Annotated in this window: 50 protein-coding genes and 1 riboswitch (2 of these 51 running past the window's edge); of the genes, 32 read left to right on the top strand and 18 right to left on the bottom strand. The window is 71.8% G+C overall.

Features of this window, described 5'->3' with window-relative positions; genetic code table 11:
* Together DEJ48_RS09710 and DEJ48_RS09705 are read left to right on the top strand one after the other, a co-directional pair.
* A protein-coding gene (locus tag DEJ48_RS09710; protein WP_150215770.1) for a DUF485 domain-containing protein crosses the window boundary here: on the top strand, positions 1–429 show its 3' portion. Its footprint begins 156 nt before the window's first position; only the last 429 of its 585 coding nucleotides appear in the window; its start codon lies beyond the left edge, outside the window; the stop codon is at positions 427–429.
* Positions 426–2018, top strand: a complete 1593-nt coding sequence (locus DEJ48_RS09705) for a cation acetate symporter (protein ID WP_150215769.1) — start codon at positions 426–428, stop codon at positions 2016–2018. The genes DEJ48_RS09710 and DEJ48_RS09705 overlap by 4 nt, the downstream gene beginning before the upstream one ends.
* Positions 2019–2075: 57 nt before the next feature.
* Here the strand turns inward: DEJ48_RS09705 and DEJ48_RS09700 are convergent, their stop codons facing one another.
* From DEJ48_RS09700 to DEJ48_RS09685, 4 genes are read right to left on the bottom strand one after another with little or no spacing between them, the layout of a single operon-like run.
* Positions 2076–2753, bottom strand: coding sequence for a response regulator (locus DEJ48_RS09700; protein ID WP_150215768.1), 678 nt, complete (start codon positions 2751–2753; stop codon positions 2076–2078).
* On the bottom strand, positions 2750–4441 hold the full coding sequence (locus DEJ48_RS09695; protein ID WP_150215767.1) for a sensor histidine kinase: 1692 nt from the start codon (positions 4439–4441) through the stop codon (positions 2750–2752). Before DEJ48_RS09695 ends, DEJ48_RS09700 begins: the two co-directional genes overlap by 4 nt.
* 28 nt (positions 4442–4469) lie before the next feature.
* A complete protein-coding gene (locus tag DEJ48_RS09690; protein ID WP_150215766.1) occupies positions 4470–5498 on the bottom strand; it encodes a sucrase ferredoxin in 1029 nt (342 codons plus the stop codon).
* 34 nt (positions 5499–5532) lie between these two features.
* On the bottom strand, positions 5533–6801 hold the full coding sequence (locus DEJ48_RS09685; RefSeq protein WP_150215765.1) for a citrate synthase family protein: 1269 nt from the start codon (positions 6799–6801) through the stop codon (positions 5533–5535).
* A gap of 120 nt (positions 6802–6921) precedes the next feature.
* Between DEJ48_RS09685 and DEJ48_RS09680 the strand changes: the two genes are divergently transcribed.
* Positions 6922–8115 carry a citrate synthase/methylcitrate synthase gene (locus DEJ48_RS09680; RefSeq protein ID WP_150215764.1) on the top strand — a complete coding sequence of 398 codons (1194 nt, stop codon included), beginning with the start codon at positions 6922–6924 and terminating at the stop codon, positions 8113–8115.
* 92 nt (positions 8116–8207) lie between these two features.
* On the opposite strand, the gene DEJ48_RS09675 is transcribed toward DEJ48_RS09680, so the two are convergent.
* Positions 8208–8447, bottom strand: coding sequence for a hypothetical protein (locus DEJ48_RS09675; protein WP_150215763.1), 240 nt, complete (start codon positions 8445–8447; stop codon positions 8208–8210).
* Between the two features lie 255 nt (positions 8448–8702).
* Positions 8703–9248 carry a DUF6082 family protein gene (locus DEJ48_RS09670; protein WP_223831983.1) on the bottom strand — a complete coding sequence of 182 codons (546 nt, stop codon included), beginning with the start codon at positions 9246–9248 and terminating at the stop codon, positions 8703–8705.
* A gap of 328 nt (positions 9249–9576) precedes the next feature.
* Here DEJ48_RS09670 and DEJ48_RS09665 point away from each other — a divergent pair, with 328 nt between their 5' ends.
* Complete coding sequence (locus DEJ48_RS09665; protein ID WP_150215761.1) at positions 9577–10683, top strand: CobW family GTP-binding protein; 1107 nt, start codon at positions 9577–9579, stop codon at positions 10681–10683.
* Between the two features lie 4 nt (positions 10684–10687).
* On the opposite strand, the gene DEJ48_RS09660 is transcribed toward DEJ48_RS09665, so the two are convergent.
* The gene (locus tag DEJ48_RS09660) at positions 10688–13144 is read right to left on the bottom strand and encodes a DNA topoisomerase (ATP-hydrolyzing) subunit A (RefSeq protein WP_150215760.1); all 2457 of its coding nucleotides are present in this window, start codon (positions 13142–13144) and stop codon (positions 10688–10690) included.
* A gap of 224 nt (positions 13145–13368) precedes the next feature.
* Between DEJ48_RS09660 and DEJ48_RS09655 the strand changes: the two genes are divergently transcribed.
* The 4 genes from DEJ48_RS09655 to DEJ48_RS09640 all read left to right on the top strand — a co-directional run bounded on the left by DEJ48_RS09655 (position 13369) and on the right by DEJ48_RS09640 (position 18173).
* Positions 13369–14715 (top strand): M16 family metallopeptidase, encoded by a 1347-nt coding sequence (locus tag DEJ48_RS09655; protein ID WP_150215759.1) that lies wholly within the window; start codon positions 13369–13371, stop codon positions 14713–14715.
* Entirely contained in the window at positions 14712–16097 is a 1386-nt protein-coding gene (locus DEJ48_RS09650) for a M16 family metallopeptidase (RefSeq protein WP_150215758.1), read from the top strand. The genes DEJ48_RS09655 and DEJ48_RS09650 overlap by 4 nt, the downstream gene beginning before the upstream one ends.
* A gap of 194 nt (positions 16098–16291) precedes the next feature.
* Positions 16292–16454: riboswitch (cyclic di-AMP (ydaO/yuaA leader) on the top strand.
* Between the two features lie 12 nt (positions 16455–16466).
* Positions 16467–17270 (top strand): M23 family metallopeptidase, encoded by an 804-nt coding sequence (locus tag DEJ48_RS09645; RefSeq protein ID WP_150215757.1) that lies wholly within the window; start codon positions 16467–16469, stop codon positions 17268–17270.
* Positions 17271–17471: 201 nt separating this feature from the next.
* Entirely contained in the window at positions 17472–18173 is a 702-nt protein-coding gene (locus tag DEJ48_RS09640; protein WP_150215756.1) for a GntR family transcriptional regulator, read from the top strand.
* 127 nt (positions 18174–18300) lie between these two features.
* Here DEJ48_RS09640 and DEJ48_RS09635 read toward each other — a convergent pair whose 3' ends face one another.
* On the bottom strand, positions 18301–18582 hold the full coding sequence (locus tag DEJ48_RS09635) for an HPr family phosphocarrier protein (protein ID WP_030021209.1): 282 nt from the start codon (positions 18580–18582) through the stop codon (positions 18301–18303).
* A 155-nt stretch (positions 18583–18737) separates the two neighbouring features.
* Between DEJ48_RS09635 and DEJ48_RS09625 the strand changes: the two genes are divergently transcribed.
* The 4 genes from DEJ48_RS09625 to DEJ48_RS09610 are packed head-to-tail and all read left to right on the top strand — an operon-like array spanning position 18738 to position 24215.
* Positions 18738–21668 (top strand): bifunctional GNAT family N-acetyltransferase/acetate--CoA ligase family protein, encoded by a 2931-nt coding sequence (locus tag DEJ48_RS09625; RefSeq protein ID WP_150215755.1) that lies wholly within the window; start codon positions 18738–18740, stop codon positions 21666–21668.
* Between the two features lie 50 nt (positions 21669–21718).
* Positions 21719–22306, top strand: a complete 588-nt coding sequence (locus tag DEJ48_RS09620) for a DUF5998 family protein (protein WP_055569569.1) — start codon at positions 21719–21721, stop codon at positions 22304–22306.
* The gene (locus DEJ48_RS09615; RefSeq protein WP_150215754.1) at positions 22306–23493 is read left to right on the top strand and encodes an alkaline phosphatase family protein; all 1188 of its coding nucleotides are present in this window, start codon (positions 22306–22308) and stop codon (positions 23491–23493) included. Before DEJ48_RS09620 ends, DEJ48_RS09615 begins: the two co-directional genes overlap by 1 nt.
* A 59-nt stretch (positions 23494–23552) precedes the next feature.
* Positions 23553–24215 (top strand): thymidine kinase, encoded by a 663-nt coding sequence (locus tag DEJ48_RS09610; RefSeq protein ID WP_150173108.1) that lies wholly within the window; start codon positions 23553–23555, stop codon positions 24213–24215.
* 1 nt (position 24216) lies between these two features.
* On the opposite strand, the gene DEJ48_RS09605 is transcribed toward DEJ48_RS09610, so the two are convergent.
* Positions 24217–24942, bottom strand: coding sequence for a VOC family protein (locus DEJ48_RS09605; RefSeq protein ID WP_150221087.1), 726 nt, complete (start codon positions 24940–24942; stop codon positions 24217–24219).
* 461 nt (positions 24943–25403) lie between these two features.
* Between DEJ48_RS09605 and DEJ48_RS09600 the strand changes: the two genes are divergently transcribed.
* Positions 25404–26231, top strand: coding sequence for a sulfurtransferase (locus DEJ48_RS09600; protein ID WP_150215753.1), 828 nt, complete (start codon positions 25404–25406; stop codon positions 26229–26231).
* Positions 26232–26323: 92 nt separating this feature from the next.
* Here DEJ48_RS09600 and sepH read toward each other — a convergent pair whose 3' ends face one another.
* Positions 26324–27436, bottom strand: coding sequence for a septation protein SepH (sepH, locus tag DEJ48_RS09595; protein ID WP_150215752.1), 1113 nt, complete (start codon positions 27434–27436; stop codon positions 26324–26326).
* Between the two features lie 463 nt (positions 27437–27899).
* On the opposite strand from sepH, the gene DEJ48_RS09590 reads away from it, so the two are divergent.
* Positions 27900–29198, top strand: a complete 1299-nt coding sequence (locus DEJ48_RS09590) for a hypothetical protein (RefSeq protein ID WP_150215751.1) — start codon at positions 27900–27902, stop codon at positions 29196–29198.
* Positions 29199–29222: 24 nt separating this feature from the next.
* Here the strand turns inward: DEJ48_RS09590 and DEJ48_RS09585 are convergent, their stop codons facing one another.
* Together DEJ48_RS09585 and DEJ48_RS09580 are read right to left on the bottom strand one after the other, a co-directional pair.
* Positions 29223–30548, bottom strand: a complete 1326-nt coding sequence (locus DEJ48_RS09585) for a D-arabinono-1,4-lactone oxidase (protein WP_150215750.1) — start codon at positions 30546–30548, stop codon at positions 29223–29225.
* Positions 30502–31746: an MFS transporter gene (locus DEJ48_RS09580; protein WP_150215749.1), complete on the bottom strand. Its 1245-nt coding sequence runs from the start codon at positions 31744–31746 to the stop codon at positions 30502–30504. The genes DEJ48_RS09585 and DEJ48_RS09580 overlap by 47 nt, the downstream gene beginning before the upstream one ends.
* A gap of 167 nt (positions 31747–31913) precedes the next feature.
* Here DEJ48_RS09580 and DEJ48_RS09575 point away from each other — a divergent pair, with 167 nt between their 5' ends.
* Together DEJ48_RS09575 and DEJ48_RS09570 are read left to right on the top strand one after the other, a co-directional pair.
* The gene (locus tag DEJ48_RS09575) at positions 31914–33041 is read left to right on the top strand and encodes a ferrochelatase (protein WP_150215748.1); all 1128 of its coding nucleotides are present in this window, start codon (positions 31914–31916) and stop codon (positions 33039–33041) included.
* A 10-nt stretch (positions 33042–33051) separates the two neighbouring features.
* Complete coding sequence (locus DEJ48_RS09570; protein WP_223831982.1) at positions 33052–33885, top strand: inositol monophosphatase family protein; 834 nt, start codon at positions 33052–33054, stop codon at positions 33883–33885.
* Positions 33886–33996: 111 nt separating this feature from the next.
* Here the strand turns inward: DEJ48_RS09570 and DEJ48_RS39660 are convergent, their stop codons facing one another.
* Entirely contained in the window at positions 33997–34170 is a 174-nt protein-coding gene (locus DEJ48_RS39660) for a hypothetical protein (RefSeq protein WP_190537298.1), read from the bottom strand.
* A gap of 312 nt (positions 34171–34482) precedes the next feature.
* Between DEJ48_RS39660 and DEJ48_RS09565 the strand changes: the two genes are divergently transcribed.
* From DEJ48_RS09565 to DEJ48_RS09550, 4 genes are all read left to right on the top strand, one after another.
* The gene (locus tag DEJ48_RS09565; RefSeq protein ID WP_055563081.1) at positions 34483–35136 is read left to right on the top strand and encodes a response regulator transcription factor; all 654 of its coding nucleotides are present in this window, start codon (positions 34483–34485) and stop codon (positions 35134–35136) included.
* Between the two features lie 6 nt (positions 35137–35142).
* Positions 35143–36390, top strand: a complete 1248-nt coding sequence (locus tag DEJ48_RS09560; protein WP_150215747.1) for a sensor histidine kinase — start codon at positions 35143–35145, stop codon at positions 36388–36390.
* 394 nt (positions 36391–36784) lie between these two features.
* Entirely contained in the window at positions 36785–37081 is a 297-nt protein-coding gene (locus DEJ48_RS09555; RefSeq protein ID WP_055563079.1) for a DUF4193 domain-containing protein, read from the top strand.
* A 13-nt stretch (positions 37082–37094) separates the two neighbouring features.
* A complete protein-coding gene (locus DEJ48_RS09550; RefSeq protein WP_150215746.1) occupies positions 37095–38036 on the top strand; it encodes a hypothetical protein in 942 nt (313 codons plus the stop codon).
* A gap of 22 nt (positions 38037–38058) precedes the next feature.
* Here DEJ48_RS09550 and DEJ48_RS09545 read toward each other — a convergent pair whose 3' ends face one another.
* A complete protein-coding gene (locus tag DEJ48_RS09545) occupies positions 38059–38511 on the bottom strand; it encodes a DUF3093 domain-containing protein (RefSeq protein WP_150186646.1) in 453 nt (150 codons plus the stop codon).
* 58 nt (positions 38512–38569) lie between these two features.
* Here DEJ48_RS09545 and DEJ48_RS09540 point away from each other — a divergent pair, with 58 nt between their 5' ends.
* The 12 genes from DEJ48_RS09540 to DEJ48_RS09485 all read left to right on the top strand — a co-directional run bounded on the left by DEJ48_RS09540 (position 38570) and on the right by DEJ48_RS09485 (position 54604).
* Positions 38570–39154, top strand: coding sequence for a PaaI family thioesterase (locus DEJ48_RS09540; RefSeq protein WP_150215745.1), 585 nt, complete (start codon positions 38570–38572; stop codon positions 39152–39154).
* Entirely contained in the window at positions 39154–39693 is a 540-nt protein-coding gene (gene dut / locus DEJ48_RS09535) for a dUTP diphosphatase (protein ID WP_150215744.1), read from the top strand. Before DEJ48_RS09540 ends, dut begins: the two co-directional genes overlap by 1 nt.
* 1 nt (position 39694) lies before the next feature.
* Positions 39695–40468, top strand: a complete 774-nt coding sequence (locus DEJ48_RS09530) for a DUF3710 domain-containing protein (protein WP_150215743.1) — start codon at positions 39695–39697, stop codon at positions 40466–40468.
* A gap of 138 nt (positions 40469–40606) precedes the next feature.
* A complete protein-coding gene (locus DEJ48_RS09525) occupies positions 40607–44155 on the top strand; it encodes an FtsX-like permease family protein (protein ID WP_223831981.1) in 3549 nt (1182 codons plus the stop codon).
* Between the two features lie 6 nt (positions 44156–44161).
* Positions 44162–46921, top strand: coding sequence for a hypothetical protein (locus DEJ48_RS09520; protein ID WP_150215742.1), 2760 nt, complete (start codon positions 44162–44164; stop codon positions 46919–46921).
* The gene (locus DEJ48_RS09515; RefSeq protein ID WP_150215741.1) at positions 46911–47855 is read left to right on the top strand and encodes an ABC transporter ATP-binding protein; all 945 of its coding nucleotides are present in this window, start codon (positions 46911–46913) and stop codon (positions 47853–47855) included. The genes DEJ48_RS09520 and DEJ48_RS09515 overlap by 11 nt, the downstream gene beginning before the upstream one ends.
* Before the next feature lie 104 nt (positions 47856–47959).
* Positions 47960–49165, top strand: coding sequence for an alginate lyase family protein (locus DEJ48_RS09510; protein ID WP_150215740.1), 1206 nt, complete (start codon positions 47960–47962; stop codon positions 49163–49165).
* 80 nt (positions 49166–49245) lie between these two features.
* Positions 49246–49914 (top strand): ABC transporter ATP-binding protein, encoded by a 669-nt coding sequence (locus DEJ48_RS09505; protein ID WP_150215739.1) that lies wholly within the window; start codon positions 49246–49248, stop codon positions 49912–49914.
* Positions 49915–50055: 141 nt separating this feature from the next.
* Complete coding sequence (locus DEJ48_RS09500) at positions 50056–52602, top strand: sensor histidine kinase (RefSeq protein WP_150215738.1); 2547 nt, start codon at positions 50056–50058, stop codon at positions 52600–52602.
* Between the two features lie 53 nt (positions 52603–52655).
* Positions 52656–53339 (top strand): response regulator, encoded by a 684-nt coding sequence (locus DEJ48_RS09495; RefSeq protein ID WP_150221084.1) that lies wholly within the window; start codon positions 52656–52658, stop codon positions 53337–53339.
* Between the two features lie 122 nt (positions 53340–53461).
* Positions 53462–53860: an OB-fold nucleic acid binding domain-containing protein gene (locus tag DEJ48_RS09490; protein ID WP_150215737.1), complete on the top strand. Its 399-nt coding sequence runs from the start codon at positions 53462–53464 to the stop codon at positions 53858–53860.
* 3 nt (positions 53861–53863) lie between these two features.
* A complete protein-coding gene (locus DEJ48_RS09485; RefSeq protein WP_150215736.1) occupies positions 53864–54604 on the top strand; it encodes a DUF3159 domain-containing protein in 741 nt (246 codons plus the stop codon).
* A gap of 260 nt (positions 54605–54864) precedes the next feature.
* On the opposite strand, the gene DEJ48_RS09480 is transcribed toward DEJ48_RS09485, so the two are convergent.
* From DEJ48_RS09480 to DEJ48_RS09465, 4 genes are all read right to left on the bottom strand, one after another.
* On the bottom strand, positions 54865–55542 hold the full coding sequence (locus DEJ48_RS09480; RefSeq protein WP_150215735.1) for a potassium channel family protein: 678 nt from the start codon (positions 55540–55542) through the stop codon (positions 54865–54867).
* Positions 55542–56210 (bottom strand): potassium channel family protein, encoded by a 669-nt coding sequence (locus tag DEJ48_RS09475; RefSeq protein WP_150173158.1) that lies wholly within the window; start codon positions 56208–56210, stop codon positions 55542–55544. Before DEJ48_RS09475 ends, DEJ48_RS09480 begins: the two co-directional genes overlap by 1 nt.
* Positions 56211–56397: 187 nt before the next feature.
* Positions 56398–56637, bottom strand: coding sequence for a hypothetical protein (locus DEJ48_RS09470; protein WP_150215734.1), 240 nt, complete (start codon positions 56635–56637; stop codon positions 56398–56400).
* Positions 56637–56932 carry the 3' portion of an ArsR/SmtB family transcription factor gene (locus tag DEJ48_RS09465; RefSeq protein ID WP_150215733.1) on the bottom strand. 52 nt of this gene lie beyond the right edge of the window, so only the last 296 of its 348 coding nucleotides appear in the window; its start codon lies off the right edge, out of view; its stop codon occupies positions 56637–56639. Before DEJ48_RS09465 ends, DEJ48_RS09470 begins: the two co-directional genes overlap by 1 nt.

The following is a 56932-nucleotide window of genomic DNA, read 5'->3' as shown; positions in this document are numbered from 1 at the left end:
GCCGCGGTGCCGCAGGGGAGCGCGAGCCCGGCCGACATCTACGTGGAAGTGCAGCGCAGCGCCGCGTTCCAGGAAGTGCGGGGTCGGTACCGGAGGTTCGTCGTCCCGGGGGTGGCGCTCTTCTTCACCTGGTACTTCGCGTACGTCGTGGCGGCGACGACGGCACCCGGACTGATGGCGCGGCCCGTCAGCGGCGCGGTGAACGTGGCGATGGTGGCCGGGCTCGGGCAGTTCCTGACGACGTTCCTGCTGACGTGGGCGTATGCGCGCCACGCACGGCTGCGGCGGGACAGGGCGGCGCTCGACCTGCGCTGGGCCGTCTTCGAGCAGAAACGGGAGCAGGAGCAGCGAGCGGAGCAGGGCGCAGGGGTTCGGCAGGAAGCGGTGCCCGCGCGGGAAGCGGTGTCTGCCCGGGAGGTGGAGCGATGAAGGGGGATCATCAGACCCTGGCGCTGCTGCTGTTCGGGGTGTTCGTCGCCGTCACGCTCGCGATCACCACCTGGGCGAGTCGTAAGCGGCACGGTTCGGCGGAGGAGTTCTACGCGGGCGGGCGGCTCTTCTCCCCGATGGAGAACGGTTTCGCCATCGCCGGTGACTACATGTCGGCCGCCTCCTTCCTCGGCATCTCCGGCCTGATCGCCCTCTTCGGCTACGACGGGCTGCTCTACTCGGTGGGCTTCCTCGTCGCCTGGCTGGTCGTCCTGTTCCTCGTGGCCGAACTCGTGCGCAACTGCGGGCGGTACACGCTCGGTGATGTCGTCGCCGCACGGATGAGGGAACGCCCGGTGCGGATCGCGGCGGGAACTTCCTCGGTCACCGTGTCCGTTCTCTATCTGGTGGCGCAGATGGTGGGGGCCGGCTCACTGGTGGCGCTGCTGCTCGGAGGGACGAGCGGGGCGGCGCAGACCTGGACGGTGATCGGCGTCGGTGCGCTCATGGTCGTCTATGTGTCGCTGGGAGGGATGCGGGCCACCACCTGGATCCAGATCGTCAAGGCGGTCCTGCTGATGGGCGGGGCGATCGCGCTGACCGTCCTCGTCCTGGTGCGTTTCCACGGGGACTTCGACCAACTGCTGCGCTCAGCCGCGGACCGCAGCGGTCACGGCGACCGGTTCCTCGCGCCCGGTCTGAAGTACGGCGGGGACTGGACCGCGCGCCTCGACTTCATCAGCCTCGGCCTCGCCCTGGTGCTCGGCACCGCCGGTCTGCCGCACATCCTCTCCCGCTTCTACACGGTGCCGACCGCGCGGGCCGCCCGCCGTTCGGTCGTCTGGTCGATCGGTCTCATCGGCAGCTTCTATCTGATGACGATCGTGCTCGGGTTCGGCGCCGCAGCTCTCGTCGGTCCCGACGCGGTACGCGGCTCGAACGCCGCGGGCAACACGGCGGTTCCGCTTCTCGCGCTCGATCTGGGAGGCGGCGCGCACTCCACGGGCGGGACGGTTCTGTTCGCGATCGTCGCCGCCATCGCCTTCGCCACGATCCTCGCGGTGGTCGCAGGCATCACGCTCGCCTCGTCGGCGTCCGTGGCCCACGACCTGTACGCCTCCCTGAGGCGGCGGGACGCGAAGCCGCGCAGCGAGGTGGCGGTCGCCCGGCTCGCCGCCGCGGGGATCGGTGTGATCGCGATCGGCCTCGGTCTGCTGGCCCGCGATCTCAACGTCGCCTTCCTGGTGGGCCTCGCCTTCGCCGTGGCCGCGTCCGCCAATCTTCCCGTACTGCTCTACTCCCTGTTCTGGCGGAACTTCACGACACGGGGCGCGGTGTGGTCGGTGTACGGGGGACTGCTGCCCGCGCTCGTGCTGGTGGTCCTGTCGCCGGTGGTCTCCGGAGGGGCGCACTCCCTCTTCCCGGGGGTCGACTTCCAGTACTTCCCTCTGGAGAACCCGGGCCTCGTCTCCATTCCGCTGGGCTTCCTCGCGGGATGGCTCGGCACGATCACCTCGCGCGAGGCGGCGGACGAGGTCAAGCACGCGGAGACGGAGGTGCGGTCGCTAACCGGTGCCGGCGCGGCGTAACGATTCCCCGTCGCGAGAGGGCGTCCGCTCGGCACGACGGGCTCCAGCGGCGCTGCGTCAGATGCTGGCCGCCCACTCGTAGCGGTGCTCGGGGCGGCCCGTGTCGCCGTACTTGAGGCTCAGCCTGACCCGGCCCGTGCGCTCCAGAAGCTTCAGGTAGCGCTGTGCCGTCTGCCGGCTCAGTCGTGTGCGGTCCGCCAGCTCCTGGGCCGAGATCGGCCCCTCAGCGGCCATCAGGGCCCGGCGCACCAGCTCCGCCGTCGTGGGGGAGTGCCCCTTGGGCAGCTCGGGCGCCGGAGTCGACGACAGGGCGCTGAACATGCGGTCGACCTCGGCCTGCTCGGCCTCGCCTCCGCCGTCCAGGGTGCGGCGCAACGTGGCGTACGCGTCGAGCTTGGCGCGCAGGCCCGCGTAGGAGAACGGCTTCACCAGGTACTGGAGTGCGCCGTGCCGCATCGCCGCCTGCACCGTCGCGACGTCGCGCGCCGCGGTCACCATGATCACGTCGGTCTGGTGTCCGCGCTCCCGCAGGCTGCGTACGACGGAGAGGCCCGTCTCGTCCGGCAGGTAGTGGTCCAGCAGCACCAGATCGACGGGGACGTCCTCGACGACGCGCAGGGCCCCGGCGGCGTTGTGCGCCTTCGCGGCCACGCGGAAGCCGGGGATCTTCGCCACGTAGGCGGCATTGACGTCCGCGACGCGCGTGTCGTCGTCCACGACGAGAACCTCGATCATCGTGGCTCCTCGCCGGCCCGGGTCAATGTGGTTCCTTCGTGCTGTGTGCCGTCGTGCTCATCCGCCGCGGCGATCCCGGGCTCCGTCAGCCCCTCGGGCAGAACGACGGTGAACTCCGCGCCGCCGTCCGGCGCTTCGCCGACGTGTGCGCTGCCGCCCTGCCGTTCGGCGAGCCTGCGGACGAGGGCGAGCCCGATGCCGCGTTTGCCGTGAGCGGGAGGCTCCTTGGTGGTCCACCCCTCCGTGAAGATCGTCTCTCGCTGTTCCGCGGGGACTCCCGGACCGGAATCGCGCACCTGAAGGACCACGGTGCGTCCTTCGGTGCGCAGATCGACCTCCACGCGTGCGTGGCGGGTTCCGGCGGCGGCGTCGAGGGCGTTGTCGACGAGGTTTCCGACGATGGTGACCAGGCCGCCCGGATCGACGAGGCGGTCCGGCAGGGCGGTTTCGCGCGGTACAGAGAGGGCCACGCCGCGCTCCGCGGCGACGGTCGCCTTGCCGACCAGCAGGGCGGCGAGCAGGGGGTCGTGGATCTTCTCCGTGATCTGCTCGGCGGTCACCCGGTGGGCACCGGCGACCTCGCCGACGAACTCCGCAGCCTCCTCGTACATCTCCAGTTCCAGCAGTCCGAGGAGCGTGTGCATGCGGTTGGCGTGCTCGTGGTCCTGCGCGCGCAGGGCGTCGATCAGGCCCCGGGTGGAGTCGAGCTCCCGGCCGAGCTGTTCGAGCTCGGTGCGGTCGCGCAGGGTGGCGACGGCGCCGCCGTCGTCGGTGGGCATGCGGTTGGCGACCAGGACGCGCTGTCCGCGCACGGTCAGCAGATCGGTTCCGGTGACCCGTCCGGCGAGGACATCGGTCGTGCGTCCGGCTCCGAGTGCCTCGTCGAGCGGCTGTCCGAGCACCTCCGTGCCGAGCCCGAGGAGGCGCTGTGCCTCGTCGTTGAGCAGTCGGACGCGGTCGGTCCTGTCCAGCGCGACCACTCCCTCACGGATGCCGTGCAGCATCGCCTCGCGCTCCGCGAGCAGCGCGGAGATGTCGGAGAAGGCCAGGTCGCGGGTCTGTCGCTGCACTCTCCGCGAGATCAGGTACGCGGCGAGCGCGCCGACCCCGAGGGCCCCGCCCGCATAGGCGAGCAATCCGGGGATCGCATGGACGAGACGGGCCCGCACGCTGTCGTACTCGATGCCTACGGAGACCGCGCCCACGATCTCCCCGTCCGCGTCCCGCAACGCCACCTTGCCGCGTGCGGAGCGTCCCAGCGTGCCGTTGTCGATCTCCATGACGTCATGGCCCGCGAGGGCGTCGCTGGGGTCCGTCGAGACGACCTTGCCGATCTGGCCGCGGTCGGTGTGGGACCAGCGCACGCCCTCCTTGTTCAAGATCACCACGTACTCGGCGCCGCTGGCGTGCCTGATCCGCTCGGCCGCCTTCTGGATGGGGCCGTCGGGCGTGGGCGCGGACGACGACAGGTCCTCGGCGATGCGCGGCTGGGCGGCCGTCGTCTGGGCGATGGCAAGCGCGCGGCGCATCGCCTGGTCGTCGAGCTGGTCGCTCAGCGGCGCGAGGAAGAGGCCGGTGGCGAGCACCGCGACCCCGGCGGCGATGGCCAGCTGCATGAGCAGCACCTGCGAGAACACACGCCGCGGCAGGCCGAGGCGGAGGCGTCGCGCAGGGGAGGTCGGGCTCATGTGTACGAACGGTACGGCCGCGACCCGGCTACTTCGAAGCGTCTGTGGCGGGGATCTCGTACGCGGGCCCCTCCGCGCCCTCGGGGACGGTCTGCACGTCCAGGACGTCCATCCGCGCGGGCGAGCCGAGCGCCGCGCCGCAGCTCTCCGGGCGGGGCGGCAGCGACGCTTCCTGCGCGACGGTGACGCGCCACCGTCGGCCGTCGGCGTGCGCGACGGTCACCTCCCAGAGCGGAACCTGCCGGTCCGTGCCGTCTTCTCCAGCCGCCGCGCCTGCCCCGCCCGCCACGCCTTCCCTGCCCGCCCCGTCCGCTCTCTCCGTCGCGACGACCCGCAGGGCGTCCGCCGCGTCCTCACCCGTCGATTCGCGCACGGCGAGCTCGGCGGCCTGCCCGGGCCGTTCCCAGGCCGAGTTGCCCCGGCAGCCCTCGGTGAGGACGCGGCCCGCGCGGGCCGCGTCGAGGATTTCCTTGACGGCGGCGGTCTCCATGCGGCCGTACGCGTATCCGTAGGGCAGCACGAGCAGGGTGGGCGAGAAGCGGTGACCACCCAGATGAGTGATCTCCCAGGCGCCCTCGGCCCCCGAGGAGGCGAGCGCGGCGGCGAGCGGCCGACCGAGAAGCGCGCAGCAGCGGTCGCGCTTGCCGTTCGTGCAGACGAGCGCGAGCGGATCGCCGGTGTGCGGGGCGCCGAAGCCGCCGTGGTCACCCGCGCCGAGGGCGGCGAAGTCGAGGTCCAGCAGCTGACCGGGGTCGTCGAGCTCCGCGCCGCGCAGCCAGGTGCGGCCGGGGACGGTGTGCCCCACGTAGACCTGGTGCCGGGCCGTCGCATGGCAGTCCGCGTGCCGTCCCGGGCGGCGGATCAGGGCGATGCGCACGCCGGTGTCCTTGGCGGCCTTCTCCAGGGCGCGGCCGAGCTCGGGGTCGAGATGGCTGGACGTCAGGGCCTTGGCGCCCCAGGGACCCGGCTGTTCCAGCAGGAGCCATGTCCGCGCGGTGGCCGCGGTGCCCGCGAGAGGCTCGGTCAGGTCCCGCGATGCGGTCGCACACGTACTCACGCAGGCGAGCCTAACCTGCGTCTCTTCTTCGGCATCACGTCGCAGGAGCCGTCTCCGGGGACGGCATCGGCTGGGGCGGGCGCAGGCCGACGTACTGGCCACTGGGACGCATGCGCAGCGGCCGTTCCTCGTACTCCTCCAAGGCGTGCGCGATCCAGCCCGCCGTGCGCGCCACCGCGAAGATCGTCTCGCCCGCCTCGGCCGGCATGCCCGAGGACGCCGTGAGGACGGCCAGGGCGAGGTCGACGTTGGCCCGCAGGTCGGTGTGGCGGGCGGTGGTGGCGACCACATCGCGGGCCGCCGCGAGGGCGGGGCCTGCTTTCGGCATCACCTCCAGGAGGGTGAACAGGGCCTGCGCGCGCGGGTCCTCGCCGGGGTAGAGGCGGTGGCCGAGCCCCGGGACCCGGCGGCCGGCGCGGAGTTCGTCGGAGACGGCGGGGGCCGCGCTGCCCCTGTCGAGCACGTCGAGCAGCATGCGATGCGCGAGCCCGCTCGCCGCGCCGTGCAGGGGGCCCTCCAGGACGCCCAGTCCGGCGGAGACCGCGGCGTAGGGGTGGGCGCGCGCCGAGGCCGCGACGCGGACGGCGAGCGTCGACGCGGCGAGGTCGTGGTCGACGAGCAGCGCGAGGGCCGTGTCCAGGGCGTGCAGGGCGGCTTCGTCGGGCTTGATGCCGGTCAGCCGGGCCCACAGGCGGCGGGCCAGCGGGCCTGCGTCGCGGTGGGTGGGCAGGACGGGCGGAAGGGCGGTGACGAGGGTGGGGATGAGGGTGCGCGCGGTGCCGATGACGGCGTCTTCGGAGAGGTCGAAGCGGAGCGGGTCGGCGGCCGCCGCGGAGATGGCGGCGACCCGCAACCGGTCGGTGGGTCCGCTGTGTTCGGGCAGCGCGTCGACGGCGCGGCGGGCCGCGGCAGCGGTCTCCTCGGGTGCGGTGAAGTCGACGCCGGGCCGCAGGACACCGGTCCACAGCCACTCGGCGACCTCTTCGTAGGAGTGGTTCAGCGCGAGCTCCGTGGCGTCGACGCCACGGTAGTAGTAGCGGTCCTTGTCGATGAGCGTGATCCGGGTGCGTACGGAGAGCTCGTTCGCCGTGGTGGGTCCGGCGGGTTCCCGCCGGTTCCTGCGGGCCAGGGCCTGGACCTCCTTGGCGTCGAACGTGCTGCCCCGGGAGCCCGGTCCGCGGCGGCTGCTGAGCTGGCCACGGCTCACGTACGCGTACACGGTCTCGGGCTTCACGCCGAGCAGTTCTGCGGCTTCCTTGGTGCTGAGCCGCCGGCTTTCGTGCGCGGTTCCTTGATCCGTCATGGGCGTCACCGTATCCGCATCCCGATACCTGTACGTGTGCATTGATCGAATCAATATTGACATCGACTCAATCAAGCATGGACAGTCGAATCAAGTCCAGGGAGGAAGTCGAGGAGAAACATGCCGATCAATGGCTCCACCGCCACCCCCACCGAGCCCGTAGAGGTCCCACGAGGGCTCGCGGGTGTCGTCGTCACCGAGACGGAACTCGGGGACGTCAGGGGGTACGAGGGCTTCTACCACTACCGCCAGTACTCGGCCGTCGAACTCGCGCAGCACCGCGGCTTCGAGGACGTATGGCACCTGATGTTCCACGGCGAGCTGCCCGACGCCGAGCAGAGCGCCGCGTTCGCCGCGCACACCGCGGCGCTGCGCCACCTCCCCGCGGAGGTGCGCGAGGCGCTGCCCGCCGTGGCCCGCGCCGGCGTGCTGTCGGGCCCGCTCTCCGGGCTGCGCAGCGCCCTGTCGCTCTTCGGCGCGTCGAAGGGCTTCCGCCCGGTGTACGACATCGACGACGACCGGCGCCGCGCGGACGCCCTGGCCGCGTCCGCCGTCGTTCCGACGCTGCTCACCGCGCTGTACCGGCTCGGCCAGGGCCTCGACCCCGTCGAACCGCGCGACGACCTGTCGTACGCCGCCAACTACCTCTACATGCTGACCGGTTCGGAACCGGACGCCGCCCGCACCCGGGCGATCGAGCAATACTTGATCTCGACCATTGATCACGGCTTCAACGCGTCAACATTCACCGCCCGCGTCATCACCTCGACGGGCGCGGACGTGGCGGCCTGTCTGGTGGGTGCGGTCGGCGCGTTGTCGGGCCCGCTGCACGGTGGCGCGCCGAGTCGGGCCCTGGACACCCTCGACGCGATCGGCACCCGCGACCGCATCGACGGCTGGATCCGTGAGCGGGTCCTCGCCGGGGACCGCATCATGGGCTTCGGTCACCCCGTCTACCGCACCGAGGACCCCCGCTCCCGCATGCTGCGAGGCATCGCCCAGCAGTTCGGCGGCGACATGGTGGAGTTCGCGGTGGAGGTGGAGCGCCAGGTCGAGGCGATCCTCGCGGAGCTCAAGCCCGGCCGCGAGCTTCACACGAACGTGGAGTTCTACGCGGGCGTGGTCATGGAGCTGTGCGGCCTGCCCCGCGAGATGTTCACTCCGACGTTCGCCTCGGCACGAGTGATCGGCTGGAGCGCCAACATCCTGGAACAGGCCCGCGACTCAAAGATCATTCGGCCGGCGGCGCGGTATGTGGGGCCGGTTCCTCCGGTGCCGGTGCCGGTGCCGGTGCCGGTGCCGACGCTCGACTGACCCGTAGCGGGCCAAGGGGGGAACACTGAGGGGCGCCGACGCAATGTCGGCGCCCCTCAGTATTGATGCGGCTGAACGGTGTTGCGTGGCTGTCAGGCGTCGGGGATGTCCGCCTTGGCCCGGATCAAGGTCTCGCGGGAGATCGTGACGATGCGTTCGTAGTCGGCGCGCGAGGCGTCCGCGGGAAGGTCGGCGTCCAGTGTGGCTGTGACGTCGGTACCGATGACAGCGAAACTTCCGTCGGTCAGCTCGAAGATGTCGGGACAGTTCTGGCCCGTCGCGCAACCACGAGCGCGGGGAGACGCCCCGATACGACGGATGATTCGGCTCACTGTCGTTATCCCTTTGATCTCGCGGCCGACGTACCTGGAGCCGCCGCGTTCGAGACCTGAAGGAAAGTGGCTCGCAGACAGCAGCGCTGAACACCGGCGCTCTTGTAGTGGTGAAAGGCTGGCGTTCACCGATGGGCACTGCAAAACGCCACGTTGAACATTTGGTTACGGGCCCTCTCGCGAGACGAGGACCATGTCCCCCGAGTGGATCAAGTGCCCCCGCCGCGCGGGCCCGCACAAGCCTCCGACCTGGCCCTATGCGGGCGGAGGCTCGCCTACGACCCACCACTCGTCGATGTCCGCCTCCTCCAGTTGCTGCAGGAGGTCGTCGACCATCAGGCCCAGTTGAGCCTCCTCCGTCGTGCTGTCCAGCGTCGCGCGATGAGGCCGGGTCGCGTGCCAGTACTCCCGGACGATGGGGTTCTGGAGCATGCCGCGGGCGTACCCGAAGAACTGGTCCCGGGTGAAATTGCCGATGCGGTAGTTGAGCACCATGTTGGTGTACATCGCGTTGGCGTAGAGGTACTGCCGTTGCCGTTTGGCGGAGACGCCCTCTCCGTAGGCGTCGAGGACCTCGGCGAGGTCGGCGTCGTCCATGGCCTTGCTCAGCAACTCCCAGTGCAGCCGCTGCTGGTAGGTCAGATTCGCGTGGCGCTGGGCCCGTGCCGTGCGCTCCAGGTGCGCGAGCCGTGCGTCGAGCGCATCGAAGGAACGTCGCTGCGCGGCCGTGGTGGCGACGGCTCCCGCGGCGATGCCAAGCCCTGCTGTGACGGCGCAGCGCAGCACTTCTGCCGCGTGCATCTTTGTGAACATGTCAACCCCCGATTCGGGCGACCGTCCGCCGGTCGTCGGGTGCGGGTCGACAGGGAGCGGACCGGCGAGCGATGGGCGGTGCGCTTGCCGTCTCCCAGGGTGCCGAGCGGCTCTGATCGGCGGGGAGGCGGAGAGGAGGCGCACGGAAGGAAGCGGTGGTCTGACAACCCGGCGCCGTGCCTAACGTGTGCCCCGCGAGCGCCGCTAACAATCGTTCACTCCGCGGCCCGACCACGCGTGCCTATCCTTGCCCCGTCTTCATCCGTCGTACGGCATCCGTCGCGGTCCGTACCAGCGTCGATACGAGAGGTCCGCGTTGAACAGGCAGCAGATCCCGGTCGTCGTCCTCGCCGGCTTCCTGGGCTCGGGCAAGACGACCCTGCTCAACCATCTGCTGCACCGCAGCGGCGGCAGCCGGATCGGGGCGATCGTCAACGACTTCGGCTTGATCGAGATCGACGCCATGTCCGTCGCCGGTCAGCTCGGCGACTCGACGGTCTCCCTCGGCAACGGCTGTCTGTGCTGCGCCGTGGACGCCAGTGAGCTCGACGAGTACCTGGAGCGGCTCGCCCGGCCCGCCGCGGGCATCGACGTCATCGTCATCGAGGCGAGCGGGCTCGCCGAGCCGCAGGAGCTCGTGAAGATGCTGCTGGCCAGCGAGAACCCGCACATCGTCTACGGGGGACTCGTCGAGGTCGTGGACGCCGCCGAGTTCGACGCCACCCGGGAGCGGCACCCCGAGGTGGACCGGCACCTGGGCATCGCCGACCTCGTCGTGGTGAACAAGGCCGACAGGGTGCCCGGTGCGGAGCGCGAGCGCGTTCTCGAGGCCGTCCGTGGGCTCGCGGGCCGCGCGGCCGTCGTCCCCGCCTCGTACGGCCGCGTCGACGTGGAGCTGTTCTTCGACCGCGCACCCGTGGGGGAGCGCGTGGGGCAGCTCTCTTTCGACGACCTCCGCGAGGACGACCACGGCGACCACCACGACCACGGCGACCACCACGACCACGATGACCGCTGCGAGCACGGCGACCACCTGCACTCCGCCTACGAGAGTCTCGCCTTCACCTCAGAAGTGCCCATGGGGCCGCGTCCCTTGATGGCCCTTCTCGACAGTCGGCCCGAAGGGCTTTACCGCATCAAGGGGTACGTCGATTTCGGTGCCGCCGATCCGCGGAACCGGTACGAGGTCCACGCCGTGGGACGGTTCCTGCGCTTCTACCCGCAGCCCTGGAGCCCCGGCGAGCCGCGGCTGACCCAGCTGGTGCTCATCGGGTCGGGCGTCGACGTACCGGCCCTGGAGAAGGAACTGGAGGCCTGTCGCGAGTACGCCCCACAGGCCGCCGACGAGCGGAGCATGTGGGGCGTACTGCGGTACGTGCAGGAGCCGGACGAGGAAGCCGAAGGCGACCCGGCCGACTTCTAGCCGGCTATACCGGCCCGGCGACCGCCGCCACCGGCTTCTTGAGCGAGACCCCCGAGCCGTCTCGGCGCGGGTCGATCTCCGGCAGCTCCGCCGGGGTGCCGTTGCGCTGTGCCGCGTACGGCGGCGTCGGACCCGCCCAGGCGAAGCTCAGGCAGTCCTCGCCCTTCAGGAACCGCTGGACGCGCACGCCACCCGTGGCGCGCCCCTTGCGCGGGTACTGGTCGAACGGCGTCAGCTTCGCCGTCGTCTGCACCGAGTCGTCCAGCGTGCCGCGCGAGCCCGCCACCGTGAAGACGACCGCGTCCGTCGCCGGATCCACCGCCGCGAAGGAGATGACCTTCGCGCCGTCGGCGAGCTTGACGCCCGTCATGCCACCCGCCGGACGCCCCTGGGGGCGGACCACCGACGCCTGGTAGCGCAGGAGCTGGGCGTCGTCCGTGATGAAGACGAGGTCCTCCTCACCCGTGCGCAGCTCGGCCGCGCCGACGATGCGGTCGCCGTCCTTCAGCGTGATGACCTCCAACTCCTCCTTGTTGGAGGGATAGTCGGGGACCACACGCTTGACGACGCCCTGCTCGGTGCCGAGCGCGAGGCCCGGCGAGGACTCGTCCAGCGTCATCAGGCAGATCAGCTTCTCGTCCTTCTCCAGGGTCAGCAGCTCCGAGACGGGCGCCCCTCCGGAGAGGTTGGGTGCGCTCGCCGTCTCCGGCAGCTGGGGAAGGTCCACTACGGAGAGGCGCAACAGCCGCCCGTCGGACGTGACCGCGCCCACCTCGCCGCGCGCCGTCGCCGGCACCGCGGAGACGATCACGTCGTGCTTCACGCGCTTGGCGCCGCCCTCGTCGAACGGCTCGCCGTGGGCCGTGCGGGCCAGCAGGCCCGTCGAGGAGAGGAGGACCCGGCACGGGTCGTCCGCGACCTGAAGCGAGACCGGTCCCGCGGCGGGGGTGCCGGACGACTCAAGGAGCACCGTGCGCCGGTCGGTGCCGAACTTCTTGGCGACGGCGGCCAGTTCCGTGGAGACCAGCTTGCGCAGCTCGGCGTCCGACTCCAGGATGCCGGTCAGCTCGTCGATCTCGCCGTTGAGCCTGTCGCGCTCGGACTCCAGCTCGATGCGGTCGAACTTGGTCAGGCGGCGCAGCGGCGTGTCGAGGATGTACTGCGTCTGGATGTCGCTGAGCGAGAAGCGCTCGATCAGGCGCTCCTTGGCCTGCGCGGAGTTCTCGCTGGAGCGGATGAGGCGGATGACCTCGTCGATGTCCAGAAGGGCGACCAGGAGGCCCTCCACCAGGTGCAGACGGTCGCGCTTCTTGCCGCGGCGGAACTCGCTGCGGCGGCGCACCACGTTGAACCGGTGGTCGAGATAGACCTCCAGGAGCTCCTTGAGGCCGAGGGTGAGCGGCTGGCCGTCGACCAGCGCCACGTTGTTGATGCCGAAGGACTCCTCCATCGGCGTCAGCTTGTAGAGCTGCTCCAGGACGGCCTCGGGGACGAAGCCGTTCTTGATCTCGATGACCAGGCGCAGGCCGTGCGCGCGGTCGGTGAGGTCCTTGACGTCGGCGATGCCCTGGAGCTTCTTCGAGCCGACCAGGTCCTTGATCTTGGAGATGACCTTCTCGGGGCCGACCGTGAAGGGCAGTTCGGTGACGACGAGGCCCTTGCGGCGCGCCGTCACGTTCTCCACCGACACCGTCGCGCGGGTCTTGAAGGTGCCGCGGCCCGATTCGTACGCGTCCTTGATGCCGCCGAGGCCGACGATGCGGCCGCCCGTGGGCAGGTCCGGGCCCGGCACGTACTTCATCAGGGTCTCGAGGTCCGCCCCCGGGTGCTTGATGAGGTGGCGGGCGGCGGCGATGACCTCGCCGAGGTTGTGCGGCGGCATGTTCGTCGCCATGCCGACCGCGATGCCCGACGCGCCGTTGACCAGGAGGTTCGGGTACGCCGCGGGGAGGGCGGACGGCTCCATCTCCTGGCCGTCGTAGTTCGGCTCGAAGTCGACGGTGTTCTCGTCGATCGACTCCGTCATCAGGGAGGTGGCGTCGGCCATCTTGCACTCGGTGTACCGCATGGCGGCCGGCGGGTCGTCGTTGCCGAGCGAGCCGAAGTTGCCGTGCCCGTCCACCAGGGGGAGGCGCATCGAGAAGGGCTGCGCCATGCGCACCAGCGCGTCGTAGATCGACGCGTCGCCGTGCGGGTGCAACTTACCCATGACCTCGCCGACGACGCGGGCACACTTCACGTAGCCGCGGTCGGGGCGCAGGCCCATCTCGTTCATCTGGTACACGATCCTGCGGTGCACGGGCTTCATGCCGTCGCGGGCGTCCGGCAGGGCACGGGAGTAGATGACCGAATACGCGTACTCGAGGAAGGAGCCCTGCATCTCGTCGACGACGTCGATGTCGAGGATCTTCTCCTCGTACGACTCGTCGGGCTGCGGGGTCTTCGTGCTGCGGCGGGCCATCGCTGCTGCGGCTCCTTCACCAAGCAAGTGCGGGTTCTGACGCCGACCATTGTGGACTGTCCCACTGACAACGCCGACCACGACCCGTGCACCGGCGCTGTCACCCGCGACTACGCCGAGGGCGGAGCGGGAACTTCGTCAGGTGCTGACACGCTTGCATACAGTGGCAGGACTGGCAGCAATTGTTCTGATCCAGCGATGATCCAGCGATCGAAGGGACGTACATGCCCATGGGTCACACGGCCACAGCCGAGGCCGGCTCCGGCGGCCTGAAAGCGACCGAGCACCGGCTGGCCAACGGCCTGCGCGTGGTGCTTTCGGAGGACCACCTGACCCCGGTCGCCGCGGTCTGCCTCTGGTACGACGTCGGCTCCCGCCACGAGGTCAAGGGGCGTACCGGCCTTGCTCACCTCTTCGAGCACCTGATGTTCCAGGGTTCGAAGCAGGTGCACGGCAACGGCCACTTCGAGCTGGTCCAGGGAGCGGGCGGTTCGCTCAACGGCACGACGAGCTTCGAGCGCACCAACTATTTCGAGACCATGCCCGCCCACCAGTTGGAGCTGGCCCTCTGGCTCGAGGCCGACCGGATGGGCTCCCTGCTCACCGCGCTCGACGAAGAGTCGATGGAAAACCAGCGCGACGTCGTCAAGAACGAGCGCCGCCAGCGCTACGACAACGTTCCCTACGGAACCGCGTTCGAGAGGCTCACCGCGCTCTCGTACCCGGAGGGCCACCCCTACCACCACACGCCGATCGGCTCCATGGCCGACCTGGACGCGGCCACCCTGGAGGACGCCCGCGCGTTCTTCCGTACGTACTACGCGCCCAACAACGCGGTCCTCTCCGTCGTCGGCGACATCGATCCGGAGCAGACGCTCGCCTGGGTCGAGAAGTACTTCGGGTCGATTCCCGGCCACGACGGCAAGCAGCCCCCGCGCGACGGCTCGCTGCCCGAGCGCATCGGCAAGGAACTGCGCGAGGTCATCGAGGAGGAGGTCCCGGCCCGCGCCCTGATGGCCGCCTACCGCCTCCCGGAGGACGGCACGCGCGCGTGCGACGCGGCCGACCTCGCCCTCACCGTGCTCGGCAGCGGCGAGTCCTCCCGGCTCTACAACCGGCTCGTCCGCAGGGACCGCACCGCGGTCGCCGCCGGGTTCGGTCTGCTGCGACTCGCCGGGGCGCCCTCGCTCGGCTGGCTCGACGTGAAGACGTCGGGGGACGTCGAGGTGCCCGTCATCGAGGCCGCCGTCGACGAGGAGCTCGCCCGCTTCGCCGCGGAGGGCCCCACCCCGGAGGAGATGGAGCGAGCCCAGGCGCAGCTGGAGCGCGAGTGGCTCGACCGGCTCGGCACGGTCGCGGGCCGCGCCGACGAACTCTGCCGGTACGCGGTCCTGTTCGGCGACCCGCAGCTCGCCCTGACGGCCGTCCAGCGCGTCCTCGACATCACCGCGGAGGAGGTCCAGGAGGCCGCCGCGGCCCGCCTGCGCCCCGACAACCGCGCGGTGCTCGTGTACGAGCCCGTGGAAGGCGCCGACGAGGGTGTCGAGGAAGAAGAGGAGGCGGCGAAGTGACCGAGGCCGCGACGATGCAGTTCCACCCCCAGCCCCAGGCCGGTACGGCCAAGCCCTGGGCCTTCCCGGCCCCCGAGCGCGGCACGCTGCCCAACGGACTCACCGTCCTGCGCTGCAACCGCCCCGGCCAGCAGGTCGTCGCCGTCGAGGTCCACCTCGAAGCGCCCCTGGACGCCGAGCCGGAGGGCCTGGACGGCGTCGCCACCATCATGGCGCGGGCCTTCAACGAGGGCACCGACAAGCACTCCGCCGAGGAGTTCGCCGCCGAGCTCGACCGCTGCGGCGCGACCCTCGACGCACACGCCGACCACCCGGGCGTGCGGGTCTCCCTGGAGGTCCCGGTCTCCCGGCTCCCGAAGGCGCTCGGCCTGCTCGCGGACGCCCTGCAGGCGCCCGCCTTCGCCGACAGCGAGATCGAGCGGCTCGTACGCAACCGCCTGGACGAGATCCCGCACGAGGCCGCCAACCCGGCGCGCCGCGCCGCCAAGGAGCTCTCCCGGCAGCTGTTCCCGCCGACCTCGCGCATGTCGCGTCCGCGCCAGGGCACCGAGGAGACGGTCACGGCCATCGACTCGGCGGCGGTGCGTGCCTTCTACGAGAAGTTCGTCCGCCCCGCAACGGCCACCCTGGTCGTCGTCGGCGACCTCGAGGGCACCGACCTGGACGCCGTCCTCGCGGACACCGTCGGCGCCTGGACCGGCTCCCCGGGCGAGCCGCGCCCGGTGCCGCCGGTGACCGCCGACGACCGCGGGCGCATCGTCATCGTGGACCGCCCCGGAGCGGTTCAGACGCAGCTCCTGATCGGCCGGGTCGGCGCCGACCGGCACGACCGCGTCTGGCCGGCCCAGGTCCTCGGCACGTACTGCCTGGGCGGCACCCTCACCTCGCGCCTGGACCGTGTCCTGCGCGAGGAGAAGGGATACACCTACGGTGTACGGGCGTTCAGCCAGGTCCTGCGTTCGGCCCCGGACGGGACGGGCGCCGCGATGCTCGCCATCAGCGGCTCCGTGGACACCCCGAACACGGGCCCGGCGCTGGACGACCTCTGGAAGGTGCTGCGCACCCTCGCCGCCGAGGGGCTCACCGACGCCGAGCGCGACGTGGCCGTGCAGAACCTGGTGGGCGTGGCCCCCCTCAAGTACGAGATGGCGGCCTCCGTGGCGGCGACGCTCGCCGACCAGGTCGAGCAGAACCTGCCGGACGACTTCCAGGCCCAGCTGTATCGGCAGCTGGCCGCCACGGGCACCGTGGAGGCCACCGCGGCCGTCGTGAACGCCTTCCCGGACGACCGCCTGGTGACGGTCCTGGTGGGGGACGCCGCACAGATCGAGGAGCCCGTCAGGGCCCTCGGGATCGGTGAAGTGAGCGTGGTCACCGGCTGAGTGACGGACAGCCGAGAGGACCCCGGTGACCCGTTTCGGTCACCGGGGTCCTCATATGTCCGGATTCGCATGGCGGTTGCCTGTCTGCCGTGTGGCGTGCGCTACAAAAGTCGCGTTCTGTTTGTCGATTGAATGACGATCCGTTTAGCTTCGATCCGGCTGTCCGTCGCGCAGTACGCCGCACCCGCGGCACCGGGCAGTCATCGCCGAGTCCCCACATGGCGCGAGCCAGGGGAGCCGGGGACCCACACGTCCCTTGGGGTGAATCGGGAACCTTGCCGTGAGGCGAGGGACTCGTAGGAGACCTTCCTGCTCCGAACCCGTCAGCTAACCCGGTAGGCGAGAGGGAAGGAAAGGAACACCCGCCACATGGCGTTCACCCGTGCCACCGGGAAGCACCGTCGTCCGAGCCGTATGACGCGGACCACCGCGAACGTCGCGGGTGTCGCGGCGCTCACCACCACCGGTGTCATCGGAGGCCTCGCCGGCCCCGCGCTCGCCGCCGCCGATGAAGCGGCCGTGGAGCACACCGGTCTCACCCAGGCGATATCCGTCGGCGACTCGCTCGCCGAGAGCATCGACGCGCAGGCCGCCGCGCAGCGCCAGGCCGCCGACGACGCCGCGGCAGCCAAGAAGGCCGAAGAGGCCGCCAAGAAGAAGGCCGCCGAGGAGAAGCGCAAGGCCGAGGCCGAGGCCAAGGCGAAGGCCAAGAAGGAGCGCGAGGCCAAGGAGCGTGCCGCCCGCGAGGCCGAGCGCAAGCGCCTGAACACCTACGTCTCCCCGATCTCCGGCTCGTACGTCTCCACGGGCTACCAGACCGGCGGCGCCATGTGGTCCTCCGGCAGTCACACCGGTGTCGACTTCCACGCCGCGTCCGGCACCTCGGTCCACGCGGTCGGCTCCGGCACCGTCGTCGAGGCCGGCTGGGGCGGTGCCTACGGCAACAACGTGGTCATCAAGATGAACGACGGCACGTACACCCAGTACGGCCACATGTCGTCCCTCGGCGTCACCGTCGGCCAGACGGTCACCCCGGGCCAGCAGATCGGCCTCTCCGGTTCCACCGGCAACTCCAGCGGCCCGCACCTCCACTTCGAGGCCCGCACCGGCGCGGAGTACGGCTCGGACATCGACCCCGTCTCGTACCTGCGCTCGCACGGCGTCAACGTCTGACCGACGCGGCCCCGCAGCACCGCACCGAAAGCCCCGGCTCCTCGTGAGCCGGGGCTTTCGCCGTTCCCGACCGCCGTGTTCTTGGCCAAAAGGCAGTCATGAATTCCGGCGCGCTGTCGGAAATTCCGGTGCCCTGCAATAGAGTCACGGAAAGAGCGTCGGTCGACCGCGTTGCGCGGGGATCAAAGCGGAGGTCCGGTCATGCGCGTTCCCGCGCACTCGGTGTGCACGGCCATTCGGGACGACATAGTCGCCGGTGTGTACGAAAGAGGCGGCAAGCTCACCGAGGACCTCCTCGCGCGGCGCTACGGCGTCTCCCGCGTCCCCGTGCGCGAGGCTCTGCGCACGCTGGAGGCGGAGGGCTTCGTCGTCACCCGCAGGCACGCCGGCGCGTGCGTCGCCGAGCCGACGGAGCAGGAGGCGGCGGACCTCCTGGAGGTCCGGACGCTGCTGGAACCGCTCGCCGCGGCCCGCGCCGCGCAGCGCCGCACGGACGCGCACCTGAAGGTCCTGCGCGGGCTCGTCAGGCTGGGGCAGGAGCGTGCGAGGAGCGGCCTGGGGGAGGATCTGCGCTCCCTGGGCGGCTGGTTCCACGAGACGCTCGCCCAGGCGTCCGGCAGTCCCGGCCTCACGGCGCTGCTCACCCCGCTCCGGCACAAGATCGCCTGGATGTACGTCGTCGATCCCTCGGCGGCGCCGGGCGAGTCCTGGTCCGAGCGCGCGGCGATCGTGGACGCGGTGGCCCGCCGGGACGCGCAACGGGCGAGGGCGCTGACCGCCGCGCACGTCGAGCGGGCGCGTGCATCCCACCGATTGCGTCCCGCGAGTCGGAGCGGCCGTGTCCGGAGCGATCGTGTGAGGGATTCGCAACATGCCGTAAACACGGTGAGTCTCCGCAATTAACGGAGGTGCCGTATATGAAATTCCGACGTTGTGCGCGAATTGTTCGACCTATTCGGGGCCGTACATGCGTCGATGGGGTCACCCGGAATTCCGGGTGACCCCATCGACGTAATGCGAGGAACGTGTCCTAGACCGTCTCCGGAAGCTCCTCGAGCCCCTCGGCGACCAGCTTCGCCAGACGGTCGAGGGCGGCGTCGGCACCCTCGGCGTCGGAGGCGAGCACGATCTCTTCGCCGCCCTGGGCACCCAGGCCGAGCACCGCGAGCATCGAAGCGGCGTTGACCGGGTTGCCGTCGGCCTTGGCGATCGTCACGGGGACGCCGGCGGCCGTGGCCGCGCGGACGAAGATGGAGGCGGGTCGGGCGTGAAGGCCCTCGGCCCAGCCGACGTTGACGCGGCGCTCAGCCATGTGTTGCTGCCCTTCCAGGTGTCTCACACTTGTCTAGACCAGTCTCTCATGCCGTCGCGGGTGCTCTGCCGGACAGAGGTCCCGGGCCCGGCCGCCCTTCGACCTGTCCTAGCCTGCCCCGGCCCGGGCGGCCGCGCGACCCGTACCCTGGCCCCATGCAGACCCCGTCGGATCAGCAGGATCGGCACGACTACCCGTCGCACTGGGAAGCCGATGTGGTGCTGCGCGACGGAGGCACCGCCCGCATCAGGCCCATCACGGCCGAGGACGCGGACCGCCTGGTCAGCTTCTACGAACAGGTCTCGGACGAGTCGAAGTACTACCGCTTCTTCGCGCCCTACCCGCGGCTGTCCGCCAAGGACGTGCACCGCTTCACCCATCACGACCAGGTGGACCGGGTGGGGCTCGCGGCCACCGTCGGCGGCGAGTTCATCGCCACCGTGCGCTACGACCGCATCGACGAACGCGGCATGGCCGCCAGCGCGCCCGCCGACGAGGCCGAGGTCGCCTTCCTCGTGCAGGACGCCCACCAGGGCAGGGGTGTCGCCTCCACGCTCCTCGAACACATCGCGGCCGTCGCCAGGGAGCGCGGCATCCGCCGCTTCGCCGCCGAGGTGCTGCCCGCCAACACCAAGATGATCAAGGTCTTCACGGACGCGGGCTACCAGCAGAAGCGCAGCTTCGAGGACGGCGTCGTCCGCCTGGAGTTCGACCTGGAGCCGACCGACCGCTCGCTCGCCGTGCAGCGCGCCCGTGAACAGCGCGCCGAGGGACGGTCCGTGCAGCGGCTCCTCACACCGGGGTCGGTCGCGGTGATCGGGGTGGGCCGGGCGCCCGGCGGAGTGGGCCGCAGCGTCCTGAACAACCTCCAGGAGTCCGGTTACACCGGGCGCCTGTACGCGGTGAACAGCGCCTTCGGGGACAGTGTCTTCGGAGAGGACGCCTCCGGAGAGGGCGCCTCCGGAGAGGGCGCCCAAAAACGCGCGGACATCGACGGAGTGCCCGCGCACCGCTCCGTGGCGGACATCGAGGAACCCGTGGATCTCGCGGTGATCTCCGTGCCCGCCGACCGCGTCCCGCAGGTCGTCGCCGAGTGCGGGGAGCGCGGAGTGCGTGGCCTCGTCGTGCTGTCCGCCGGGTACGGGGAGAGCGGTGTCGAGGGCCGCGAGCGGCAGCGCGAACTCGTCCGCCAGGCCCGGTCCTACGGCATGCGCATCATCGGCCCGAACGCCTTCGGCGTCATCAACACCTCTCCGGAGACACGGCTCAACGCCTCGCTCGCCCCGCAGTCACCCGCGCGGGGGCGCATCGGCCTGTTCACCCAGTCCGGCGCCATCGGCATCGCCCTGCTGTCCGGACTGCACCGCAGGGGAGCGGGCCTGTCCACCTTCGTCGGATCCGGCAACCGCGCGGACGTGTCCGGCAACGACCTCCTCCAGTACTGGTTCGAGGACCCGGACACCGACGTCACGCTGATGTACCTGGAGACGATCGGCAACCCGCGCAAGTTCACCCGCCTCGCGCGGCGTTCGGCCACCACCAAACCGCTGGTCGTCGTCCAGGGCGCTCGGCACAGCGGCATCACGCCGACCGGCCACGCCGTCCAGGCGACCCGGTTGCCGCACGCCACGGTCTCGGCGCTGCTGCGCCAGGCGGGCGTCATCCGCGTCGACACCGTCACCGAGATGGTCGACGCGGGACTCCTGCTCGCGGGGCAGCCGCTCCCTTCAGGGCCTCGCGTCGCCATCCTCGGCAACTCCGAGTCGCTCGGCCTCCTCACGTACGACGCGTGTGTCGCCGACGGACTGCGGCCGCAGCGGCCGCGCGACCTGACGACTGGGGCCACCCCGGCGGACTTCCGCACCGCGCTCGCCGAGGCCCTGTCGGACGACGGCTGCGACGCGGTGATCGTCAACGCGATCCCGTGGGTGGGGGAGGACGGCGCGACGACCGACCCCGAGACGCTCGCCACGGAGCTGCGGGCGGCGGCGGCCGGGTGCCCGGCGAAGCCGGTGGCCGTGGTGCACGTGGAGCTCGGCGGTCTCGCCGAGGCGCTCGCCGCGGCGACCAGCACGGGACCCGACGCGCCCACCCCGCCGACCGTCAGGGAACCGGAGACGCCGCCCTCCGTGGAGCCCCCGTCCACGGAGGCCCCTCAGCCACCCGCCGTGGAGTCGCCCTCCACGCAAACCCCCGAGCCGCCCCCCTCCGACCAGTACCGCATCCCCGCCTACCCCGCCGCGGAGCGGGCCGTACGTGCCCTCTCCGAAGCCGTCAAGTACGCGCAGTGGCGCCGCGAGGCCGCGGAGCCGGGCCGGGTGCACGAGTACGACGACATCGACGAGAACGGCGCCGCGGGCCGCATCGAGGAGCTGCTCGCCGCGGACGGCGATCCGCGCGGGCTCACCCTCGCCCCGGCCGACGCCCACGAACTGCTCGCGCGGTACGGCATCCCCGTACGGCAAGCGCTTGCCGCGCCCGACCCCGACGCGGCCGCGGAAGCCGCGCGGACCCTGGGCTACCCCGTGGCCCTGAAGACCACCGCCCCGCACCTGCGCCACCGCGCGGACCTCGGCGGGGTGCGCCTCGACCTCGCCGACGAGGAGCAACTGCGACGGGCGTACCAGGAGCTGACGGACGCCTTCGGCAAACCCGCCGAGCTGCGTCCCGTCGTGCAGGGCATGGTGCCGCGCGGGGTCGACACCGTGGTCCGCGCGGTGATCGATCCGGCGGCCGGAGCGGTGCTCTCCTTCGGCCTCGCGGGCGCCGCCTCCGAGCTGCTCGGCGACACCGCCCACCGCCTCGTCCCGGTCACCGACCGGGAGGCGGGCTCCCTGGTTCGATCCATCCGCACCGCGCCGCTCCTGTTCGGCTGGCGCGGCTCGGCGCCCGTCGACACCCCTGCCCTCGAAGAGCTCCTCCAGCGGGTCTCCCGGCTCGTCGACGACCACCCCGAAGTGGTCGGCGTCTCCCTGGAGCCCGTCGTCGTCGCCCAGCGCGGCCTCTCCGTGCTCGACGCCTCCGTACGCCTCGCGCCCCCGCCCGCCCGCGACGACCTGGGCCCGCGCACCCTTCCCGGCTACTGAGGCGCCCGTGGGGCACCGTGCGCCCCGCGCCGGGCCGTAGGATGGACGGCATGGCAAAGACCGGTACGACGACCCAGGGGCTGCGCGCGGCGATCGAGCGCAGCGGCTACTACCCGGCCCTCGTGGCCGAGGCGGTGGAGGCCGCGATCGGCGGCGAGGCCATCGGGTCGTACCTGGTCCACCAGGAGACGACGTTCGACGCCAACGAAGTGCGCCGGCACGTCACCGTCCTCGTCCTCACCGGCACGCGCTTCATCGTCAGCCACACCGACGAGCAGGCCGCGGACAGCACGTCCCCGACGCCGTACGCGACGACCTCCACGGAGTCCGTCAAGATCGGCCGCATCTCCTCGGTCGTGGTCAGCCGCGTCGTCGCCAACCCCGAGAAGTACGTTCCCGGGACGCCGCCCCGCGAGGTCGTCCTGACCATCGGCTGGGGCGCCGTGTCGCGCATCGACCTGGAGCCCGCCGCCTGCGGCGACCCCAACTGCGAGGCCGACCACGGGTACACGGGCAGCTCGACCGCCGACGACCTCAGCCTGCGCGTCAGCGAGGCGGGCGACGGCCCCGACACCGTGCGGCAGACCCTTGCCTTCGCGCAGGCCCTGTCCGAGGCGACCGCGGACAACGCCCGCTGATGTCCCTTCCTTCCTGGGACGACGTACAACCGCTCGCCCTCGACACCGCTCCCGTGCCCGCGTACGGCGCGGGCTCGCTCGCCGACCTGCTGCCCACCCTCGTCGCCCACCAGGGTGTCGACGGCTTCGTGCCGGTCATCCCCGAACTCGCACCGGCCGACCGGAACTGCGTCTTCCTGATCGACGGCCTCGGCTGGGAGCAGCTCAAGGCGCACCCTGCTGAAGCGCCCTTCCTGACGTCGCTGCTGCAGAGCTCGCGCGGCGGCACGGGACAGCCCGTCACCGCGGGCTTCCCCGCCACCACCGCGACCTCGCTCGCCTCGGTCGGCACGGGCCTGCCGCCCGGCGCGCACGGCCTGCCCGGCTACGCGGTCCGTGACCCCGACACCGGCCAGCTCATGAACCAGCTGCGCTGGAACCCGTGGACCGAACCGCATGCCTGGCAGCCGTACCCCACCGTCTTCCAGCGCGCCCACGAAGCGGGCGTGCACACCGCGCAGGTCTCCTCGCCGACCTTCGAGCACACCCCGCTCACCAAGGTCGCGCTGAGCGGCGGCACCTTCCGGGGCAGGGCCTCCGGAGAGGACCGCATGGACCTCGCCGCCAAGCAACTGGCGGCGGGCGACCGTTCGCTGGTCTACACGTACTACGCGGAAGTGGACGGCAAGGGGCACCGCTTCGGCGTCGACTCCGACGCCTGGCGCGGCCAGCTCATGTATGTCGACCGGCTCGTGCAGCGCCTCGCCGAGCAGCTCCCGCCGCGCAGCGCCCTGTACGTCACCGCGGACCACGGCATGATCGACATCCCCTTCGACGACGCGTCCCGCATCGACTTCGACGAGGACTGGGAGCTGCGTGCCGGTGTCGCCCTCCTCGGCGGCGAAGGCCGCGCCCGTCACGTCTACGCGGTGCCGGGCGCCGCGAACGACGTCCTGACGGTGTGGCGCGAAGTGCTCGGTGAGCAATTCTGGGTCGCGGGACGTGACGAGGCGATCAACGCGGGCTGGTTTGGTCCACACATTGATCAACGTGTGTACGACCGGATCGGTGACGTCGTCGCGGCGGCCCACGACGACGTGGCGATCATCGCTTCGGAGCGCGAGCCCAAGGAGTCCGCCCTCGTCGGCATGCACGGCTCCATGACCCCCGTCGAGCAGCTCGTCCCGCTCCTCGAAGTACGCTCCTGACCGGGCTCCGCCCGCCCGCCTCCCCGTCATCCTCGCGCCCGAAAGGTCTCCCCCTCCCCATGCCCGAGCTGGTGTTCTTCTCCGGAACGATGGACTGCGGAAAAAGCACGCTGGCTCTGCAGATCGAGCACAACCGTTCCGCCCGCGGACTCCAGGGGATGATCTTCACGCGGGACGACCGCGCGGGCGAGGGCAAGCTCTCCTCCCGGCTCGGCCTCGTGACCGACGCGATCGAGGCGGCGGACGACTTCGACTTCTACGCCCACCTCGTCGACCACCTCTCGCAGGGCGGCCGCGCGGACTACGTGATCGCGGACGAGGCGCAGTTCCTGGCCCCGGACCAGATCGACCAGCTCGCCAGGGTCGTCGACGATCTCGGTCTCGACGTCTTCGCCTTCGGCATCACCACGGACTTCCGCTCCAAGCTCTTCCCGGGCTCCCAGCGCCTGGTCGAGCTCGCCGACCGCGTCGAGGTGCTCCAGGTCGAGGCCCTCTGCTGGTGTGGCGCGCGGGCCACGCACAACGCACGCACCATAGGGGGCGAAATGGTCGTCGAGGGCGCCCAGGTGGTCGTCGGTGACGTCAACCAGTCGCCGGACGAGGTGGGTTACGAGGTGCTGTGCCGCCGCCACCACCGGCGCAGGACGACGGCGGCGACCGCGCGTGCGGGAGCCCTGTCGCCGGACGTGCTGCCGGTCGACACGGCCGCCGCCCGCGTCTGACTCAGGCGTCCGCCCGTGAGCGTACGACGGTGAAGGCCGCGCCCTCCGGGTCCGCGACGGTCGCCATCCGGCCGTAGGCGGCCTCCCAGGCGGGCCTGATGACGTGGCCGCCGAGCTCGACGACCCGCTCCACCGCCTCGTCCACGTCGGCGACCTCGAAGTGCGTCATCCAGTGCGGCCCCCGGTCGCGCGGCAGCGCCTGGCCGAGGCCGTGCACGGACGCGACCGGCCGGCCGTCCACGTGCAGCGTCACGTAGTCGAAGTCCGCCGAGACGACGGCCTCCACCGTGCAGTCGAAGACGTTCTGGTAGAACTTCACGACGCTGCTCGTCTCCAGCGTCAGGAGCTCGTTCCAGGTGGGTGTGCCGGGCCTGCCGACCATCGCGGTGCCCACGTGCGCCGCCGCCTGCCAGAGTCCGAACACGGCGCCCATCGGGTCCGACGCGATCGCGAGCCGGCCCGCGTCGCCCGCGTCGAGCGGGCCCACGCCGACCGTGCCGCCGCAGTGGCGCACCGCCTCCGCCGTCGCGTCCGCGTCGTCCGTCGCCAGGTAGGTCGTCCAGGCGATGGGCAGGTGGCGGTCGGCGGGCAGCCGGCCGATGCCCGCCACCTCGTGGCCGTCGAGCAGGGCCCGCACGTACGGCCCGAGTTGCTCGGGGCCCGGCCGGAACTCCCACCCGAAGAGTGCCCCGTAGAACTCCTGGGTCGCGGGCAGGTCGCGCGTCATCAGGCTCACCCAGCAGGGCGTACCGGGCCGGTGCCGGCCCGTCCCTCCGCCGTCCTGCCGCACTTTCCCGAAGGGGTCCGACGCGCTCTGTCCCGACGAGCTCTGTTCAGGGGAGACCCCATTCGCCCGCGCCTCGGTCATCGTCACCCTCTCCTCGGCCTCCGTGTCGGCCGCTCGGTTCTCATTCGAATGCGCATGCGACATTCGCGCGGACGTCTCCCGCCCGTGCAGATGCTCGCACCGCCCTGCGCACCGCGCGTCCCGGCCGCGCCGCGCTGTTCGGCTTCCCGCCGTAGATGCCCGATTTATTGCTTCTCATCCGTGAACACGTGATTGCTGAGCGATGTCTGTGCATCGAACAGGGCGTGCATGTTTCCATACGCCCCGTGTTCGGCCGTGTCCGGCGGAGCAGGGTAGCCGGACCTTGGCGGCGCGACTACCCCGTACGCAAGGATGGGGCCATGAATGCCATCATCTCCGCATCCGAACTCGCCAGCGAGCTGGCGGGCGAGAATCCGCCGGTCCTGCTCGACGTCCGCTGGCACCACGCGGGCTCGCTGCGCTCCGCATACGAGGAAGGCCACATTCCGTCGGCCGTGTTCGTCGATCTCGACGCTGACCTGGCCGGTCCCGCCGGTGCGGGGGGTCGGCACCCGCTGCCCGACGTGGACCGCTTCGGCGCCGTGATGCGGGCGGCGGGGGTCGCCCAGGACCGGGACGTCGTCGTGTACGACGGTGGCCAGAACTGGGCGGCGGCACGTCTGTGGTGGATGCTCCGCTGGACGGGTCACGCGTCCGTGCGTGTGCTCGACGGCGGCATCGACCTGTGGACGGGGCCGCTGGAGAAGGGGGCGGGTACGGCTCCTGCCGAGGGCTCCTTCGTACCGGCACCGAACAGCAAGGACCTGCTGGACGCGGACTCCGCCGCGGCCCTGGCCCGCTCCGGCCTGCTCCTGGACGCCCGCGCCGCCGAGCGCTACCGCGGCGAGGTTGAGCCGATCGACAAGGTGGCAGGACATATCCCCGGCGCGGTCTCGGCGCCCACTACGGAGAACGTCGACGCGGACGGCCGCTTCAAGCCCGCCGCCGAGCTCGCGGAGCGTTTCGAGAAGCTGGGCACCGCCGACACCGCGGAGGTCGGCGTCTACTGCGGTTCGGGCGTCTCGGGCGCCCACGAGGTGCTTGCCCTCGCCGTGGCGGGCATCCCCGCCGCGCTGTACGTCGGCTCGTGGTCGGAGTGGTCGGCCGACCCGGCGCGGCCGGTCGCCACGGGTCCGGACCCGCGATAGCGCTTCCGGCATCCGCAAAGGCAGCTCTACGGAGAGGGGGCCCACACCGAACGGTGTGGGCCCCCTCTCCGTAGAGACTGGCTGGTTTGCGGCTACTCCTGCTTCTTGCGGCGCGTGCCGAAGACGATCTCGTCCCAGCTGGGGACGGCCGCGCGTCGGCCCGGTCGCACGCCGTCGGCCTCCGCCTGGCGGTCCGTCGAGCCGACGAGCCGGTCGCGGTGGCTCGCCACCGAACGCGGCATCAGGACGTCCGCGTAGGCGGCACCCGCGCCGGCCGCCGCCGGGGGCTCCTCGGCGTCCGTCTCCTGCTCGGGGTCCTCCGGGACGGGCACGACGGGCGTGACGGTGGGCGGCAGCTCCGCGGTGGCCGCCGAGGGGCGCTCGGGCACCACCATGTCGCCGCGGAAGCTCGGCACCGCCTCCAGGAGGCTGGTCAGGGAGTCGCGTTCCTGCTCGGCGACGGCGGCGCCCGCCCCGAGCCCTTCCTCCGGCGGATCGGCGGGAGGCGCGGGGATGCTCGGGCGGTCCAGCTGACGGTCCAGGGCACGGTCGAGCGGCCGGTCCGCCGGGCGGTCCCTGGGGAGCCTCGCGATGCGCGGCACGAACGGGAAGCTGGGCTCGGGCGCGGCGATGTCGTCCGTCTCGCCGATCAGCGAACGCGCCTCCTCGTCCACGGCCTGGACGAGCCGCCGGGGCGGGTCGTACGTCCAGCACGCGGAGTGCGGCTCGGTCGCGACGCGGTAGACGAGCAGGACCTCCCAGGTGCCGTCGTCACGGCGCCAGGAGTCCCACTGGACGGTGTCCTTGTCGGCGCCCCGCAGCAGCAGCCGTTCCTGGACGGCCTCGCCGAGCTGGGGCCCGGTGTTCTCGCCGGGACGGCGTACGGGAGTCTTCCTGGCGCGCTCCGCCATGAAGGCGCGCTCGGCGAGCACGGGTCCTTCGAAGCGGCGGACGCGATCGACGGGGATGCCAGCGAGCTGGGCCACTTCTTCCGCGCTGGCGCCGGCACGTATCCGCGCCTGGATGTCGCGGGGGCGGAGGTGGCTCTCCACCTCGATCTCGATCTGGCCGAGTCGGGGCCTGTCGCCGCGGACGGCCGCACGCAGCCGCTCGTCGATCGGAAGCGTGTACTCCGTGCTGTCCGCAGCCTTCAGCACCAGCCGTGTGCCGTCGTTGCTGACGGCCACGACACGCAGTTCGGGCATGGGGACCTCCCGGGTGGTGCCTGCCGACGTCACGTGCGTCGCTGCTTCCGCTAGTCGAGTGTGGCCTGCCCGGGTGCAGCCTGCCACAACCTTGCCGAGTTGCCCGGCGTGTCGGGCAGGGGCCCTGGATCGCCGTTATGGCACGGTTACCTATTCGCAACGCTAAGTGACGACCTTCGTCACCCTGTGCAGCGAGCCCCCCACCCGGCGGTCCTGCAAGGCCCCGGGCACCCTGGCGGGAGACCGGACCCAGGGCTCGCAACAGTACTCCATTCGGGCCACGCGGGTGGACCGCCGCGCCGCCGAACTTCTCATGGAGGACGGGAGTTGATGCCCGCCCCTGCGCTGCGCCGTTCGTGCGCGGGTGGCGCACTTCACGGAATCGACAGAAACGGAACTAATCACTTCGCCCATACGTCCCTGTCTCGTGTAGTCAGTCGAGAAAGGCAGGCAAGGGTCGGAGATGCGTGAAAAGCCGGATTCCGGCAAGGAGTCGAAGGACCAGGGGGAGCCGGAGGAGAAGCGGCGCCTCGATCTGAGTGTGCCGCAGGTGGCGGGGAGCGCCATCGCCGCGGTGGTGGCGGCGAAGCTCGCCTCGAACCTCGGTGTCTACGGGACGATCCTCGGCGCCGGTGTCGTGAGCGCGATCGCGACCTGCGGCGGCACCGTCTTCCAGCATTTCTTCAGGCGTACGGGCGAGCAGATACGTGACGTCACCGTGCAGGCCAAGCCGAGGGCGCGGCAGGTTCCGGTGACGGCCGCGGCGCAGGTGCCCGAGACATTCAGGACCTCCGCCAGAACATCCGCCTACCCGGGGGCCCTCGGCGCGACGGGGCCGGTGACCACGACGTGGGGAAGGCCGGAGGCGGCCGCCCCCGGCACCGACGCCGACGCGACAGCGCTGCTGCCCACGGCCGGGGACACGGACCCCTCGGCGGACCCCACCACGGTCCTGCCCGCCGCGGGCACGGCACCGTCGACGGTGCCGTCGGTGCCGCACCCCGCGGGCGACGCGGACGCCACGACGCTGCTGCCCGCCGCGGGAGCCGGTGCCGACGCCGAGAGGACGCAACTCCTCGGTGCGGTCGACGCCACACAGGCGCTGCCGCAGGACGACGCCACGCGCGTGCTGCGCACCACGGGCCCCGCCCCGGCGCCGGCGGCGACGACCGCCTTCGAACCGGCGCTCCCGTCGGAGGAGTTCACCGAGGGCACCACGCACCGTTCGCAGGTCCGCAGCTGGAAGCGGCCGTTGATCGCCGCGGCCGTCGTCTTCGGTGTCGCCATGGCGGGCATCACCACGTACGAGCTGGTCTCCGGCAAGGACCTGAGCGGCGGCGAGGGCACCACGATCAGCAACGGCGTCTCCGGGCACAACTCCTCCCCGAGGAAGCAGCCCCCGCCCATCGACGAGCCCTCCGGGGAGCCTTCGGACGGCGGCACGTCGGGCACGGGTGACGGCTCCCAGGAGGGCGGCGACAACGCGTCGCAGGACCCCAACGGGACCGGCGGCGACAGCTCGGGCAACGGCACGGGCAACGACAACGGCAGCGGCACCGACTCCGGTTCGAAGGACGACACCGGAAACGGCACCGGCACGGACCCGGACAAGGACAAGGACAAGGGCGACGGCTCCGACTCCGGGGACGACGGATCCAAGACGGACCCGACGCCGACGCCCAAGCCCACCCCGACGCCCACGCCCTCGAAGGGCTCGGGCACCGGCGGCGAACCCCAGCAGGGCGGAACGCCCACTCCGTAGAGGCGGGTCGGCGCCGACAGGGGGTCAGGCGCCGAGGACCCGGCGCAGGTAGTCGTTGCCGAACATGCGGTCCGGGTCGAGGCGGTCGCGCAGGGCGGTGAACTCGTCGAAGCGGGGGTACTTCTCGGAGAAGTACGCCGCGTCGCGCGTGTGCATCTTGCCCCAGTGCGGCCGCCCCTCGTGCGCGGTGAAGATCCGCTCCGCGGCCGCGAAGTACGCCTGGTACGGAGTGCCCCGGTACATGTGTACGGCGATGTACGCGGTCTCCCGGCCCGAAGCCGTGGAGAGCGTGATGTCGTCCGCGGGCGCCGTGCGGACCTCCACGGGGAAGCTGATCCGCAGCCGCGAGCGGTCCACCATCGCCTTCAGCTCACGCAGGGCCGGCACGAGGGCCTCGCGCGGAACGGCGTACTCCATCTCCATGAACCGCACCCGGCGCGGGCTGGTGAAGACCTTGTAGGGGATGTCCGTGTACGTCCGCGCGGAGAGCGCCTTGCTGGAGATCTTGGCGATGCCGGGGATGGTGGCGGGGAAGGCCCGGCCCACGGAATTGACCACCTGGAAGAGGCCGTTGGAGAGCAGCTCGTCCTCCACGAAGGCACTGACCTTGCCGGGCGGCGCCGCGGGGCCGGGGCTGCGGTTGTTGCGCTTGGTGTTGCAGTTCCCCGTGTGCGGGAACCAGTAGAACTCGAAGTGCTCGTTCTCGGTGACCAGTGCGTCGAAGTCGTCGGTGACCTTGTCGAAGGTCATCGGTTCCTCACGGGCCGTCAGGAAGAAGACCGGCTCGACGGCGAAGGTGATCGCGGTGATCACGCCGAGCGCGCCGAGTCCGACGCGTGCGGCGGCGAAGACGTCTGGGTTCTCGTCGGCCGAGCAGGTGAGGACCGAGCCGTCCGCGGTGACCAGTTCGAGGCCCACGATCTGGGCGGCGACGGAGGCCGAGTCGCGGCCCGTGCCGTGCGTGCCGGTGCTGACGGCTCCGGAGACGGTCTGCTCCATGATGTCGCCCATGTTCGTGAGCGACAGGCCTTCCCGGGCGAGCGCCGCGTTCAGGCGCTTCAGCGGGGTGCCTGCCTCCACGGTGACCGTACCCGCGGCGCGGTCGACGGCGCGGATGCCGGTCAGCAGATCGGGGCGTATCAGGAGGCCGTCGGTCGAGGCGACCGGCGTGAAGGAGTGCCCGGTGCCGACGGGCTTGGCCTTGAGGCCGTCCTCCTTGGCCCGGCGCAGGGCGGCCGCCAGTTCGTCGACCGAGGCCGGGGTGGTCTCCCGGGCCGGCCGTGCGGTGACGTTGCCCGCCCAGTTACGCCACGTCGCTGTGCTCTTCCCGCTGCCCGTGCCCGTGCTCATGGGACCCTCCCCGTTGCGGAACCGGCCGCTTCAGCCGGCGATACCCCAGGAATCCGACCGCGGCCGCGACGGCTCCGGAGATCCCCGGTACCCCGTACCCGGCCCCCGACCCCGCGGCGTCGATGACCCAGCCGGCCGCGGAGGAGCCGAGCGCGACGCCGACCGCGAGTCCCGTGCTCACCCACGTCATGCCTTCGGTCAGTTTCGCGCGTGGTACGTGCTGCTCGACGAGGGCCATCGTCGTGATCATCGTCGGCGCGATGGAGAGGCCCGCCACGAACAGCGCCACGGCCAGAAACAGCAGGTTCCCGACCAGTTGCAGCGGGATCATACTCACGGCCATCGCACAGACACCCAGCAGCCACCTGGGGGCGGGCGCCCCCTTGAAGTGCACGAGCCCGAAGGCCGCGCCGGCCACACAGGAGCCGAGCGCGTAGACGGCGAGGACCAGGCTCGCCGCGGACTTGTGGCCCTGGTCCTCCGCGTACGCCACGGTCACCACGTCGATCGACCCGAAGATCGCGCCGGTCGCGACGAACGTGGCGACCAGCACCTGGAGGCCCCCGCTGCGGAGCGCCGACTCCTTGGTGTGGTGCTCGCGCGGGTGCGGCACCGGTTCGGTGTCCCGCTGCGCCGTCAGCCAGAAGACGCCGACGGCGAGGAAGGCGCCCGCGAGCAGCGGCCCGGCCTCGGGGAACCACACCGTGGAGAGCCCGATCGAGATGATCGGCCCGAAGATGAAGCAGACCTCGTCCACCACCGACTCGAAGGAGTACGCGGTGTGGAGCTGCGGGGTGCCGCGGTACAGGACGGCCCAGCGCGCCCGGATCATCGAGCCCACGCTCGGCACGCAGCCGACCAGCGCGGCGAAGACGAACAGCGTCCAGTCGGCCGTCTCGAACTTCGCGCAGAGCAGCAGCCCCGCGACCGCGGCCAGGGACACGAGCGTCGCGGGGCGCAGCACCCGGCGCTGGCCGTAGCGGTCGACGAGCCGGGAGATCTGCGGCCCGATCGCGGCCGCGGAGAGCGCCACGGTCGCCGACAGGGCGCCCGCGAGGCCGTACCTCCCGGTCAGCTGGGACACCATGGTCACGATGCCGATGCCCATCATCGACAGCGGCATGCGGCCGAGGAATCCGGCGGTGGAGAACGCCTTGGTGCCGGGGGCGGCGAAGATGGCGCGGTAGGGGCTTGGCACGTGGACTCCGCTGAAACGCCGGGGCGGATCCCGCGAGGAGGGGCCCCGGTAAGGCATGAAGATGGCCGATACAGCTTACGGCTCCCGCGGGGCCGGGCGCACCGTGATTCTTCCGGTCGGCGGAGGCCGTTTTCCGCATGTCAGTGGCGGGTGGCAGGATCGGATGCATGTCCGATGCGCTGGATCCCACTCCGTATGACGCCCTGCTGCTGCTCTCGTTCGGCGGCCCCGAAGGCCCGGACGACGTCGTCCCGTTCCTGGAGAACGTGACACGCGGGCGCGGCATCCCCAAGGAGCGGCTCAAGGAGGTGGGGCAGCACTACTTCCTGTTCGGCGGGGTCAGCCCCATCAACGACCAGAACCGCGCCCTGCTCGACGCCCTGCGCAAGGACTTCGCGGAGCACGGCCTGGACCTGCCGGTCTACTGGGGCAACCGCAACTGGGCGCCCTACCTGACCGACACCCTGCGCGAGATGGTCACCGACGGCCACCGCCGCATCCTCACCCTCGCCACCAGTGCGTACGCCTCGTACTCGGGCTGCCGTCAGTACCGCGAGAACCTCGCCGACTCCCTCGCCGTCCTGGAGTCCGAGGGCCTTGAGCTGCCGAAGGTCGACAAGCTCAGGCATTACTTCAACCACCCCGGCTTCGTACGTCCCATGATCGACGGAGTCCTGAAGTCCCTGGCCGACCTCCCCGACGACGTCCGGGAAGGCGCGCACCTCGCGTTCACCACGCACTCGATCCCGAACGCGGCGGCGGACACCTCCGGCCCCGTCGAGGACCACGGCGACGGCGGTGCGTACGTCAAGGAGCACCTCGACGTGGCCCGCCTCATCGCCGACGTCGTCCACGAGGAGACCGGCACCGAGCACCCCTGGCAGCTCGTCTACCAGTCCCGCAGCGGCGCCCCCCACATCCCGTGGCTGGAGCCCGACATCTGCGACCACCTGGAGGAGCGGCACGGCGCCGGGGTCCCGGCCGTGGTCATGGTCCCCATCGGCTTCGTGTCGGACCACATGGAGGTCCTGTACGACCTGGACACCGAGGCCGAGGCCAAGGCGGCGGAGCTCGGTCTCCCGGTCCGGCGCTCGGCGACGGTCGGGGCCGACCCGCGCTTCGCCGCCGCGATCCGGGACCTGGTCCTGGAGCGTGCCGCCGCCGAGAGCGGCACGCCCGTGAACCCCTGCGCCCTGGGCTCCCTCGGCGCGAGCCACGACCTCTGCCCGGTCGGCTGCTGCCCCGCCCGCACCCCGAAGCCCGCCGCCGCGGGCGCCGACAGCCCGTACGCGTAAGGACCCTCCCGTGACCGACGTGACCGACGTGAACGAATCGGCCGACCCGACCGGCCTCAAGGCCGAACTCCTCGCCGTCGCCCTGGAGGCCGCACACCGCGCGGGAACCTTCCTGCGCGACGGACGCCCCGACGACCTCGGCGTGGCCGCCACCAAGTCCAGCGCCGTCGACGTCGTCACGGAGATGGACATCGCCTCCGAGAAGCTGATCACCGACTTCCTCGCGGAGCGCAGGCCCGCCGACGGCGTCCTCGGCGAAGAGGGCGCCAGCTCCGAGGGGACCAGCGGCGTCCAGTGGGTCGTCGACCCCATCGACGGCACCGTCAACTACCTCTACGGCCGCCCCGACTGGTCCGTGTCCATCGCCGCCCGCAAGGACGGCGAGACACTCGTCGGGGTCGTCCACGCCCCGATGCGCGGCGAGACGTACCGCGCGGTCCTCGGCGAGGGCGCCCACGTCAACGACCTGCCCGCGCGCGTGCGCCCCGCCCCCTCACTCGACCAGGCCCTGGTCGGCACCGGCTTCGGGTACATCGCCGAGCGCCGCGCCCAGCAGGCCGAGGTGGCCCGCCACCTGATCCCGCGGGTCCGCGACATCCGGCGCGCCGGATCGGCCGCCATCGACCTGTGCGACGTCGCTGTGGGCCGGCTCGACGCGTACTACGAGCGGGGGCTCAACCCGTGGGACTTCGCGGCGGGCGACCTCGTCGCGCGGGAAGCGGGCGCCCTGACCGGTGGCCGCCCCGGAGAGCCCCTTTCGAGCGAGTTGAGCGTCGCCGCCCCGCCCGTCCTCTTCGAGACGCTCCAGGGCCTCCTGGAGGACCTCGGCGCCTGGCACGACTGAGAGGTCCGCGCCCGCGTGGGCGGACCGGAGCACCCACGTCCGGGCAGACGGAAGGGCCCCGACACCTCATGCAGGTGTCGGGGCCCTTCCGTTCAGATGTGCGGGGCTCGGTCAGGCGTGGAGTGCGCCCACCTCGACGCCGTGCTCTGCGGCCAGGCGGTGGAGATCTTCCAGCTCCGCCAGCTCGACCTCGGCAAGGAAGTCGTCTCCCGTCTCACGGGCCATCGTGAGGTCGGACTCCGTGGCCTTTATGCGCTGCAGAAGACCTGCGGTGAATGCGTCCATGGTTGCGCCCCCTCGGCTGGGTCGTGGGTCGATGGCACGGGGGTGTGCCCTCAAAGAAGGGGCGATCACGTCTCAAGCCGCTCTGGGAAAGCGGTTCGTGGCGCGCCACATACAAAGCGTGATCGCGGGTGTAAGGCCGTCCTCCCCTGGCTCCCTTCCGCAGAAACCTCAACCGCCCGAGAAAATCCGGCATTCCCGTGGCCCGATCACGCCGACAGGCCGCCTTACAGCCGGTTTATGGCCGAAAGGGGCAGGATGGAGGCCTACCCCAAGACAGACCTGCCCGCAGGGGCACAGAGGAAGGACAGCGACGTGCGCGTACTCGTCGTCGAGGACGAGCAGCTGCTCGCCGATGCGGTGGCCACCGGACTGCGCCGGGAGGCCATGGCCGTCGACGTCGTGTACGACGGAGCGGCCGCCCTGGAGCGCATCGGCGTCAACGACTACGACGTGGTGGTGCTCGACCGGGACCTCCCGCTCGTCCACGGCGACGACGTCTGCCGCAAGATCGTCGAGCTCGGCATGCCGACCCGCGTCCTGATGCTCACCGCGTCGGGCGACGTCAGCGACCGTGTCGAGGGCCTGGAGATCGGCGCGGACGACTACCTCCCCAAGCCCTTCGCGTTCAGCGAGCTCACGGCACGCGTGCGTGCCCTCGGACGGCGCACCAGCGTGCCGCTGCCGCCCGTCCTGGAGCGCGCCGGGATCAAGCTCGACCCGAACCGCCGCGAGGTCTTCCGCGAGGGCAAGGAGATCCAGCTTGCCCCCAAGGAGTTCGCCGTACTCGAAGTGCTGCTGCGCAGCGAGGGCGCGGTCGTCTCCGCGGAGCAGCTCCTGGAGAAGGCCTGGGACGAGAACACGGACCCGTTCACCAACGTCGTCCGGGTGACCGTCATGACTCTGCGCCGCAAGCTCGGTGAACCCGCCGTCATCGTGACGGTGCCGGGCTCCGGCTACCGGATCTGACCGGCGGTGGCCGCGACCCCGGCGCCGCCAGCCGCGCCTCCGAAGCCGACGTGGGACCCGAGGAAGGCCGAGCCGCCGTTCCCCTGGCTGCGCCCGACCATCCGCATACGGCTCACGCTGCTCTACGGCGGCATGTTCCTGATCGCGGGCATCCTGCTGCTCTCGATCATCTACCTGCTCGCCGCCCAGGCCCTGAACGTGGGCAGTGACCTGCCGTTCAGGGTCACGGGCAGGTCTTCGGTCAGCAGCAGCACCTGTACCAACTTCCAGGGGCTCCCTGAGCACCCCACCGAGACGCAGCTCAACGCCGCCCTCAACGAGTGCGTCAACCGCATGCGTCAGAATGCGCTCGACAACCTGCTGAGCCGCTCGCTGCTCGCCCTGCTCGGCCTCGCCGTGATCGCCTTCGCCTTCGGGTACGCGATGGCGGGCCGCGTGCTCTCGCCGCTCGGCCGCATCACGCGCACCGCGCGCCGGGTGGCCGGCACGGACCTGTCCCGCCGCATCGAGTTGGACGGCCCGGACGACGAGCTGAAGGAGCTCTCGGACACCTTCGACGAGATGCTGGACCGCCTGGAGCGGGCCTTCACCGCCCAGCAGCGGTTCGTCGGCAACGCCTCGCACGAGTTGCGCACGCCCCTGGCGATCAACCGCACGCTCCTGGAGGTGCATCTCTCCGATCCCGGGGCGCCACCGGAGCTCCACCAGCTCGGCAAGACGCTGCTCGCCACCAACGAGCGCAGCGAGCAGCTCGTCGAGGGCCTGTTGCTGCTCGCCCGCAGCGACAACCAGATCGTGGAGCGGAAACCGGTCGACCTCGCCGAGGTGGCCAATCGCGCCGTCGACCAGGTGCGGGCCGAGGCCGACGCGAAGGGCGTGGAGATCCGCGGGGAGCGCGGTCTGGCCGTCGTGCAGGGCAACGGCGTCCTCCTGGAGCGGATCGCCCTGAACCTCGTTCAGAACGCCGTCAGGTACAACGTGCATGACGAGGGCTGGGTCGAGGTCACCACGGAGGCTCAGCACGGTCAGGCGGTCCTGGTGGTGTCGAACACGGGCCCCGTGGTGCCCGCGTACGAGATCGACAACCTCTTCGAGCCGTTCCGGAGGCTGCGTACGGAGCGGACGGGCAGCGACAAGGGCGTGGGTCTCGGCCTGTCGATCGCCCGGTCGGTGGCGCGGGCCCACGGGGGCCGTATCATCGCGGAGCCGCGTGAGGGGGGAGGGCTCGTGATGCGAGTCACCTTGCCTCTCTGAGAAGCGGCCGCAGACGCGCTGACGTGTTCGCTTTGAGCGGAATTTCCAGGGGTGGACCCCGGGGATGATGTGTGCGATCGATCACAGAGGCGATTTTTCGGCCATCTACTCTCTGTGATCGTGAAAGTCGTCGGAAAGCCGGGAAAATCCGGGTTTTCGGGAGTCTTGATCACGGGAAGTACACGGGGTGGCGCCCGTGAAGCGCAGTACGAGGACCGTGTACGGTCCCGATCGCCATCCAACAGAACGCCTCTTCAGAGGTGCGGTTGGGTGTCGATTGAGTAACAGACCTTGATGTGAGGCAAAATCTCCGCCTCAGGTCGGGCACAAGTCCGGCCTCTCACGCGTTACGTGCGCTGGAGACACCCGCAGACACCCAGAGGGGGAGAGCGACATGGCAACGGACTACGACACCCCACGTAAGACCGACGATGACGTCAACGAGGACAGCATCGAGGAACTCAAGGCCCGGCGGAACGACAAGTCGACCTCAGCGGTCGACGTCGACGAGTTCGAGGCCGCCGAGGGCCTCGAGCTGCCCGGCGCCGATCTTTCCAACGAGGAGCTCGCCGTCCGCGTGCTCCCGAAGCAGCAGGACGAGTTCACCTGCATGAGCTGCTTCCTGGTGCATCACCGCAGCCAGCTGGCCAAGGAGAAGAACGGCCAGCCGATCTGCCGCGACTGCGACTGAGGCGGGGTCGGCCGTGACTGGCTCGACCCCGTTCCGGAAGCGCCGCTTCCGCAAGCGCGGGGCGGACGAAGCCGGCGTCTCGGACGTCGGCGCACGTGACGACGGGCGAGGCTCTTCAGCAGACGGAGCAGCCTCGCTCGAACCGGCGAACGCCCTTGAGGCGGTGCCGGACGCGACGGCGGCCGACAGGGCCCCCAGGACCGCAAGGAACGCCTCTGAGGCCGGGTCCAGGGGCAGCCGTGTTGCCGCCGTCACGCACGGGGTGAAGGAAGGCGTGCGCAAGGGCGGGCGCGGCGCCAAGGCCGGCATCGGATATCTCGCCGACCGGCTCATCGAGAACGCCCCGCGGATCCCGGTCCGCGATCTCGCGACCCTCCGCAAGCAGTTCCCGGGCCTCGGCCCCGAACAGCTCGCGGACAAGCTCATCGCGGGCGCCGCCAACGCCACGTCCACCGTGGGCGCGGGAGTGGGCGCCGCCGCGATGCTGCCGGTGCCGCCCGCGATGCCCGCCGAGCTCGCGGCGGAGATCACCGGCGTCGCCGCCATCGAACTGAAGCTCATCGCCGAGCTCCACGAGGTCTACGGCCTGCGGCCGGAAGGCAACCTCAAGCAGCGCAGCACCGCCTACCTGAACTCCTGGTCGCAGGAGCGCGGCGTCGAGGTCACCAAACCCGCGACCTTCAACGCCGCCCTGGGCGGCCAGATGAAGCGCGAGCTGCGCCAGCAGATCATGAAGCGGATGGTCCGGAACCTGCCGAACCTGATGCCCTTCATGGTCGGTGCGGCGGTCGGAGCGGTCATGAACCGCCGGGACACCCGGAAGCTGGCCGCCCGGATCCGCAAGGACCTGAGCAAGAACCAGGTGCCGTGGAGCGAGCTGCCCCAGCTGCCGCCCCTGGAGAAGCCGGACAACCCGCTGCGGATGGGGGAGATCCCCCGCGAGCTGGGGCGCTGAGCCAGCGCCCCCCCGCGCGGTCCTACGCGGCGCTCTGGCGCACCGAGTCGAGGGCCGCTGCCAGCTCCTCGGGGTGCCGCGTCGAGACGTACACGTACGGAGTCGGATCCTCGGGATCCGTGATGTTCACGCGCAGGGCCGTGGGGATGTAGGCACGCAGCAGCATGTACGCGCGCGGGTCCGCCTTGTACGAGCGCCAGGCGCGCGTCTCCTCGCCGGTCAGGACCTCCGCGTCGCCCAGCGCAGACACCGGGATCTTCGCGTCGCCGACGACCAGCGAGCCCGCCACCACCCGGATCCGCACCGCGCCGTACGCGCTGGTGACGACCGCCGCCACGGCCGTGCCGCCGACCAGGCCGCCCAGGAGCGGCAGCGTGCCGAACGGCAGCAGGATCAGGGCCATGGCCACGCCCACCAGGACCGAGGCGAACCACCACGAACGGGGCGCGGTCAGGCGTTCTTCGTAAGGCTGCATGGAACCAAGCTTGGCACGGTGCGGTTACCACGCTGACGCGGAGGTAAGGTCTGCGCCTGTGAGTGGTACATCAGCAGCTCTGACGCCCCCGGCCGACGCCATAGCGCCCGTCCGCCACCCCGACGCGCCCGCCCCCGGTGAGCTCATCGGTGCTCACTACGAGCACTGTTTCGGCTGCGGCGAGGGCCAGGCACACGGACTGCACCTCGCGACACGGGCGGGCGACGGCGTGGCCGTCACCGCCGAGTTCACCGTGCGCGAGGCCCATCAGGGCGCCCCCGGCCTCGCCCACGGCGGGGTCCTCGCCACCGCGCTCGACGAGACGCTGGGCTCGCTGAACTGGCTGCTGCGCGTGATCGCCGTGACCGGGCGCCTGGAGACCGACTTCGTGCGGCCCGTTCCGCTGGGCACCGTGCTGCACCTGGAGGCCGAGGTCACCGCCGTCGCCGGGCGGAAGATCTACTCGACCGCCACCGGACGCATCGGCGGCCCCGAGGGCCCCGTCGCGGTCCGCGCCGACGCCCTCTTCATCGAGGTGAAGGTCGAGCACTTCATCGACAACGGCCGCCCGGAGGAGATCCAGGCCGCCATGAACAACCCGGACCAGGTCCGGCGTGCCCGCGCTTTCGAGGTGAACCCCTGATGCCCATCCAGGAGCTGGACGTACTCATCAGGCGCGTCGACCCCGAGGTGCCGCTGCCCGCGTACGCGCAGCCCGGTGACGCGGGTGCCGACCTGCGGACGACGGAGTCCTGCGAACTGAAGCCCGGCGAGCGGGTGGTTCTGCCTACCGGCGTGTCGATCGCCCTCCCGGAGGGGTACGCGGCGTTCGTGCACCCCCGTTCGGGGCTCGCCGCACGCTGCGGTGTCGCTCTGGTGAATGCCCCGGGGACGGTGGATGCCGGGTACCGTGGAGAGATCAAGGTGATCGTGGTGAATCTCGACCCGCGCGACAGCGTGCGGTTCGAGCGTTTCGACCGGATTGCCCAACTGGTCGTCCAGCAGGTCGAGAAGGTTCGCTTCCAGGAGGTGGCGGAGCTTCCCGCATCGGCGCGGGCCGAGGGGGGCTTCGGGTCCACCGGCGGCCATGCCGCCGTGGGCAGCGGTCCGGGCGCGAGCCCGGGCGAACAAACGGGTGGGAATCGATACGCATCGGTCGTATCCGACCGGGAAGGACAGTGACGTGTTCGGACGTCGCAAGAAGGACAGTGCCGCCGAGGACGCGGCGGGCGCGGACGAGCAGGTCGTCGACGACGTGCACGGTGACGAGCCCGCGGACTCCGCCGACGTCGCGCGCTCGCGCGTGAGGCTCGAGCCCGAGCCCCGTCCCGACGGTCCCTGGGACCTCTCGGAGGTCCGTGAGCCCGGCGAGGGCCGGGTGGACCTCGGTGGGCTCTTCGTACCGGGCGTCGAGGGCATGGAGCTGCGGGTGGAGGTCGCGGGCGACGCGATCGTCGCGGCGACCGTCGTGCTCCAGGACAGCGCCATCCAGCTGCAGGGCTTCGCCGCCCCCAAGAAGGAGGGCATCTGGGGCGAGGTCCGCGAGGAGATCGCCTCGGGCATCACCCAGCAGGGCGGTGTCATCGACGAGGTCGAGGGCGCTCTCGGCTGGGAGCTGCGCGCCCAGGTGCCGGTGCAGCTGCCTGACGGCACGGGCGGGGTGCAGGTCGTGCGCTTCATCGGCGTCGACGGCCCGCGCTGGTTCCTGCGCGGTGTGATCTCCGGCCAGGGCGCGGTGCAGCCGCAGGCCGCCGGGCTCCTCGAGCAGATCTTCCGGGACACGGTCGTCGTGCGCGGCGAGGGCCCGATGGCGCCGCGCGACCCGATCGTCCTGAAGCTGCCGGACGACGCGCAGATGGTCGCTGAGGGCGTCCAGCAGGAGCAGCAGGAGGGCTCGCGCTTCTCGGGCGGCATGGGGCAGCTGCAGCGCGGCCCCGAGATCACCGAGGTGCGCTGAGCAACCGGCTGATCGACGGAGGCTCCGCCCTCCCTCAACTGCGCGGTGGCCCGCGATGGTTCCGGTTCGTCCGGACCATTGCGGGCCACTTTTGTGTGCGCCCATACTGTGCCGGTCACTCGGGGGGAGACCGGTGCGGTGAGGCGACGACGGTTGCCCGCGGCGGTGCGGGGGAGCGGACAGCACGGGCTGGTGCTCGGCGCGGCCGGACTCGCCGTGCTGCTCGCCGCGACCGTGCTCGCGGCCCTGGCGGCACTCTCCGAGAAGGCCGTAGAAGGCGGGGTCCAGCGCAGGCTCGCCGCGGACCGTGAGGCCGTGGTCGAGGTCGCGGGGCCGCACAGGCCCGCCACCGCGGACGGTCCGGACGCCCTCGACCGCGACGTACGCGCCGCCCTGGACCGCGCCTACGGAGACGTCCCCCACCACACCTGGTCCGCACTGCGCGCGCCCGCCGCCCGTAACGACGAACTCGCCGTCACCACGGCCGCGGGCCGCCCGCGCGAGGACGCCACCGTCTCCGTAGTGGCCCTTCAGGATGTGCGACGGCACGCCTCACTGGCGACCGGACGGTGGCCGCGCCCGGGCGACGGGCCCGTGGAGACAGCGCTGACCGAGGTCGTCGCCGCCGAGCTCGACGTGCGCCCCGGCGACGGGATCACCGTCCGGGGCGCGAACGAACGGCCGGTGCGGTTGCGGGTCGTCGGGGTGTACGCCGCCGAAGGCCGCGCGCCGGCCGTGTGGGCCTCGCTGAGCAGTACGTTCGGGACGCCCGACACGATCGCGGTCGTGCCCCGCGAGGCCTTCACCCGCCACAGCGCCCTCGCGCGGGACGCCCGCGCGCTGTGGCTCGGGGTGCCCCGCGCGGACGGTCTGCGGCTCGGCGACATCGAGCCGCTCAGGGAGCGGGCCAAGCGCTTCGCGGTCGGCACCGCGGTCGGCGGGGACGATCTGACGCTCTCCGCCGGGCTGCGCAGGGCCCTCGACCGGCTCTCCACCCCGATCGCCGTGGCCCGCGCGGGGCTCTACGTCCCCGCGACGCTCCTCGCCGCGCTCGCCGTGGCCGCCCTCGTGCTCACCGCACGGCAGCTCGCCGAACACCGGCGCCCCGAGCTGGCGTTGCTGGCCGCGCGCGGAGCGGGCACGCGCCGGGTCGTCCTGTCGACCACCGGACAGTGGGCCTGCGTCGCCGTCCCGGCCGGACTCGCCGCACCGTTCCTCGCGGGACCGCTGCTCCACGTACTCGAAGAGACCGGGCTCATCGAGGGGGACATGCCCGCGACGGCGGTGACGGGGCCGGGGTGGGCGGCGGCCTCGGCGGCACTCGTCGTGCACGGTCTGGGGGTGCTCGTGCCGACCGCGCGGGTCGTGCGGGACCGGCGGGCGGTGGCCCGGCTGCGGCTGCGCGTCGCCAGGTTCGCGGGCGCCCAGCGGTTCGGGGCGGATCTGGCGCTGGCCGCGGTCGCCGTGCTCGGCTGGCTGCAACTGCGGCAGTACCGGTCGCCGGTGACCGGCGGCAACGGCGTCGACCCGGTGCTCGTGCTCGCGCCCGTCGCGATGACCGTGGCGGCCGCGCTGCTCGTCCTGCGCTTCCTGCCGCTCCTCGCCCGCGTCGTCGACCCGCTCGCGCGGCGCGGCCGCGGTCTCGTCCTGCCGCTCGGCGGCTGGCAGATCGGCCGCCGGGCGGCCCGGCACGCGGGGCCCGCCCTCGTGGTGACGCTCGCCCTCGCCGTCGCCGCCCTGAGCAGCACGGCACTCGCCGTCCTGGACAGCGGCGACCGGGACCAGGCCGCCTTCCAGGTGGGCGCCGACCTGCGCGTGGAACCGGGCGACGGGCCGCCGTCCGGGGAGCGGCGCGCCGCGTACGAGGCACTGCCGGGCGCCGAGTCCGTCACGCCCGTGGTCACCACGGAGGGGTACGTCGAGCAGGACGCGGTGGCCGTCACCGGCATCAACACCGCGCGCGGGCCGGTCCCTTCGCTGCGCGGCGACCTCGCGGACCGCCCCCTGCGGGAGCTCCTGGCGCCGCTCGGCAGAGGGGTCCCGGAGCACGGGCTGCCGGTGAGGAGGACGGCCGGCGGCGGGCCGCTGACGGAGGTGCCGCTCCGGGTGCGGCTGTCGGCGGACGGGGGCGGCCGTGTCGTGCCCGTGCGTCTCACCGTCTTCTTCGAAGACGGTGACGGGCTGACGCGTTCGAGTTCCTTGCCGATCACGGAGGGCGGTCCACGGACGGTCCCGCTGAAGGTGGGGGCGGGCAGCGCGGGCGTACGCATCCTCCAGATCGATCTGAGCATGGTCGGGGAGCGCGTACGGCGCACGTACCGGCTGACGGTCGACCAGGTGCCGGGGCTCACGCGCCCGGCGCGCTGGCGCGATCTGCGGGCGGACCGGCCCGACCGGCACGCGGCCGGCTGCCCGGACGTCGGGCCCGCGCAGCCGGGGCCCGGCCGCAAGCCGGCCGCGGCGGCGCCGGGACCCGTCCTCTGCTCCGACCGGCCCGGCGCGGGCACGCTCGTCGACGCGGTGCTGCGCGGCCCTGACGGAGACCTCAAGTACCCCACCTGGAACGTGCGGCTCGGCACCGACCGCCCCAAGGGGCGCCCGGCCGCTCCCGCCCTCGCCGACGACGCGCTGCTGTCCTCCGGCGCGGTCCGGGTCGGCGACACCGTGACGGTGCGGGGGAGCACGGGCGGCAGCGCACGGGTCGAGATCGTCGGGCGGGTCGCGGCGGTGCCGGGGCTGCCGCGCGACCGGCCGCGGTTGCTCGCCGACTCCCGTGCCATGGCCGCGCAGTGGACCCTGGGCGGGGCGTTGCCGGGGGCGGAGAGCGCGTGGTGGGTGGGGGTCCGGGGCGGGGACGCGGCGGCGGCCCTCGCGGCGGTGCGGGGCGATCCGCGCCTCGGGCACGCGGTGGACGTCCCGTTCGTTCAGGAAGAGCTGGCAGCCGATCCGCTGCGGCGCGGGGCGCGTGGGGCGCTCGTCCTGTGCCTGGTGCTCGCGCCCGCCTTCGCCGTCATCGCGTTCACCCTGCACACCGTGGTCTCCGCGCGGGCCAGGGAACGGGAGTTCGGCCTGCTGCGGGCGCTCGGGGTACGGCGGGGCCAGCTCGCGGCATATCTGTGGACCGAGCAACTGACGCTGGCCGCGGTGGCGACGGTCCTGGGGACGGCGCTGGGCGCCGCGCTGGCCCTGCTGATCATGCCGGTGGTCACGGTCGACGCGGAGGGGGACCCGGTCTTCCCGGAGCTGGTCGCGTCGGTGCCGTGGGTGCGGGTGACGGCGACGGCGGGACTGACCGCGGCGGTGATCTGCGGAGTCGTGACGGCGGCGGCGCGGGTGCTGGGCCGGGTGGATCTGGCGCGGGTTTTGCGGGCGGGGGACGGGGGTGAGGGGGGTGGGGGACGGCGTGGAGGACGGTGTGTGGGGAGGGGGCGAGCCGCGTGGCGGTCCCGGGGCGGTTTGGTGTGTGTGGTGGGGGTGGGCTGCGGGTCTTCGGGGGCGTGGCGGGCGGCGGGTGGCGCCCGCGGCGCTTCGGGGTGTGGGGCGGGGTGCGCCGTGGTGGTGCGGGGGTGGGCTGAGGGTCGCTCGGGGGCGCGGCGGGTGGTGTTTCGGGGTGTGTGGTGTGGCTGTGGGCTGCGCGGCGTTCAGGGGTGGGGTGCGGAGGCGGCCTGGGGTGCGGTGTGGGGGTGATGGGTGGTGAGAGGTGAGTGGGGGCGGCGGGGGCCGCTGGTGGTGGGGCTCGGGGTGTTGATCGGCGTGCTGGTCGCCGTCGCCGCCGGCGGGCCCGGACTGCTCGAACGGCTCGGCGGGGAGGCGCTGGCGGGGCGGTTCGCGCAGGTGCAGCGTGCCGCGCCCGGCGTCGTGCACAGCGCGCGGATCGATCCGGAGGACCCTCCTCCGGGCGTGGAGAGCGATCTGAGGGCCGATCTCGCGCGCTACGGGACCGCCATCGAGAACGCCGCGCCCGCCGCCCTGCGCGGCAGCCTCGTCCTCGACTCCACCCGGATCACCCTGCCCACGGTGGACGCGGACGTGGCGGGTGGCGGCGCCTCGCTGGCCCTTGTGTACGCCTCCGACGCCCCCGGACGCGGCGCGTACGTCGCAGGGCGGGCACCCCGCGCGCGGGAGCGGGTGGTGGAGCTCGCCGTCTCCGAGCGGACCCGTGACGCGCTCCGGCTCCGCGTCGGACAGCGGATCGACCTGCGGGGCGGCGCCTTGACGAACGTGCAGACCGTGGGGCGGGTCGTAGGGATCTACCGCGCGGAGGGCGGTCAGGGGCCCCAGGGCGGCGGCGAGCACGCGCACGAGCGGCTGTGGAGCGAGAAGCCCCTGCTGGCCCGCCCGCTGCCCGGCCCGGCCGGCACCGCCCCCGACGCCGGGGCGCTCATCGCGCCCCGCGCGGTCGAGGTCCTGCAGAACCAGGCGGGCGCCGAGCTCACCGTCGAGTGGAACATGCGCCTCGACCTGCCGGGCGAGGTGGCCGCCCGCTTCGTGGGGGACCGCGGCGCGCGGGACTTCCAGCGGCTCTTGGCCCGCTACCCGCTCGCCGCCAAGGAAGCCTTCTGCAACGTCGAGACGTACGGCGGCAAATGGTGCGTCCTCGGCACCCACCCCGCCTCCGAGCTGGCGACCGACACCGAACTGGCTGACGTCTTCGAGGAGTTCCGCGGCCGGTGGCGGCAGGCGAACGTCGTGATGTCGTTCGCCCCGGCGTCCCTGCTCGGCGTCGGGCTCGCCGCCGTCGTGGTCACCTCTCTGCTGGTCGTACGCCGACGGCTCGACGGGGACCGGCTGCGGCGGGCCCGCGGGGCGTCGGCCACCACGCTCGCCCTGGGGCGCGCGGTGGAGAGCGCGCCCGCCGCGGTCCTCGGAGCCGGCCTCGGCTGCGCGGCCGCCGCGGCGGTGCCGGGGAGCTCACCCGCGTACGGCCAGGGGCTGGCCGTCGCGTTCGGCTGCTGGCTGCTGCTGCCCGCCCTCACGTGGTTCGCCGTGCGGGACAGGGCCGTGCTGCGGGAGCCGGCGTCGCGGGGCGCCGGGCGCAGGCTGGTGGTGGAGGCGATGGCGCTGCTGCTCGCCGCGGGCGGTGTCCTCGCGCTCCGGACGCGGGGCACCAAGGGCGCTGCGGGCCCGGACCCGCTGCTCGCCGCGGTGCCCGTGCTGCTGGGGCTCGCGACGGTCGCCGTCCTCGTGCGCTGCTACCCGTGGCCGGTGCGTGCAGTGGCGCGGTGGTCGGCGCGGGGGCGGGGCACCGTGGCGCTCGTCGCGCTGTCCCGCGCCGCCAAGGAGGCTCCCGCGCGCGGTCTCGCGCTGCTCGTCCTGGTCGTGACGCTCGCCGGTGCGGTCTTCGGAGGGCTCGTCCTGGGGACGCTCGTGCAGGGGAGGCACACCGCGGCCGACTGGCAGGCGGGCGCCGACGCCTCCTTCCTGGGCGCCGAACGCGACCCCGGCACGGCGCAGCGGCTGGCACGCGCGCGTGGAGTGCGGAAAACGGCGACCGTGCGGCAGTTGCGCGTCGATCCGGTGAGCGGGCGGGACGGGGGACGGTACGGGATCTCCAGCCTGGTCGGGATGGACGGCACGAAGCTCCGCGCGGCGGCGCCGGGTTCGCCCGCTGCCCGCGCGCTGCACGCCGCGGGGCTCACCCGGGGCGGAACCGGCCGCGACATCCGCGTACTCGCATCCGAGGGGCACACCGGCGACCTGCTCACCTTCATGCGGCTCGGCAAGGAGACGCGGCTGCGGATCGTCGGGACGCTGCCCCAGGACGTGGCGCGCGACCCCGCCCTCGGGCCCCTGCGCGGTGCCACCGCGCCCCGGCAGCACCTCCTCGTCGCCGACAACAGGGACCTGCGGGCCTTCAAGGCCGCGGAGTTCGAGGAGTCCGCGCTCCTGCTGTACGGCGCCCGGACGGACCTGCGAGCGCTCCGTTCCCTCGTACCGCGCGCCGCGCCCGGCGCGACCGGCGGGGAGCTCCGCATCCGCGCCGAGGAGCAGGCGGACGCCGACGACGACCGGCTGATCGCCGCCTTGGCCGTGGCACACACCGCCTGCACCGCGCTCGCCGTGCTCCTCGCACTCGTCGCCCTCGTCCTCGAACTGCTGCTCTCCGCACCCGCGCGCGGGCGCACCACGGCCTACCTGCGCACCCTCGGTCTCGGCGGGCGCGCCGCTACCGCGCTGCACCTGGTGCAGCTCCTGCCCCTGATGCTCGCCGCGGTCGCGGGCGGCGTCGCGCTCGGCCTGGCGCTGCCCTCGCTGCTCGGCCCCGCCCTGGACCTACGGGAGTTCACCGGCGGGCCCGCGGCACCCGTACGGCACGTCGACGCGCTGTTCACCGCGGTCCTGGCCGCGGGACTCTGTCTCCTGACCGCTCTGGCAGTGGGTGTGGAGACCTGGCTCGGGCGGCGCCGGGGGCTCGGCGCAGTCCTGCGACTGGGGAGAGCGGATGACCACTGAACTGGCCGCACTGGAGGCGCGGGCCCGTGCCGCGGGGCGCCCCGCGGCCGACGAGGGCCTCGTCGTCTGCGACAACCTCGTCCGCGTCTACCGCACCGAGGCGGTCGAGGTGCAGGCACTCCAAGGCCTCGACCTGGTCGTCTCGGAGGGCGAGTGCGTGGCCCTCGTCGGCGCGTCGGGGTCGGGCAAGTCCACGCTCCTGTCGATCCTCTCGGGGCTCGACCTGCCCACCGCGGGCCGCGCGAAGGTCGCGGGACACGACCTGCTCGCCATGGGACGCCGTGAACGCCTCGGCTACCGCAGGAGCACGGTGGGCTTCGTCTGGCAGCAGACCGGCCGCAACCTGCTGCCCTACCTGACCGCTCTGGAGAACGTGGCGCTGCCGATGAAGTACACGCGCGTGCCCCGCCGTTCGCGCCGGGAGAGGGCCGCCGAACTGCTCGGCGTACTCGGTGTCGCGCACTGCCGCGACCGGCGGCCCGACGAGCTCTCCGGCGGTGAGCAGCAGCGGGTGGCCGTCGCCGTCGCCGCGGCCAACTCCCCGCGCGTCCTGCTCGCCGACGAGCCCACGGGGGAGCTGGACACGGCGAGCGGCGAGGACGTCTTCGCGGCGCTGCGGCGCGCCAACGAGGAGCTCGGCGCGACGGTCCTGGTCGTCACGCACGACCCGCTCGTCTCGGAACAGGTGCGGCGCACGGTGCGCATCCGGGACGGACGCACCTCTACGGAGACGTTGCGTGAACAGGGCGGCGACGGCGAGGAGTTCACGGTTCTGGACAGGGCGGGGCGGCTGCAGCTGCCGGGGGATTACGTCGAGAGGTACGGGCTCCAGGGGCGCGTACGGCTGACGGCGGAGCCGGGGCATGTGGGGGTGTGGCCGGACGGGTCCGGTACCGCAGGAGAGTCTTCTGAGCCCTCCGAAGAGGAGCTCTGACGTCACGCCTTGACGGAAGGCTGGTCCGTACCTATGGTCACGGGCCAACGCGCACGTTCAGAAAGGCACTTGAAGTTCACATACGAGAACGGATGGTCCCCCCCATGCCTCCCAAGCACTCCAGATCACGCCTCCGTGCCGGAGTCGCCGTCGCCTCCGTCGCGGCCGCCCTCGTGGCCGGGTCCGTCGTCTGGCCCGGAACCGGCAGGGCCGAAGCCGCCCCCACCGCCTTCGCCCACCCCGGAGTCACCGTCTCCCGCGGCCAGCTGGACTTCACCCGCGAGAAGGTCACCGCGGGCGCCCAGCCCTGGAAGTCCGCCTACGACCAGATGATGGGCAGCAAGTACGCCTCCCTCTCCCGCACCCCCAAGCCCCGCGCGGTCGTGGAGTGCGGCTCCTACTCCGACCCCAACCACGGCTGCACCGACGAGCGCGAGGACGCCATAGCCGCGTACACCACCGCCCTCGCCTGGTACATCACGCGTGACGAGCGCTACGCGAAGAAGTCCATCGAGCTGATGGACGCCTGGTCGGCCACCATCAAGGACCACACCAACAGCAACGCGCCGCTGCAGACCGGCTGGGCGGGCTCCAGCTGGCCGCGCGCCGCCGAGATCATCAAGTACACGTACGACGGGAACTGGGCGAACTCCGGCCGCTTCGCGACGATGCTGCGCACCATCTACCTGCCCGAGGTCATCAACGGCTCCAACTCCAACGGGAACTGGGAGCTCTCGATGATGGAGGCCGCCGTCGGCATCTCCGTCTTCCTCGAGGACAAGGCGTCGTACGACAAGGCGATGGCCACCTTCCGCACGCGCACCGCGGCGTACGTCTATCTCGCGTCCGACGGCCCGCTGCCGAAGACCGTGCCGAAGCAGCACCTCGACACCCGCGACAAGATCGTCAAGTACTGGCAGGGCCAGTCCACGTTCACCACCGGCCTCACCCAGGAGACCTGCCGCGACTTCACCCACACCGGATACGGCCTCTCAGCGATCTCCCACGTCGCCGAGACCAGCCGCATCCAGGGCCAGGACCTGTACGCGACGGACGTCGGCGAGCGGCTGCGCCAGGGGCTCGGCTTCCAGGCCAAGTACGAGCTCGAAGCGCCGCCCGCGTCCCTCTGCAAGGGCACGGTCCACCGCGGCCTCGGGCCGGTCACCGAGGTCGGCTACAACGCCCTCGCGGGCCGCCTCGGCCACGCCATGACCAACACGCAGAAACTCACCGAACGGAACCGCCCCGCGGGCTCCAACAACCTCTTCGTCGCCTGGGAGACCCTGACGCACGCGAACAATCCGCGCTGACGCGGCGATTGTCGGGCCGGGCGCCCGCCGGTGATACTGGCGCCCGGTCCCGCACGACCGGGGCCGGGACGGGGGGGAACATGGTCGTCGTCGAGGACCTCCACCGGACGTACGGCTCCGGCGCTGCCGCCGTCCACGCCCTGCGCGGTGTCTCCTTCACCGTCCCGCGCGGCGAGCTCGTCGCCCTGAAGGGCCGCTCCGGATCGGGCAAGACGACGCTGCTCAACCTCGTCGGCGGGCTCGACGCCCCGGACCACGGGAAGATCACCGTGGACGGCGTGGACCTCACGGGCCTCGGCGAAAGCGGCCTCCTGGAGCTCCGCCGGGACCGGCTCGGCTTCGTCTTCCAGTCCTTCGGGCTCATCCCCATCCTCACCGCGGCCGAGAACGTCGGCGTCCCGCTGCGGCTCCGCAAAACCGAGCCACGCGCGCGTGAAGAGCGCGTCGCCCTCCTCCTGGCCCTCGTCGGACTCGCGGACCACGCCGCGCAGCGCCCCGGCGAGCTCTCCGGAGGACAGCAGCAGCGCGTGGCCATCGCCCGCGCCCTCGCCAACAGGCCCGCCCTCCTGATCGCCGACGAACCCACCGGGCAGCTGGACGCGGAGACCGGGCTCGCCGTGATGGAGCTGCTGCGCGCCGTCGTCCGCAGCGAGGGCGTCACCGCCCTGGTCGCCACGCACGACGCGGCTCTCCTCGACCTGGCCGACCGGGTCGTCGAACTGCGCGACGGCGCGATCGTCACGCCCTGAGCAGGCCCTCGACCGTCCCGCCCCGGCCCATCAGGGTTGTGTCAAGGACAGTGCCCCCGTACCCCCTCGTCCGTATTGCCGGAATTGTTGGCCGTAAGGTCGACGCTGCGTACACAGCAGTTTCGGGAAGACAATGAGGCCATGGCACGCGGCAAGCTTCGGATCTACCTCGGTGCGGCACCGGGCGTCGGCAAGACGTACGCGATGCTCTCCGAGGCCCACCGCCGCATCGAGCGCGGCACCGACTGCGTGGTCGCCTTCGTGGAGCACCACGACCGGCCGCGCACCGAGGTGATGCTGCACGGCCTGGAACAGGTGACCCGCAGGGACCTGGAGTACCGCGGCACCGCGTTCACCGAGATGGACGTCGACGCGGTCCTGGAGCGGGCCCCCGAGGTCGCCCTCGTCGACGAACTCGCCCACACCAACGTCCCCGGCTCCCGCAACGCCAAGCGCTGGCAGGACGTCGAGGAACTCCTCACCGCCGGCATCGACGTCGTCTCCACCGTGAACATCCAGCACCTGGAGTCGCTCGGCGACGTCGTCGAGTCGATCACCGGTGTGCGGCAGAAGGAGACGGTGCCGGACGAGGTGGTGCGCCGCGCCGATCAGATCGAACTGGTCGACATGTCGCCACAGGCGCTGCGCCGCCGCATGGCGCACGGCAACATCTACAAGTCCGACCGCATCGACGCGTCCCTCTCCAACTACTTCCGGCCCGGCAACCTCACGGCCCTGCGCGAGCTCGCGCTGCTCTGGGTCGCCGACCGCGTCGACGAGTACCTCCAGCAGTACCGCGGCGAGCACAACATCCGCTCCACCTGGCAGGCCCGCGAGCGCATCGTCGTCGGCCTGACCGGCGGCCCCGAGGGCCGCACCCTGATCAGACGCGCCTCCCGGATGGCCGCCAAGGGCTCGGGCAGCGAGATCCTCGCCGTCTACATCGCCCGCAGCGACGGCCTGACCGGCGCGTCCCCCAAGGAACTCGCCGTCCAGCGCACCCTCGTCGAGGACCTCGGCGGCACCTTCCACCACGTCATAGGCGACGACATACCGGCCGCCCTCCTCGACTTCGCCCGCGGTGTCAACGCCACGCAGATCGTCCTCGGCTCCTCGCGCCGCAAGACCTGGCAGTACGTCTTCGGGCCCGGCGTCGGCGCGACCGTCGCCCGCGACTCGGGCCCCGACCTGGACGTGCACATCGTCACGCACGGCGAGGTCGCCAAGGGACGAGGCCTGCCCGTCGCCCGCGGCGCGCGCCTCGGCAGATCCCGGGTCATCTGGGGCTGGCTCGTCGGCGTCGCCGGGCCCGTGCTCCTGACGGTGCTGCTCACCCACGTCGACGCGGACCTCGGCCTCGCCAACGACATGCTGCTGTTCCTGACGCTCACCGTCGCCGCCGCACTGGTCGGCGGGCTGCTCCCGGCGCTCGCGTCGGCGGCCGGCGGCTCGCTGCTCCTCAACTACTACTTCACCCCGCCGCTGCACCTGTGGACGGTCTCCAACAACAAGAACATCGTGGCCATCGCGGTCTTCGTGGGCGTCGCCGTGTCGGTCGCCTCCGTCGTGGACCTCGCGGCCCGCCGCACCCACCAGGCAGCCCGGTTGCGGGCCGAGGCGGAGATACTCTCCTTCCTCGCCGGCAGCGTGCTGCGCGGCGAGACCAGCCTCGAAGCCCTCCTCGAACGCGTCCGCGAAACCTTCGCGATGGACTCCGTCGCCCTCCTGGAACGCGCCGGCGACACCGACCCGTGGACCTGCGCGGGCAGCGTCGGCGACGGGCGCCCGCTGGAGCGCCCCGAGGACGCCGACGTGGACATGCCCGTCGGGGACCACATGGCGCTCGCCCTGTCGGGCCGGGTCCTGCCCGCGGAGGACCGCCGTGTCCTCGCCGCGTTCGCCGCGCAGGCCGCCGTCGTCCTCGACCGCCAGCGCCTGCAGTCCGAGGCCGACCAGGCCCGCACCCTCGCCGAGGGCAACCGCATCCGCACCGCCCTGCTCGCCGCGGTCAGCCACGACCTGCGCACCCCGCTCGCGGGCATCAAGGCCGCGGTCTCCTCCCTGCGCTCCGACGACGTCGAGTGGTCCGACGAGGACGAGGCGGAACTCCTCGAAGGCATCGAGGAGGGCGCCGACCGCCTGGAACACCTCGTGGGGAACCTCCTCGACATGTCCCGGCTGCAGACCGGCACCGTCACCCCCCTCATCCGCGAGGTCGACCTCGACGAGGTCGTCCCCATGGCGCTGGGCGGCGTCCCCGACGGCAGCGCGGAGCTGGACATCCCGGAGACGCTGCCCATGGTCGCCGTCGACAAGGGCCTCCTGGAGCGGGCGGTCGCCAACATCGTCGAGAACGCCGTGAAGTACGCCCCCGACGAAGCGCCCGTCAAGGTCTCCGCCAGCGCCCTCGGCGAGCGCGTCGAGATCCGCGTCGTCGACCGGGGGCCCGGCGTGCCCGACAGCGCCAAAGACCGCATCTTCGCCCCCTTCCAGCGCTACGGTGACGCTCCGCGAGGTGCCGGCGTGGGCCTCGGCCTCGCCGTCGCCCGCGGCTTCGTCGAGGCCATGGGCGGCACGCTCGCCGCCGAGGACACCCCCGGCGGCGGCCTCACCATGGTCCTCACCCTGCGGGCGGCGGCAGGCCGCCCGCCGGTCCGCCCCGAACTGTCGTCCCAGGTCACCTCATGACCCGGCACCAAGAGGCCACTCCTCAGAACCAGCAGTCCGAAAGGCAGGTACGCATGACCCGGGTGCTCGTGGTCGACGACGAGCCGCAGATCGTACGCGCCCTCGTGATCAACCTGAAGGCGCGCAAGTACGACGTGGACTCGGCCCCCGACGGCGCCACCGCGCTGCAGGTCGCCGCGGCCCGCCACCCCGACGTGATCGTGCTCGACCTCGGTCTGCCCGACATGGACGGCGTGGAGGTCATCAAGGGCCTGCGCGGCTGGACGCGCGTCCCCATCCTGGTCCTCTCCGCCCGGCACAGCTCGGACGAGAAGGTCGAGGCGCTCGACGCGGGCGCCGACGACTACGTGACCAAGCCCTTCGGCATGGACGAGCTCCTCGCCCGGCTGCGCGCCGCCGTCCGCAGGGCGGAGCCCACCGGGACGGGCGACGACGACGCGCTGGTCGACACCGGCGACTTCTCCGTCGACCTGGCCGCCAAGAAGGTCAACCGCGGCGGCCGCGACGTACGCCTCACTCCCACGGAGTGGCACCTCCTGGAGGTGCTGGTACGCAACACCGGCCGCCTGGTCAGCCAGAAGCAGCTGCTCCAGGAGGTCTGGGGGCCCTCCTACGGGACGGAGACGAACTACCTGCGCGTCTACATGGCGCAGCTGCGCCGCAAGCTGGAGGCGGACCCCGCGCACCCGCGGCACTTCATCACGGAGCCGGGAATGGGATACCGGTTCGAGAAGTGATCCTTCCGAAAGGTGACCGGATCGGTCGCTTCAACGGGGTTCCCAGCGGGTACTGAGCGGACATAAGCACAGATGAGCGCACCCCTTTCCGCTGTGTCGGCGCCCCCCGGTACGCTTCTTGTATGAGTGCTGTTTCTGGTTCCGACAAGCTGGCGGGCCGTTTCCGGCGCATGCTCGACCGGCTCTCCTCCTCCCAGGAGGATCTGGAGTCGGAGGAGCTGCGGGAGGACGCCGAGACAGCGGGCTGCGTCCGTATCGGCGACTGCCGTGACCGCCAGATAGTCACCGTTACTGGTACCTTGCGCACGGTCACTCTGCGACCACGGGCCGGGGTTCCCGCCCTGGAGGCCGAGCTGTTCGACGGTTCGGCGGCGCTGGACGTGGTGTGGCTCGGCAGGCGCTCCATCGTGGGAATCGAACCGGGGCGCAGGCTGATCGCATCCGGCCGGATCTCGGAGAGCCGGGGCCGACGGGTGCTCTTCAACCCGAAGTACGAACTCAGACCCCTCGGACGGGAGTAGCCGGTGACGTCCCTCGACAAGCCGACGGACCACGGGAACGCTGACCAGGACACAGATTCCCGGGCCGTGACCGAGGCAGCGCTCTTCGAAGCCTTCGGCGGCGTGCGGGGCATGGTGGAGACGGTCCTTCCCGGCCTGCTCTTCGTGACGATCTTCACGATCAACAAGGACCTGCACATGTCGGCCATCGCGGCCCTCGCGGTGTCCCTGGTGCTCGTGGCGGTCCGCCTGGTCATGAAGGACACCGTCAAGCACGCCTTCAGCGGCGTCTTCGGGGTCGCCTTCGGCGTCGTCTTCGCGATGATGACCGGCAACGCCAAGGACTTCTACCTGCCGGGCATGCTCTACACCCTCGGCCTCTCCTTGGCGTACATGATCACGACCCTCGCGGGTGTGCCGTTGATCGGCCTGATCCTCGGCCCGGTCTTCAAGGAGAACCTCTCCTGGCGCACCCGCAACCCGGGCCGCAAGAAGGCGTACGCGAAGGCCAGTTGGGCCTGGGGTCTGATCCTGCTCGCCAAGTGCGCGATCCTCTTCCCGCTGTACTGGTGGGCGGACACGACCCAGTTCGGCTGGGTCCTCATCGCCCTGAAGATCCCCCCGTTCCTCCTCGCCGTCTACCTGACCTGGGTCTTCCTGGCGAAGGCCCCACCGCCGATCGACGTCTTCGCGGAGATGGAAGCGGCGGAGAAGGCGGAAGAAGAGCGCAAGGCAGAACGAGAGCGGGAACGCCGCGAGGTGTGAAGGAGCGCCCCGCAGGGGCCGCTCCAGGGGCGCGGGGAACTGCGCGCCTGGCCATGACGGCGCGGCGGTGTGGCTCCAGGGGCGCGGGGAACTGCGCGCCCGGCCACGACGGCGCAGCAGTGTCGTACAGGGGCGCGGGGAACTGCGCGGAGCCCGGCCACGACGGCGCCGCACTGTGAAGGCAACAGACGAGGGGGCACCCGGAACCTTCCGGGTGCCCCCCTCGTCGCCGTTCGCCGGGGCGGCCTCAGCCCACCGCCTCAGCCCACCGCATCCGAACGCCGCACCGAAAGCAGATCCTCCAGCTGCTCCTCGCGCGCCTGCGCCGCGACGAACAGCAGCTCGTCCCCCGCTTCGAGGGAGTCGTCCGCGGTCGGCGCGAGGACACGTGTACCGCGGATGATCGTGACCAGCGAGGTGTCCTCGGGCCACTGCACGTCGCCGACCTGCGTGCCCGCGAGGGCCGACTCGGGCGGCAGCGTCAGCTCGACGAGGTTCGCGTCGCCGTGGCTGAAGCGGAGCAGCCGCACGAGATCGCCGACGCTCACCGCCTCCTCGACGAGCGCGGACATCAGACGCGGCGTGGAGACCGCGACGTCGACGCCCCAGGACTCGTTGAAGAGCCACTCGTTCTTGGGGTTGTTCACCCGGGCGACGACCCGCGGGACCCCGTACTCCGTCTTGGCGAGCAGCGAGACGACGAGGTTGACCTTGTCGTCGCCGGTCGCGGCGATCACCACGTTGCAGCGCTGCAGCGCGGCCTCGTCGAGCGAGGTGATCTCGCAGGCGTCGGCGAGCAGCCACTCGGCCTGCGGGACGCGCTCGACCGAGATGGCGGTCGGCGCCTTGTCGATGAGAAGGACCTCGTGGCCGTTCTCCAGGAGCTCACCGGCGATGGAACGTCCCACCGCGCCGGCTCCGGCAATGGCGACCCTCATCAGTGACCGCCCTCCTCGGGGCCTTCGGCGAACGCGGCTTCGACCTTGTCGACCTGGTCGGTGCGCATCATGACGTGCACCAGATCGCCTTCCTGCAGGACCGTCTGCGAGGTCGGCAGGACCGCCTCGCCCAGCCGGGTGAGGAAGGCGACGCGTACGCCGGTCTCCTCCTGGAGCTGGCTGATCTTGTGTCCGATCCACGCGGGCGACGCGTGCACCTCCGCGAGCTGCACCCCGCCGGTGGGATCGCGCCACAGCGGCTCGGCGCCGGACGGCAGCAGCCTGCGCAGCATCTGGTCGGCGGTCCAGCGGACCGTGGCGACCGTGGGGATGCCGAGGCGCTGGTAGACCTCGGCGCGGCGCGGGTCGTAGATGCGGGCCGCGACGTTCTCGATGCCGAACATCTCGCGGGCCACGCGGGCGGCGATGATGTTCGAGTTGTCGCCGCTGGAGACGGCGGCGAAGGCGCCCGCCTCCTCGATGCCGGCCTCGCGCAGGGTGTCCTGGTCGAAGCCGACGCCGGTCACGCGGCGGCCGCCGAACCCGGCCCCGAGACGGCGGAAGGCCGTGGGGTCCTGGTCGACGACGGCGACGGTGTGCCCCTGTTGTTCCAGGTTCTGGGCCAGAGCGGAGCCGACTCTCCCGCAGCCCATGATGACGATGTGCACCTGTCCTTTACCCCGCACTCCTGGTCATCCCGCTGACCTGCGAAAACATCCTGCTCACTCTTTTCTGTCACTGTGCCGGCAACCACGGGGCAACAGCGTGCGGCGTTGCCAAGAGACGAGCTTAAGCCGCAACGGGTCCCGCGCACTCACTCGAGGGGACGCTAAGGGGCCCGCCGGGGGTGAGCGGTCAGTCCACGCTGCGCAGCAGGGTCTCGACGTTCTGCAGGCGGTGGCCGAGTTCGACGAGCTGGAGGCGGGTCGACTCCTGCTCGGATCTGGCGCGCTCGACGGCCGCGCGGTACTCGTGCATGGCCTCGGCGTACTGCCGGTCGCGTTCGCGGTTGCGCTGCGTCTGGAAGTACGCGACGGCGACGATCGCGCCGGCGAGTATCAGGAAGAAGGCGACCGGAATGATCACGTCGTCCATTAAGACCCCTCTGGAGATTGCTGGGCGGCCTCGTCCGGCGTGCGCGAGGTGTCTGCCGCGTCCTGCCGGACGGCCGCGAGGATCGTATCCACGTTCAACCGCACGTCGAACGGCGCCAGTTCGAAGTACTTGAGCGCCTTGCCGTCGTCGGAGAGCTCCAGGCGGCCGACGACGAGACCGGCCTTCTCCAGGCGTTCGAGGTGCATGTAGAGCAGAGGGCGGGAGACGCCGAGCCGCCGCGCCAGTTCGCTGACGTACAGCTGCCCCGGGGCGAGCTCGGTGATGATCCGGATCC

It is taken from the genome of Streptomyces venezuelae, assembly GCF_008642315.1.
Classification (GTDB): domain Bacteria; phylum Actinomycetota; class Actinomycetes; order Streptomycetales; family Streptomycetaceae; genus Streptomyces; species Streptomyces venezuelae_D.
This window is presented reverse-complemented; position numbering and strand designations above follow the sequence as displayed.

Bases quoted from the DNA above. Each gene is read 5' to 3' on its own strand.
- DEJ48_RS09705 (WP_150215769.1), top strand. From the start codon at position 426: ATGAAGGGGGATCATCAGACCCTGGCGCTGCTGCTGTTCGGGGTGTTC.
- DEJ48_RS09700 (WP_150215768.1), bottom strand. From the start codon at position 2,753: ATGATCGAGGTTCTCGTCGTGGACGACGACACGCGCGTCGCGGACGTC.
- DEJ48_RS09695 (WP_150215767.1), bottom strand. From the start codon at position 4,441: ATGAGCCCGACCTCCCCTGCGCGACGCCTCCGCCTCGGCCTGCCGCGG.
- DEJ48_RS09685 (WP_150215765.1), bottom strand. From the start codon at position 6,801: ATGACGGATCAAGGAACCGCGCACGAAAGCCGGCGGCTCAGCACCAAG.
- DEJ48_RS09680 (WP_150215764.1), top strand. From the start codon at position 6,922: ATGCCGATCAATGGCTCCACCGCCACCCCCACCGAGCCCGTAGAGGTC.
- DEJ48_RS09670 (WP_223831983.1), bottom strand. From the start codon at position 9,248: ATGCACGCGGCAGAAGTGCTGCGCTGCGCCGTCACAGCAGGGCTTGGC.
- DEJ48_RS09660 (WP_150215760.1), bottom strand. From the start codon at position 13,144: ATGGCCCGCCGCAGCACGAAGACCCCGCAGCCCGACGAGTCGTACGAG.
- DEJ48_RS09655 (WP_150215759.1), top strand. From the start codon at position 13,369: ATGCCCATGGGTCACACGGCCACAGCCGAGGCCGGCTCCGGCGGCCTG.
- DEJ48_RS09645 (WP_150215757.1), top strand. From the start codon at position 16,467: ATGGCGTTCACCCGTGCCACCGGGAAGCACCGTCGTCCGAGCCGTATG.
- DEJ48_RS09640 (WP_150215756.1), top strand. From the start codon at position 17,472: ATGCGCGTTCCCGCGCACTCGGTGTGCACGGCCATTCGGGACGACATA.
- DEJ48_RS09635 (WP_030021209.1), bottom strand. From the start codon at position 18,582: ATGGCTGAGCGCCGCGTCAACGTCGGCTGGGCCGAGGGCCTTCACGCC.
- DEJ48_RS09625 (WP_150215755.1), top strand. From the start codon at position 18,738: ATGCAGACCCCGTCGGATCAGCAGGATCGGCACGACTACCCGTCGCAC.
- DEJ48_RS09620 (WP_055569569.1), top strand. From the start codon at position 21,719: ATGGCAAAGACCGGTACGACGACCCAGGGGCTGCGCGCGGCGATCGAG.
- DEJ48_RS09615 (WP_150215754.1), top strand. From the start codon at position 22,306: ATGTCCCTTCCTTCCTGGGACGACGTACAACCGCTCGCCCTCGACACC.
- DEJ48_RS09610 (WP_150173108.1), top strand. From the start codon at position 23,553: ATGCCCGAGCTGGTGTTCTTCTCCGGAACGATGGACTGCGGAAAAAGC.
- DEJ48_RS09605 (WP_150221087.1), bottom strand. From the start codon at position 24,942: ATGACGCGCGACCTGCCCGCGACCCAGGAGTTCTACGGGGCACTCTTC.
- DEJ48_RS09600 (WP_150215753.1), top strand. From the start codon at position 25,404: ATGAATGCCATCATCTCCGCATCCGAACTCGCCAGCGAGCTGGCGGGC.
- sepH (WP_150215752.1), bottom strand. From the start codon at position 27,436: ATGCCCGAACTGCGTGTCGTGGCCGTCAGCAACGACGGCACACGGCTG.
- DEJ48_RS09590 (WP_150215751.1), top strand. From the start codon at position 27,900: ATGCGTGAAAAGCCGGATTCCGGCAAGGAGTCGAAGGACCAGGGGGAG.
- DEJ48_RS09585 (WP_150215750.1), bottom strand. From the start codon at position 30,548: ATGAGCACGGGCACGGGCAGCGGGAAGAGCACAGCGACGTGGCGTAAC.
- DEJ48_RS09575 (WP_150215748.1), top strand. From the start codon at position 31,914: ATGTCCGATGCGCTGGATCCCACTCCGTATGACGCCCTGCTGCTGCTC.
- DEJ48_RS39660 (WP_190537298.1), bottom strand. From the start codon at position 34,170: ATGGACGCATTCACCGCAGGTCTTCTGCAGCGCATAAAGGCCACGGAG.
- DEJ48_RS09555 (WP_055563079.1), top strand. From the start codon at position 36,785: ATGGCAACGGACTACGACACCCCACGTAAGACCGACGATGACGTCAAC.
- DEJ48_RS09545 (WP_150186646.1), bottom strand. From the start codon at position 38,511: ATGCAGCCTTACGAAGAACGCCTGACCGCGCCCCGTTCGTGGTGGTTC.
- dut (WP_150215744.1), top strand. From the start codon at position 39,154: ATGCCCATCCAGGAGCTGGACGTACTCATCAGGCGCGTCGACCCCGAG.
- DEJ48_RS09515 (WP_150215741.1), top strand. From the start codon at position 46,911: ATGACCACTGAACTGGCCGCACTGGAGGCGCGGGCCCGTGCCGCGGGG.
- DEJ48_RS09510 (WP_150215740.1), top strand. From the start codon at position 47,960: ATGCCTCCCAAGCACTCCAGATCACGCCTCCGTGCCGGAGTCGCCGTC.
- DEJ48_RS09505 (WP_150215739.1), top strand. From the start codon at position 49,246: ATGGTCGTCGTCGAGGACCTCCACCGGACGTACGGCTCCGGCGCTGCC.
- DEJ48_RS09500 (WP_150215738.1), top strand. From the start codon at position 50,056: ATGGCACGCGGCAAGCTTCGGATCTACCTCGGTGCGGCACCGGGCGTC.
- DEJ48_RS09495 (WP_150221084.1), top strand. From the start codon at position 52,656: ATGACCCGGGTGCTCGTGGTCGACGACGAGCCGCAGATCGTACGCGCC.
- DEJ48_RS09490 (WP_150215737.1), top strand. From the start codon at position 53,462: ATGAGTGCTGTTTCTGGTTCCGACAAGCTGGCGGGCCGTTTCCGGCGC.
- DEJ48_RS09480 (WP_150215735.1), bottom strand. From the start codon at position 55,542: ATGAGGGTCGCCATTGCCGGAGCCGGCGCGGTGGGACGTTCCATCGCC.
- DEJ48_RS09470 (WP_150215734.1), bottom strand. From the start codon at position 56,637: ATGGACGACGTGATCATTCCGGTCGCCTTCTTCCTGATACTCGCCGGC.